General features: G+C 63.3%; 49 protein-coding genes and 1 tRNA gene (2 of these 50 running past the window's edge). 25 read left to right on the top strand and 25 right to left on the bottom strand.

The window, feature by feature from the left end; genetic code table 11:
- The 5 genes from EN851_RS12410 to EN851_RS12390 all read left to right on the top strand — a co-directional run.
- Positions 1–662, top strand: the 3' portion of a protein-coding gene (locus tag EN851_RS12410) for a zinc-binding dehydrogenase (protein ID WP_135929334.1). The gene continues 376 nt to the left of window position 1, outside the view; 662 of the gene's 1038 nt are visible here — the last part of the coding sequence; the start codon falls outside the window, past its left edge; its stop codon occupies positions 660–662.
- A 186-nt stretch (positions 663–848) separates the two neighbouring features.
- Positions 849–2015, top strand: a complete 1167-nt coding sequence (locus EN851_RS12405; protein ID WP_127279543.1) for a glycosyltransferase 87 family protein — start codon at positions 849–851, stop codon at positions 2013–2015.
- Positions 2008–2991, top strand: a complete 984-nt coding sequence (locus tag EN851_RS12400; protein ID WP_127279544.1) for a glycosyltransferase family 2 protein — start codon at positions 2008–2010, stop codon at positions 2989–2991. Before EN851_RS12405 ends, EN851_RS12400 begins: the two co-directional genes overlap by 8 nt.
- The gene (locus tag EN851_RS12395) at positions 2988–3806 is read left to right on the top strand and encodes a ChbG/HpnK family deacetylase (RefSeq protein WP_135929333.1); all 819 of its coding nucleotides are present in this window, start codon (positions 2988–2990) and stop codon (positions 3804–3806) included. The genes EN851_RS12400 and EN851_RS12395 overlap by 4 nt, the downstream gene beginning before the upstream one ends.
- Complete coding sequence (locus EN851_RS12390) at positions 3803–4213, top strand: GtrA family protein (protein ID WP_127869933.1); 411 nt, start codon at positions 3803–3805, stop codon at positions 4211–4213. The genes EN851_RS12395 and EN851_RS12390 overlap by 4 nt, the downstream gene beginning before the upstream one ends.
- 6 nt (positions 4214–4219) lie before the next feature.
- Here the strand turns inward: EN851_RS12390 and EN851_RS12385 are convergent, their stop codons facing one another.
- The 3 genes from EN851_RS12385 to EN851_RS12375 form a co-directional block, all read right to left on the bottom strand.
- Entirely contained in the window at positions 4220–7351 is a 3132-nt protein-coding gene (locus tag EN851_RS12385) for an efflux RND transporter permease subunit (RefSeq protein WP_135929332.1), read from the bottom strand.
- Entirely contained in the window at positions 7348–8508 is a 1161-nt protein-coding gene (locus tag EN851_RS12380) for an efflux RND transporter periplasmic adaptor subunit (protein WP_127869931.1), read from the bottom strand. The genes EN851_RS12385 and EN851_RS12380 overlap by 4 nt, the downstream gene beginning before the upstream one ends.
- A 202-nt stretch (positions 8509–8710) precedes the next feature.
- Positions 8711–9535: a MurR/RpiR family transcriptional regulator gene (locus EN851_RS12375; protein ID WP_135865649.1), complete on the bottom strand. Its 825-nt coding sequence runs from the start codon at positions 9533–9535 to the stop codon at positions 8711–8713.
- 146 nt (positions 9536–9681) lie between these two features.
- On the opposite strand from EN851_RS12375, the gene EN851_RS12370 reads away from it, so the two are divergent.
- The 12 genes from EN851_RS12370 (at position 9682) to EN851_RS12315 (ending at position 22786) form a co-directional block, all read left to right on the top strand.
- A complete protein-coding gene (locus EN851_RS12370; protein WP_135929331.1) occupies positions 9682–10500 on the top strand; it encodes an N-formylglutamate amidohydrolase in 819 nt (272 codons plus the stop codon).
- Between the two features lie 19 nt (positions 10501–10519).
- On the top strand, positions 10520–12133 hold the full coding sequence (locus EN851_RS12365; RefSeq protein ID WP_135929330.1) for an amino acid permease: 1614 nt from the start codon (positions 10520–10522) through the stop codon (positions 12131–12133).
- Positions 12134–12229: 96 nt separating this feature from the next.
- Positions 12230–13600, top strand: a complete 1371-nt coding sequence (locus EN851_RS12360) for a glutamine synthetase family protein (protein WP_135929329.1) — start codon at positions 12230–12232, stop codon at positions 13598–13600.
- Positions 13601–13792: 192 nt separating this feature from the next.
- A complete protein-coding gene (locus EN851_RS12355) occupies positions 13793–15181 on the top strand; it encodes an aldehyde dehydrogenase family protein (protein WP_135929328.1) in 1389 nt (462 codons plus the stop codon).
- 16 nt (positions 15182–15197) lie between these two features.
- Positions 15198–16370 (top strand): iron-containing alcohol dehydrogenase, encoded by a 1173-nt coding sequence (locus EN851_RS12350; RefSeq protein ID WP_127279063.1) that lies wholly within the window; start codon positions 15198–15200, stop codon positions 16368–16370.
- A 243-nt stretch (positions 16371–16613) separates the two neighbouring features.
- Entirely contained in the window at positions 16614–17720 is a 1107-nt protein-coding gene (locus tag EN851_RS12345) for an ABC transporter substrate-binding protein (protein ID WP_127869925.1), read from the top strand.
- Between the two features lie 66 nt (positions 17721–17786).
- Positions 17787–18701, top strand: coding sequence for an ABC transporter permease subunit (locus EN851_RS12340; RefSeq protein WP_127869924.1), 915 nt, complete (start codon positions 17787–17789; stop codon positions 18699–18701).
- Positions 18698–19489: an ABC transporter permease gene (locus EN851_RS12335; protein WP_135929327.1), complete on the top strand. Its 792-nt coding sequence runs from the start codon at positions 18698–18700 to the stop codon at positions 19487–19489. Before EN851_RS12340 ends, EN851_RS12335 begins: the two co-directional genes overlap by 4 nt.
- Positions 19490–19505: 16 nt before the next feature.
- Entirely contained in the window at positions 19506–20570 is a 1065-nt protein-coding gene (locus tag EN851_RS12330) for an ABC transporter ATP-binding protein (RefSeq protein WP_135929326.1), read from the top strand.
- 77 nt (positions 20571–20647) lie between these two features.
- On the top strand, positions 20648–20806 hold the full coding sequence (locus EN851_RS12325; RefSeq protein ID WP_127280627.1) for a transposase: 159 nt from the start codon (positions 20648–20650) through the stop codon (positions 20804–20806).
- Between the two features lie 298 nt (positions 20807–21104).
- Entirely contained in the window at positions 21105–21938 is an 834-nt protein-coding gene (locus EN851_RS12320) for an SGNH/GDSL hydrolase family protein (RefSeq protein WP_135929325.1), read from the top strand.
- Positions 21935–22786 (top strand): SDR family oxidoreductase, encoded by an 852-nt coding sequence (locus tag EN851_RS12315; protein WP_135865635.1) that lies wholly within the window; start codon positions 21935–21937, stop codon positions 22784–22786. The genes EN851_RS12320 and EN851_RS12315 overlap by 4 nt, the downstream gene beginning before the upstream one ends.
- On the opposite strand, the gene EN851_RS12310 is transcribed toward EN851_RS12315, so the two are convergent.
- Positions 22780–23454, bottom strand: coding sequence for a TetR/AcrR family transcriptional regulator (locus EN851_RS12310; protein WP_135929324.1), 675 nt, complete (start codon positions 23452–23454; stop codon positions 22780–22782). The genes EN851_RS12315 and EN851_RS12310 overlap by 7 nt on opposite strands.
- 403 nt (positions 23455–23857) lie before the next feature.
- On the opposite strand from EN851_RS12310, the gene EN851_RS12305 reads away from it, so the two are divergent.
- From EN851_RS12305 to EN851_RS12295, 3 genes are all read left to right on the top strand, one after another.
- Complete coding sequence (locus EN851_RS12305) at positions 23858–25411, top strand: sodium:proton antiporter (protein WP_127280171.1); 1554 nt, start codon at positions 23858–23860, stop codon at positions 25409–25411.
- Between the two features lie 113 nt (positions 25412–25524).
- Positions 25525–26433: an endonuclease/exonuclease/phosphatase family protein gene (locus EN851_RS12300; protein ID WP_135929323.1), complete on the top strand. Its 909-nt coding sequence runs from the start codon at positions 25525–25527 to the stop codon at positions 26431–26433.
- Positions 26434–26440: 7 nt separating this feature from the next.
- Complete coding sequence (locus EN851_RS12295) at positions 26441–27286, top strand: EamA family transporter (protein ID WP_135919001.1); 846 nt, start codon at positions 26441–26443, stop codon at positions 27284–27286.
- Between the two features lie 6 nt (positions 27287–27292).
- Here EN851_RS12295 and EN851_RS12290 read toward each other — a convergent pair whose 3' ends face one another.
- From EN851_RS12290 to EN851_RS12220, 14 genes are all read right to left on the bottom strand, one after another.
- Entirely contained in the window at positions 27293–28510 is a 1218-nt protein-coding gene (locus EN851_RS12290; RefSeq protein ID WP_189521839.1) for an MFS transporter, read from the bottom strand.
- Positions 28511–28600: 90 nt separating this feature from the next.
- Positions 28601–28918, bottom strand: a complete 318-nt coding sequence (locus EN851_RS12285) for a Dabb family protein (RefSeq protein ID WP_127281047.1) — start codon at positions 28916–28918, stop codon at positions 28601–28603.
- Positions 28919–28929: 11 nt separating this feature from the next.
- Positions 28930–30558 carry a choline dehydrogenase gene (locus tag EN851_RS12280; RefSeq protein ID WP_135929321.1) on the bottom strand — a complete coding sequence of 543 codons (1629 nt, stop codon included), beginning with the start codon at positions 30556–30558 and terminating at the stop codon, positions 28930–28932.
- A 12-nt stretch (positions 30559–30570) separates the two neighbouring features.
- On the bottom strand, positions 30571–31332 hold the full coding sequence (locus EN851_RS12275; protein ID WP_135929320.1) for a 3-ketoacyl-ACP reductase: 762 nt from the start codon (positions 31330–31332) through the stop codon (positions 30571–30573).
- 211 nt (positions 31333–31543) lie between these two features.
- Positions 31544–33058 carry a GMC family oxidoreductase gene (locus EN851_RS12265; protein WP_135929319.1) on the bottom strand — a complete coding sequence of 505 codons (1515 nt, stop codon included), beginning with the start codon at positions 33056–33058 and terminating at the stop codon, positions 31544–31546.
- A 107-nt stretch (positions 33059–33165) separates the two neighbouring features.
- On the bottom strand, positions 33166–34281 hold the full coding sequence (locus tag EN851_RS12260; RefSeq protein ID WP_135929318.1) for an ABC transporter ATP-binding protein: 1116 nt from the start codon (positions 34279–34281) through the stop codon (positions 33166–33168).
- A 4-nt stretch (positions 34282–34285) separates the two neighbouring features.
- A complete protein-coding gene (locus EN851_RS12255) occupies positions 34286–35230 on the bottom strand; it encodes a carbohydrate ABC transporter permease (RefSeq protein WP_135929317.1) in 945 nt (314 codons plus the stop codon).
- Positions 35227–36183: a sugar ABC transporter permease gene (locus EN851_RS12250; protein WP_135881339.1), complete on the bottom strand. Its 957-nt coding sequence runs from the start codon at positions 36181–36183 to the stop codon at positions 35227–35229. The genes EN851_RS12255 and EN851_RS12250 overlap by 4 nt, the downstream gene beginning before the upstream one ends.
- Positions 36184–36273: 90 nt before the next feature.
- A complete protein-coding gene (locus tag EN851_RS12245; RefSeq protein WP_127869913.1) occupies positions 36274–37527 on the bottom strand; it encodes an ABC transporter substrate-binding protein in 1254 nt (417 codons plus the stop codon).
- A gap of 58 nt (positions 37528–37585) precedes the next feature.
- Positions 37586–39097, bottom strand: coding sequence for an aldehyde dehydrogenase family protein (locus tag EN851_RS12240; protein ID WP_135929316.1), 1512 nt, complete (start codon positions 39095–39097; stop codon positions 37586–37588).
- A gap of 17 nt (positions 39098–39114) precedes the next feature.
- Positions 39115–39891, bottom strand: a complete 777-nt coding sequence (locus EN851_RS12235; protein ID WP_127279785.1) for an enoyl-CoA hydratase/isomerase family protein — start codon at positions 39889–39891, stop codon at positions 39115–39117.
- The gene (locus EN851_RS12230) at positions 39884–41485 is read right to left on the bottom strand and encodes an acyl CoA:acetate/3-ketoacid CoA transferase (protein WP_135929315.1); all 1602 of its coding nucleotides are present in this window, start codon (positions 41483–41485) and stop codon (positions 39884–39886) included. Before EN851_RS12230 ends, EN851_RS12235 begins: the two co-directional genes overlap by 8 nt.
- Positions 41482–42498, bottom strand: coding sequence for a Gfo/Idh/MocA family oxidoreductase (locus EN851_RS12225; protein ID WP_135929314.1), 1017 nt, complete (start codon positions 42496–42498; stop codon positions 41482–41484). The genes EN851_RS12230 and EN851_RS12225 overlap by 4 nt, the downstream gene beginning before the upstream one ends.
- Positions 42495–43553: a LacI family DNA-binding transcriptional regulator gene (locus EN851_RS12220; RefSeq protein WP_127869911.1), complete on the bottom strand. Its 1059-nt coding sequence runs from the start codon at positions 43551–43553 to the stop codon at positions 42495–42497. The genes EN851_RS12225 and EN851_RS12220 overlap by 4 nt, the downstream gene beginning before the upstream one ends.
- A gap of 241 nt (positions 43554–43794) precedes the next feature.
- Here EN851_RS12220 and EN851_RS12215 point away from each other — a divergent pair, with 241 nt between their 5' ends.
- Complete coding sequence (locus EN851_RS12215; RefSeq protein ID WP_135929313.1) at positions 43795–44949, top strand: dihydrodipicolinate synthase family protein; 1155 nt, start codon at positions 43795–43797, stop codon at positions 44947–44949.
- A 199-nt stretch (positions 44950–45148) separates the two neighbouring features.
- On the opposite strand, the gene EN851_RS12210 is transcribed toward EN851_RS12215, so the two are convergent.
- Positions 45149–45223: transfer RNA gene (locus EN851_RS12210), tRNA-Val, on the bottom strand.
- 115 nt (positions 45224–45338) lie between these two features.
- A complete protein-coding gene (locus EN851_RS12205; RefSeq protein WP_010911372.1) occupies positions 45339–45701 on the bottom strand; it encodes a response regulator in 363 nt (120 codons plus the stop codon).
- A gap of 161 nt (positions 45702–45862) precedes the next feature.
- On the opposite strand from EN851_RS12205, the gene EN851_RS12200 reads away from it, so the two are divergent.
- Together EN851_RS12200 and hisN are read left to right on the top strand one after the other, a co-directional pair.
- Positions 45863–46804, top strand: coding sequence for an N-formylglutamate amidohydrolase (locus tag EN851_RS12200; RefSeq protein WP_127869910.1), 942 nt, complete (start codon positions 45863–45865; stop codon positions 46802–46804).
- Between the two features lie 372 nt (positions 46805–47176).
- Positions 47177–47950, top strand: a complete 774-nt coding sequence (hisN, locus tag EN851_RS12195) for a histidinol-phosphatase (protein WP_135929312.1) — start codon at positions 47177–47179, stop codon at positions 47948–47950.
- 12 nt (positions 47951–47962) lie between these two features.
- Here the strand turns inward: hisN and EN851_RS12190 are convergent, their stop codons facing one another.
- The 4 genes from EN851_RS12190 to EN851_RS12180 form a co-directional block, all read right to left on the bottom strand.
- Positions 47963–48793 carry an AraC family transcriptional regulator gene (locus EN851_RS12190; RefSeq protein ID WP_135881331.1) on the bottom strand — a complete coding sequence of 277 codons (831 nt, stop codon included), beginning with the start codon at positions 48791–48793 and terminating at the stop codon, positions 47963–47965.
- A gap of 103 nt (positions 48794–48896) precedes the next feature.
- Complete coding sequence (locus EN851_RS12185; RefSeq protein ID WP_135929311.1) at positions 48897–49127, bottom strand: DUF1127 domain-containing protein; 231 nt, start codon at positions 49125–49127, stop codon at positions 48897–48899.
- A gap of 3 nt (positions 49128–49130) precedes the next feature.
- Positions 49131–49286: a hypothetical protein gene (locus tag EN851_RS36280; RefSeq protein ID WP_189521838.1), complete on the bottom strand. Its 156-nt coding sequence runs from the start codon at positions 49284–49286 to the stop codon at positions 49131–49133.
- Positions 49287–49451: 165 nt separating this feature from the next.
- Positions 49452–50429 (bottom strand): alpha/beta hydrolase, encoded by a 978-nt coding sequence (locus EN851_RS12180; protein WP_135929310.1) that lies wholly within the window; start codon positions 50427–50429, stop codon positions 49452–49454.
- A gap of 476 nt (positions 50430–50905) precedes the next feature.
- On the opposite strand from EN851_RS12180, the gene EN851_RS12175 reads away from it, so the two are divergent.
- Complete coding sequence (locus EN851_RS12175) at positions 50906–51373, top strand: Hsp20 family protein (RefSeq protein ID WP_027142918.1); 468 nt, start codon at positions 50906–50908, stop codon at positions 51371–51373.
- A 71-nt stretch (positions 51374–51444) separates the two neighbouring features.
- On the opposite strand, the gene EN851_RS12170 is transcribed toward EN851_RS12175, so the two are convergent.
- Positions 51445–52497 (bottom strand): low specificity L-threonine aldolase, encoded by a 1053-nt coding sequence (locus tag EN851_RS12170; protein WP_135929309.1) that lies wholly within the window; start codon positions 52495–52497, stop codon positions 51445–51447.
- 486 nt (positions 52498–52983) lie between these two features.
- On the opposite strand from EN851_RS12170, the gene gltB reads away from it, so the two are divergent.
- Positions 52984–57671: the 5' portion of a glutamate synthase large subunit gene (gene gltB / locus EN851_RS12165; protein WP_135929308.1), read on the top strand. Its footprint extends 46 nt past the window's final position; 4688 of the gene's 4734 nt are visible here — the first part of the coding sequence; it begins with the start codon at positions 52984–52986; its stop codon lies beyond the right edge, outside the window.

Here is a 57671-nt window from a genome sequence, read left to right as displayed (position 1 = left end):
CCTGCATTCCGCTCGTCGATACGGTGCGCGACGAGGATGGCGCTGCGATGATCGTCAATCCGCTGACCGCGATCGCCATGTTCGACATCGTCAAACAGGAAGGCGAGAAGGCCTTCATCATGACCGCAGGCGCCAGCCAGCTCTGCAAGCTGATCATCGGCCTGGCCAGGGAGGAGGGGTTCCGGCCTGTTGTCACCGTGCGCCGCGACGAGCAGATCGCGCTGCTGAAAGAGCTTGGCGCGGCGCGTGTCCTCAACGAAAAGGCGCCGGATTTCGAGACCACCCTGCGCGAGGTGATGAAGGCCGAACAGCCGCGCATCTTCCTCGATGCGGTCACCGGGCCGCTGGCTTCGGCGATCTTCAATGCGATGCCTAAACGGGCGCGCTGGATCATCTACGGCCGGCTCGATCCCGAGGCCACGGTCATCCGCGAGCCCGGCCAGTTGATCTTCCAGCACAAGCACATCGAGGGCTTCTGGCTGAGCGAATGGATGCGTCAGTTCCGCGATCGCCGTGGTCCGGCGATTCTCGAGGCGCAGAAGCGGTTTTCCGATGGACGCTGGTCGACCGACGTGACGGCGGTCATTCCGCTGGCCGAGACAATGGCGCGCTTGCCGGCGGAACTGGCCAAGCCCAACGGCAAGGTTTTCATCCGGCCCTGAAACGGTGACCTTGCTCTCGATGGTCGACACATTCACGTGTCCGGCTGCCATCGGACCGGCCGGATCGCCGCTTGCGCCATCGACCCCCCTATGCCGCGCCGCTTTGTCCGTGATATGCCGCCGCCATCGAATGCCGGGACGACGCCAGGCTAAGGCGTCTCCCCCAATGGCGTGCGGGGTGTATTGATGACGATTTCCAAGCCGGTTTTCGACCGTTTGGGGCTGAGCCTGTGGGTCGGGGCATTCCTGGTCGTCCTCGGGATGGTGCTATGGTCGCCCTACACGCGCACGGTGATGCAGGCCTACGGATTTGGCAGCGAGGCGTTCCTCAGCGGCCAGCCACTTTACAATCTCCAGTCCGAGATGGGCTATCTCTACGCGCCGGCCTTTGCCGCGCTCTATGTTCCGGTGCTGAAGCTCGGTCCGCATCTGGGCGGACTGGTGTGGCACGTACTGGGGTTTGCGGTGCTCACCTTCGCCGCGATGCGCCAGGTGCGCAAGCTCGGTGGCGGGGAATTGACGTGGCTGCTTTCCTTCGGGCTCTTCCTTGCCTTGCCGATGGCGCTGGGTGCGATCCGCAACGGCCAGGCGACGATCCTCCTGACCGGCGCCTGCTGGCTCCTGACCCTGTCGGCGCTCGAAGGGCGGCGCGCCGAGACCTTCTTCTGGGCATCGGTCGCCATCATTGCCAAACCGACCGCGATCATCATGCTTTTGTTGGTGGGAGCCCTGCGCCTGCGGCTGATACCCGTGCTCGTGCTGGCGGTGCTGTTCGTGCTCGCCATTCCATATGCTTTCGCACCTGCCGGCTACCTCAACGAGCAGTACGGTGATTTCGCCAGCATGCTGACCTCCATGGCGGTCGACAAGTCCGGCCATTTTGTGCCCACCGACTTCACGGCGCCTTTCACGTCGGCAGGCCTACCCATGCCTGAATTCGCCGCCACGATCGTGCGTGTCGTCGTGGCATTGCTTACGCTATCGACCGTTCTCTGGTTCGACCGCAAGCTCCAGCCTGGAATGGCGGGACTGGCCATCTTCCTGACGGCCGCCTTCTACATGTGCGTCTTCAATCCGCGCGTCGAGCCAAATACCTACGCCATGATCGCGGTGCCTGCCGGCCTCGCTATCGCCACACTGTGGCGGGACGAGCGTGGCGGCGTCCTGGCTTCGGTGCTGTCGATGGTATTGTTCGTCACAGGTTTGACGGGCGTCGAGCGCCACATGCATGATTTCTTCTTCCCCTGGTTCCGGCCGCTCGCGGTCACCTTCATCGTCTGTCCGCTGATCTGGTGGTTCTGGGCCAAGGCGAGCGAAAAGATGGCGAATGTCGGACCCGTCGCACATGGCTGAGTTGCGTCAGAAACTCGATATCGTGGCGCCCTTCTTCAACGAGGCGCAATCGGCGTCGGCCTTTGCCGCGCTGCTCGACAGGCTCGAGGAAGCGGTATCAAGCCGTTTCGGCATGGCCGTCCACAAGATCCTGGTCGACGACGGCAGTCGCGACGATGGCGCCGAACGGTTTTCGCTGGCGCTGTCGGGCTCCTGGGAGATCGTTCGCCTCAGCCGCAATTTCGGCAAGGAGGTCGCGGTGCTCGCCGGCCTCGACCAGTCGCGCGGCGACATGGTGCTGATCATGGATTCGGACCTGCAGCATTCCATGGACATCAGCCTGCAGATGATTGCCGAGTTGGTGAAGCATCCCGATATCGACGTCGTCTACGCCCAGAACGACCGGCGCGAGGCCAGCTGGCGGCGCAGCCAGCTGGCGAAGCTGTTCTATAGCCTGATCAACAGCAGCCAGCGTTTCGATATCCCCGAGAACGCGGGAGATTTTCGCGTCATGCGCGGTACCGTCGCGCGCGCGCTGACCAGCCTGCGCGACAAGCGGCGCTTCAACAAGGGCCTGTTCGCCTGGGCAGGCTTCCGCCAGAAAGCCATACCCTATTCGCCGGAAAACCGGGCTGTCGGCACGTCGAAATGGAGCCGGCTCAACCTGATCGCCTTTTCGCTGGAAGGCTTTACGTCGTTTTCCGTCATCCCGCTGCGCATCATCAGCCTGAGCGGCATGCTGGCGGCGCTGGCGGGCATCGTTTACGGCGCCAAGGTGTTCTTCGAAGTGATGTTCTACGGCATCGCCGTGCCTGGCTATCCCAGCCTGATGGTCGCCGTCGTCCTGCTGGGTGGCCTCAACCTGACCTTGCTTGGTTTGATCGGCGAATATGTCTGGGTCACGCTGTCGGAGAGCAAGGACCGGCCGGTCTACATCGTGCGCGATGTCGTGCGCAGCGACGTCTCGGACAGGCCGCCAGGCGCGTCCGGCATATGACGCGGCGCATTCGCCTGATCGCCGACGACTACGGCCTGGCGCCAGGGGTTTGCGCCGGAATTCTAGACCTGCTCGACCGGCGACGGCTGACCGGCACCAGCTGCATGACCGGTTTTCCGGAATGGGCCGGGGCGGCGGCGCGTATCAGGCCGTTGTGCGGCCATGCGGCGATCGGGCTGCACCTGACACTTACGGATCAGCCGGCCGTCACAGGCAAGTCGAGCCTGGCGCCCGAGGGCCGGCTGCCGCCGCTTCGTTCGCTCGCCCTGCCGGTCCTGCGCGGCCGGATCGACAAGCGCGATGTCCATGCCGAACTCGACGCGCAGTACAGTCGGTTCGTCGAGGCGCTCGGCCGCAAGCCCGACTTCATCGATGGTCATCAGCACGTGCATTTCCTGCCCGTCGTGCGCGGATGGCTGCGGGCGTATTTTCCCGACGCCGCCGGCAGGCCGGTGCTGCGCGGCGCTCCGGCGCTTGGCGATGCCGCCGTCGCTTCGAAGATCGCGGCAATCGCTGCCGTGGCCGCCGGCTTCAATCAATCGATGCAGCGCGCCGGCTTTGCCGTTTGGAAGCCGCTCGCCGGCATCTACGACTGGCGGCAACCCGAAAAATTTGCGCCATTGCTGAAGGCCGCGGTCGAAGCGTTGCCGGACCATGGGCTGTTCATGTGCCACCCCGGCCATGTCGACGAAACACTGCGCGCGCGCGACCCGATGCAAGGCGTGCGCGAAGTGGAATTCGGGGTGCTGGCCTCGGATGCGTTCGGCGCGAGCCTGGCCCGCGCCGGTGTCGAGATCATGGACGGCAAGGGATGAGCGGAGCCGATCGACCCCAGCGTTCAACCGGCAGCAAGATCGCCCGTTTTGCGCTTGTCGGACTGGTGAACACGGCCATCGACCTTGCCGGCTTTTCCCTGCTGCTCAAGCTGCACGTCCCACCGCTTGCCGCCAACGTCCTCTCGTGGTCGATCGCCGTCATCTTCTCTTTCGTGGCCAATGGCTTCTGGTCGTTCGAGCGCAATCACGCCATCCGGCTGCATGACGCCTTCCTGCGGTTTGTCACGGCCGGGGCGCTGATTTCGCTCGGCGTCTCCAGCCTGTCGATCGCACTCTTCGCCGGCATCACCGGCGTGTGGCCGGCAAAGATCGGCGGGGTCATCGTGGCGGCTGTGCTGAACTTCCTTGCCGCGCGCTGGTCGATCGAAGGTCGGCTGCTGAAATAGCTATCTCTATTCCGCCGGTTCCACATTGGTGTAGGCGGCTTCCTCGAGTTCGCGCTTCAGCCGCGCTTCCTCATGGGTCTTCGGGGTGACGAAGCGGCCAAGCAGGAGATAGGCGACCGGTGTCAGGAACAGCGTCGAGACGGTGGCCAGGCCAAGCCCGCCGACGATCACCCAGCCGAGCGCCACGCGCGCCTCCGCGCCCGCGCCGGCGGCCAGCACAAGCGGCACACCGCCCAGTATGGTGCAGATCATCGTCATCATCACCGGCCGCAGGCGGATGGTGGAGGCCTGCTCGATCGCTTCGCGTACGCCCAGTCCCCGATCACGCAGCTGATTGGCGAATTCGACGATCAGGATGCCGTTCTTGGCCATGACGCCGACCAGAAGCACCAGGCCGATCTGGCTGTAGGCATTGAGGCTGGTGCCCGACAGCAGCAGCGCGAAAATTGCGCAGGCAAGGCCGAGCGGCACTGTCGCCATGATGATGACGGCACTGACGAAACTCTCGAACTGGGCGGCCAGCACCAAAAGGATGATGATCAGGGCGAAGCCGAAGATGGTGACCATGGCGCTGTTGGTTTCGCCCAATGTGGCGGCTTCGGCCAGCGGCAGGATGCGGCTGCCGGGCGGCAGGAGCGGCGTGGCGATCTCCTCGGCACGCGTCAGCGCATCGCCAAGCGCGAAATTGCCTGAGAGGTTGGAGGTGATTGCCACCGAAGGCTGCTGCTGTTCGCGCGACAGCGACGGCGGCACGGCGCGTTCGGTCAGCGTGGCGATGGTCGACATCGGCACGAAGCGGCCATCCGCCGTCTTGAGGAAGACATTTTCCAGATCGGTCGGGTCGTTGATCGGATTGGTGGTCGAGACCAGCTTCACGCCGTAGCTGCGGTCGGCGATGTAGACATCGACGACGTCGTTGCCGTCGAGCATGGCTTGCATGGTGTTGGCGAGCCCGGATATGTCGATGCCGAGGTCGGAAGCGCGCTCACGGTCGATGGCCACGGCCAGCTGCGGCTGCGTCGGGTCGATCGACAGGCGTGGCGTCTGGAAGCGCTGATCCTTCTGCATCTCGGCGATGATTTTGACCGCCGCATCGCCGAGCGCCTTGCGATCGTTGCCGACCAGAGCGAACTGCAGGCCGTTGCCGGCGCCGCGGATGCCGAGACTGTTGGGCTGGACCGGGAAGATGCGCACGCTGGGCACCTGTTTGGTCAGCTGGCTGATCTCGGCCATGATCTCCTGCTGGCTGCGGCTTCGCTCGTCCCACGGCGCCAGCGTCATCACCATGAAGCCCGAGTTGTAGGAACCGTTCTGGCCGGCGTTCTCGAAGGTCGAGCGAATCTCGCCGGAATCGCGCATCGGCTGGATCAGCCGCTCGATCTTCTGCATCTGCTGCGTGGTGTAGTCGAGGCTGACGCCTTGCGGGGCGTTGATGCGCAACAGCACGGCGGCGCGATCCTCGGTGGGCGTCAGTTCCTGGCGGATCGTGCCGAACAGCGTGAAGGCGATGCCGGCAAACAGCACCGCGACCAGAACCACGATCCACGGCGCGTCGAGACATGCATGGAGCGCACGCTTGTAGCCGGCATTGAGGACGCCGCCGATGCGCGCGCCGATGCCGTGGTCACCTTCGTGGTGAAGCGACGCGCTGGTCAGCATGCGCGAGGCAAGCATCGGGCAAAGCGTCAGCGCCACCACGCAGGACAGAAGCACCGACATCGCAAGCACGAAGCCGAATTCGCGGAACAGGCCGCCGGTCTGTCCCGGCAGGAACGAGATCGGTACGAAGACCGCGACCAGCGTCAGCGTGGTGGCAACGACGGCGAAGAACACTTCCTGTGCGCCGAGCACGGCGGCCGCGCGCGGCCCCATGCCCTCATTGCGCCGTCGCACGATGTTTTCCAGCACCACGATGGCGTCATCGACGACAAGGCCGGTGGCCAGCACCAAAGCGAGCAGCGTAAGGATGTTGATCGAGAAGCCGGCCAGATAGATGGCGGCTACGGTGCCGATCATGGCGACCGGCATCGACAGGCCCGGGATGAGCGTGGCGCGCCAGTCGAGCAGGAAGACGTAGATGACGATCAGCACCATGGTGACCGACAGGCCGAGCGCGATCTCGACCTCGTGCACGGCACCCTTGACGAAGACGGCGTCGTCGCTGGTGATCTTGATCGACATGCCGTTGGGCAGGTTCGCCTGCAGCTTGGCGACGGCGGCCTGGACGCCGGTCGAAATGTCCAGCGTGTTCGATTCCGCCTGCCGGATGATGCCGATGCCGATGCCGGTCTTGCCGTCCGAACGCAGCGTGGTCTGGCCGACATCGGGGCCGAGCGTGACGGTCGCGACATCGCGGATGCGCGTGGTGCCGCCGATGATGATGTTTTCGAATTCCGCAGGCGTCGTCACGTCGGCCGTGGTGCGGACGATCAGGTCCTGGTTGGTCGTGGTGATCGACCCCGCCGGGGAATCGAAGGCGACGGAGGCGAGCGCCGCCCTGAGGTCGGCGACCGTGAAGCCAAGGCTGGCGAGCTTGTTCTGGTCGACGTCGATGCGGAAGATCTTGTCGCGGTCGCCATAGACCTGGACGTCGGCGACGCCCGGGACGGCGGCCAATTCGTCCTCGATCTGGTCCTGTACCACCACCGTCATGTCCTGGATCGACAGGGTGTCCGAAGTCACCGCCAGCCGCATCACCGCGTCGGAATTGGCGTCGGCCTTGACGATGCGCGGTGGATCGGCCGTGTCCGGCATCTGGTTTGCAACGCGGCCGACGGCATCGCGCACATCCGAGGCTGCGACGTTGAGGTCGACACCGTCGTTGAACTCGATGGTGACGCGGCTCGATCCGAATGAGGAGGATGATGAAATCGACTTGACGCCGGAGACGCGAGCGACGGCGCCCTCGATCGTGTCGGTCAATTCGCGGTCGACGGTTTCGGCCGCCGCCCCCTCGAAGGTGGTGGAGACCGTGACCACGGCACGATCGACGTCGGGCAATTCGCGGATCTCGACGCCGTAGAAGGCCGCAAGGCCGGCAACCGCAATGAGGACGTTGAGCACGAAGGCCATGACCGGCCTGCGGATGAACAGGGCGGTGAAGCCGGTATCGCTGCCGGCGTTGACGGGTCCGGTCATGAGCCTTCCGCGGCGGTGGCGGCGCGCTGCTCCTGGCCGGCGATGCGAACCTCGCCGCCTTCGCTGACATTTTGGGTGCCCTCGGTGACAACCATGTCGCCGCGGCTGATCTCCGCGTCGATCAGCACGGTTTCGGTGTTGCGCTGGATGATGCGAACCGGCAACCGCCTGGCCTTGCCGTCCTCGACCTGCCAGACATAAGCACCGTCCGATCCCCACAGGATCGCCAGCGGGCTGACGGCGGGATAGGTCTCGCCGGGGAATTTCATGGTGATGGAGAACGACATGCCGGCGCGCAGCGAGTCGGCCGGGTTGGCGATCTTGGCCTTGACCAGGAGGGTGCGGCTCTTTTCGTCGATATGATTGTCGATCGCCGACACCGTGCCGGTATAGGCGTTGCTCTGATTGGCGATCGGCGTCGCCGTCAATTGCGCGCCGACCTTGACGGCGGCGGCGAAGCGTTCGGGCACCTGGAAATCGACCAGGATGGAGGACCGGTCGTCCAGCGTGGCGATCGCCGACTGGTTGGTCACGTAGTTGCCGGCCGAGATCGGCAGGATGCCGACGGTGCCCGATATCGGCGCCAGGATCGAGCGACGCTGCAGCGCAAGCTCGGCATCCTGAAGCGCCAGCTTGGCGCCGGCCAGCACCACTTCGGCATCGGCGACCGCGACCGGCGTGGCGGCGTTGGAGGCGCGCAGCGACTTGACGCGGTCGAGCTTGGCTTGTGCGTCCTGCAAGGCGAGCTTGGCCCGGTTCTGGGCAATGATCTCCGTCTCGGAATCGAGCGTGGCGATGATCTGCCCCTTGTCGACATGGCTGCCGGATTCGACCAGCAGATCGGCAAGGCGGCCCGAACTATAGGGATTGACGGTCACCGAGGCATTGGCGCGGCCGGTGCCGATCGCCTGCAGGCGGTCGTTGATGGTGGCCGTGCCGGCAGGCAAGGCGACGACGTCGACCTGCCGGGGGCTATTGCGATTGCCAGCCTGTCTCGCGCCGGCCGCACTGTTTCCGGCCGGAGGCGTCGCCGCATAGGCCCAGTCTATCCCCCAACGCGCCAGCACTTCGGGAGCTCCGGGATAGAAGCGCGCCCAGGCAGCCGCAGCGACGACCACGATCACAAGCGCAACGACAATTTGCTTTGAGGTGCGCATCGACACTCCGGTTTCCAGGAATCGTCAGCCCCTTCCCGAAGGAGCGGCACAGCGACGGTACGGGCGGGCGGCGAAATCCGGCCACGCCGCACCTCGCATATCAGCGGTTTATGGCAATTATCACGCGATCGTGCACATTAAATCTCGGTAACGTGAAGTCGGGACACCCCGTCGGGACGGATGCGATTTGGCCGGGATCCGCCTAACGCAGGCCTTCCATCTCGCGGATGCGCCGGGCGCCGTCGGCCTCGAGTTGTCTTGTGACGGCGCCGATCAGCGTTTCGGCGACGACGAAAAGCGCCGCCGAAGAATCCCATGCGGAAGGCACGGCGGTTCGTCCGGCGATGACATGACGGGCAAAGCGGGCGATCGGCGACAGCCATTGATCGGTGAACAGTACGATCTGAACGCCGCGCTGGTGCGCCTTCTCGGCGAAGCGGACGAGGCTGTCCTGGTAGCGCCTGATGTCGAAGATCACCAGCACGTCGCGCTTGCCCATGTCGATCAACCTGTCGCGCCACATGCTCTCCTGTCCGGCGAGGTGAAAGACATCGGGCTGGATGACGGCGAGGTGGGCGGCCATGTAGCGCGCCAGGGGATCGGTGAAGCGGCCGCCGATCAGAAATGTCTTGCCGCGCCGCTCGGCAAGCCTGGTGGCAATGTCGGCAAGCTGCTTGTCGGACAGATGCCGGAAGGTCTCGCGCATGTTGTCGAGCGTCGCTTCCAGCATTGGCGATCCGGTGCCGCCGGGCGAGGGCGGATTGAGTGTGCGGGTTGCCGGCGACTGCAATTGCGCCGCCAGTTCATCCTGCAGGCTCGACTGGAATTCCGGATAATTCTGGAAGCCGAGCCGGGCGACGAAACGCAGGATCGTCGGCGAGGACACGCCGGCAGCCGCCGAGAACTCGGCGACCGTCTTCAGCCCGATCATCGGGTAGCTGGCGATCAGCGTCTGGGCCGCTCGTCGTTCGCCGGCGGGCATGGTGCCGATGCGGTCGGCGATCAATTCGGCAATGTTGGAAATCATGGTTTTCCCCACCCTTGGCCCGGCCGATGGTCTTTTCCCCAGATCGCATTTGACAAAGCCGGACAAACTGTATGAAATCATCCGTAGGGACGCAATGAGGCAAAATACGTAACATACGATACAGCGCTCCTCGGGGACGGCAGAGTATGGAGAAAGCACGGCCCGCCAGCCCTGCATCGTCTGATACCGTGGGGGTGACCAACCCCGGCGGATCGAGCCCCTTCGTACTGACCTGCGACCACGCTTCCAATTTCCTGCCCGCCGAATTCGGCACGCTCGGCCTCGCGGCCGAGGACCTGTCGCGCCACATCGCCTGGGATCCCGGCGCGCTGCCGGTTGCGCTGCGCATGGCGCAGGCGCTCGACGCGACGCTGGTCGAAACCCGCATTTCGCGGTTGATCATCGACTGCAACCGGCCGCTCGATGCGCCGGACCTAGTGCCGCCGGTCAGCGAAACCACAGCCATACCGGGGAATGCAGGCCTTTCGGACAAGCAGCGTGCGCAGCGCGTCGCCTTGTCATGGCAGCCATTCCACGACACGATTGCGGGAATTATCGAAGACAGGCTGGCGCGCGGCCAGGAGACCCGGCTAGTCTCCGTGCATTCCTTCACGCCGGTTTACAAGGGCCGCAACCGGCCGTGGCATATCGGCATCATCCATGACGAGGATCGCCGGTTGGCGGCGCCGCTGATCGGCGCACTGCAGCGGCTTGCCGGCGTCACCGTCGGCGTCAACGAACCCTATTCGCCTGCCGATCGCGTCTATTTCACGCTCGAACGGCATGCGCGCTCGCGCGGGTTGTCCTGCGCGATGATCGAAATCCGCAACGATGAAATCTCCGGCGAAACCGGGCAGCGGAAATGGGCGGATCTGCTCACGGGCATTTTTTCGGATCTGGAACCAGAGGAGGCCACGCGGCCCAGATCGCATTCAGTCAGAAAGTCAGTCCAATCGGCCAGCTGAAAATAACAGGGGAATCAAAATGGCAGCACCAGGTCAAATAGACATCGACAAGTCGGAGGACGTAAAAATCCTTCACAGCATGGGCTACGCCCAGGAACTATCCCGGCGGATGGGGGCGTTCCAGAGCTTTGCCATCTCGTTCTCGATTATCTGCATCTTGTCTGGCGGATTCGGATCATTTCCGATCGCGCTTTCGACGGGCGGCCCATTCTCGTTGACCATCGGCTGGATCATCGGCAGCGCGTATGCACTGATCGTCGCCGCCAGTCTCGGCCAGATTGCATCCGCCTATCCGACGGCAGGCAGCCTGTACCACTGGTCGTCAATTCTTGGCGGCCGATTCTGGGGCTGGGCAACGGCCTATGTCAATCTCCTCGGGTTGCTGTTCGTCATCCCGGCTGTGAACGTGTTTCTCTATCTCATCACCCGGGATTTGTTCTTCGGTTCGGTGCTCGGCTGGGACGTTTCCGGCTGGGGGATGGGGACGCAAATTGGTTCAGTCGCTGTCATCACCGCGGCGCAAGCCCTGCTGAATCATTTCGGCATCAGGCTGACGACCATTCTGACGGATTTTTCCGGTTATCTGATCCTCGCCGTCACCGTGATCCTGATCGTCATGTTTTTGATGGCGGCGCCGAGCTTCGATATCAGCAAGGCATTCACTTTTGTGAACAACACCGGAGCTCCCGGTGGCGGCGTTTCGCCGCAAACGGGTCCGTTGATGGCGATCATCATCGGCCTTCTCTATCCGCTGTTCACCATCACCGGCTTTGATGCTTCCGCGCATACGGCGGAAGAAACGGTCAATGCCCGCGACACCGTGCACAAGGGCATGTTGCATTCGGTCTTCTGGTCCGGCGTGTTCGGTTTCGTGCTGATCCTTGTCATGATCATGGCAATCCCGGATCTGAATGCCGCCGCCGCTTCGGGCTGGAGTTCCTTCAACAATCTCTTCATCGCTGCCATCATGACGTCGTTCATCGGCAAGTTGATGCTGATCGGCGTGATCATCTCCAACTTCCTTTGCGCATTGGCCGCCGTGACCTCCACCTCGCGGATGATCTATGCGTTTGCTCGTGACGGCGGTTTGCCATTCTCCGGCGTGCTGAGTTCGGTCAGCCCGAAGTACCGCACTCCGGTGGCGGCGATCTGGTTCTCGGCCGTCATGGCAGTCGTGCTGACCGCGGTGACGACGCCGCTCAACGCCTTTGCCGCTCTCTCCACCGGCTGCGCGATGTATCTCTACATTTCCTACGCCATGCCGATCGTCGCCGGCTTCTTTGCCGAAGGCAAAACCTGGACAAGCTTCGGCAGTTTCCGCCTTGGCGGCCTGTCGAAAGTTTTCGCTGTCATCGTCATGATCGGCACGGTTCTGGTCACGATTGGCGGTCATGCCTTCGTCGTGTCCATTCCCAGCTCGCCGGGCGACGCCGCGGCCAATCCGCCTGTCCCTGCCTCGGACTTTGTGCCGGGTCTTTGGTACTATTCGGTCGGCTTTGCGATCATCCTGGCAATTCTCTGGTTCGCCATTGAAAACCGCCGCTTCCAGGGTCCGCCCATCGGCGAGGCGGCAATCGCCAAGCGCAAGGCAGTCATCGCAGCTGCCGAAAAGGCTGTCGGCGAAACTGCCTAAGCAACAAGCCAAAGCCGTGGCGAGTTCTCTCGCCACGGCTTTTGCACTCGTTCAATGTGACAAGCCCGAAACGACAAGCGCTGGAGTGCCAAAGGAATGGCCGGAAATTTCTCGTTCGATCAGTTGAAGAAAGCGGTCTCCAGCGGCGAGATCGACACGGTGCTCGCCTGCATCGTCGACATGCAGGGGCGGCTGGCGGGAAAACGGTTCCTGGCGCAGTACTTCGTCGATTCCGCGCATGACGAAACGCATGGCTGCAACTATCTCCTGGCCGCCGACATCGATATGGAGCCGGTGCCCGGCTACAAGGCGGCGAGCTGGTCGAAGGGCTATGGCGATTTCGTCATGAAGCCGGACCTTGCCACGCTGCGGCGCATTCCGTGGCTGGAAAAGACCGCGTTGGTGATCTGCGACGTGCTTGACCACCACACCCATGACGACCTGCCGCATTCGCCGCGCGCGATCCTGAAGAAGCAGGTCAAGCGGCTGCAGGAGCGCGGTTATATCGGCTACTTCGCTTCCGAGCTCGAATTCTATCTATTCAACGAGACCTACGATTCCGCCCGCAAGAAGCACTGGCAAGGTCTCGACACCGCGTCGCCCTATATCGGCGACTACCAGATCGGCATCACCACCAAGGAAGAAGGCGTCATGCGCCGGCTTCGCAACGAGATGGAAGCCGCCGGCATTCCGATCGAGAATTCCAAGGGCGAGTGGGGTCCGGGCCAGGAAGAGATCAACGTGCGTTATGCCGAAGCGCTCGACATGGCCGACCGCCACGTCATCCTGAAGAACGGCGCCAAGGAGATCGCCGAGTCCGAAGGCAAGGCGATCTCCTTCATGTCGAAGTACAATTACGGGCTCGCCGGCAATTCCAGCCACATCCACAATTCGCTGTGGAGCGCCGACGGCAAGACGCCGCTGTTCTTCGACAGACAAGCCGACTGGACCCTGTCCACGCTCGGTCAGCAATGGGCGGCGGGACAGTTGAAGTACGCCAAGGAATTCACCTGGTTCCTGGCGCCCTACATCAACTCCTACAAACGCTTCCAGGCCGGCACCTTCGCGCCGACCAAGATCATGTGGAGCGAGGACAACCGCACCGCCGGCTTCCGCCTGTGCGGCGAAGGCACCAAGGGCATCCGCATGGAATGCCGCATCGGCGGCGCCGACCTCAATCCGTATCTTGCCTTTGCAGCCCTGATCGCGGCCGGGCTGGCCGGCATCGACGAGAAGCTTGAACTGCAAAAACCTTTCGTCGGCGATGCCTACCAGGCTTCGCGCCTGCCGGAGATCCCAAAGACGCTGCGCGATGCCACCGAGACGCTGGCCAAGTCGAAGATGCTGAAGCAGGCGCTCGGCGAGGATGTGCTCGAACACTATGTCCACACGGCAAAGTGGGAACAGTTCGAATACGACCGCCGTATCACGGATTGGGAACTGCACAGGGGGTTCGAGCGGTACTAGATTGCCACGACGTTAGCGCCGTCCCTCACCCTTACCCTCTCCCCGTGAAGAACGGTGAGAGAGGGATGCCAGCGCTGGAGCGTTTCCCTTCTCCCCGTCGCTACACGGGGAGAAGGGTGCCGGCAGGCGGATGAGGGGCAGCGCCAAGCCATGTGATTTTTCGATTGTTACAGAAGTGCGAGGACTTAAACGATGACCGAAACGGTCAAACTGAAATCTCCCATCGACGGCTCGATCTATGCCGAGCGTCCGGTCGCGACGGACCAGGCGATCAATGCCGCGGTCGAGCGTGCCAAGGCGGCGCAGGAGAAGTGGGCGCAGACGCCGATCGTCGAGCGCGGCAAGTACATGCTGGCGATGCTCGAAGCGCTGGTTGCGAAATCAGACGAGATCGTGCCGGAGATCGCCTGGCAGATGGGGCGTCCGGTTCGGTATGGCGGCGAGTTCGGCGGCGTCAGGGAGCGCACCACTTACATGGTCGAGATCGCCGAGCAGGCGCTCAAGTCCGTGCCTGCCTCCAATCCCAAGGACGGCTTTCGGCGCTACGTGAAAAAAGATCCGCTTGGCGTAGTCATGGTGATCGCGCCCTGGAATTACCCCTACCTGACCGCCGTCAACACCATCGTGCCGGCCCTGATGGCCGGCAATGCCGTCATCCTGAAACATGCGGCGCAGACATTGCTGGTCGGCGAACGCTTCGCGCAGGCTTTCGAGAAGGCGGGTCTGCCCAAGGGCGTGTTCCAGAACGTCGTTCTCAATCACGCCCAGACCGAAAAGCTGCTCGGCTCGGGCAAGATCGACCATGTCAATTTCACCGGATCGGTCGCAGGCGGCCGTGCCATTGAAAAGGCGGCGGCAGGCACCTTCATGACGCTTGGCCTCGAGCTCGGCGGCAAGGACCCGGCCTATGTGCTGCCCGATGCAAAGATGGACCATGCTGTGGCCAACCTGGTCGACGGCGCCTTCTTCAATTCCGGCCAGTGCTGCTGCGGCATCGAACGCGTCTATGTGCACGAAAAGGTCTATGATGAGTTCGTCGAGGGCTTCATCGCCGAGACGAAGAACTATGTCGTCGGCAATCCTCTGGAACAGGCGACGACGATGGGGCCGATGGCGCAGGCGCGCTTCGCCGACCTGATCCGCGAGCAGAAGGCCGAGGCGCTGCGCAAGGGCGCGGTGGCGCACATCAACATGAAAGTGGCCAACGACCAGGCAGGCTCGCCCTATCTGGCGCCTGAAGTGCTAACCGAAGTCGATCATCAGATGAGCGTCATGCGCGAGGAAAGTTTTGGCCCGATCGTCGGCATCATGAAGGTGCGCAACGACGATGAGGCGATCGCGCTGATGAACGACAGCGCCTATGGGCTGACCGCCTCGATCTGGACACGCGACACCGAGCACGCGGTGGCGATCGGCGACCGGGTCGAGACCGGCACGGTGTTCATGAACCGCTGCGACTATCTCGATCCGGCGCTGGTCTGGACCGGCGTCAAGGACACCGGCAAGGGTGCCGGGCTGTCGGCCATCGGCTACGACAATCTGACGAGGCCGAAATCATTTCATCTGCGTGAAGCCATCTAATTTTCGAAAGACAAAAATGTCCAAGCTCATCTCCAAATGGAACTACCCCACCACAGTCCGCTTCGGCGCTGGCCGCATCAAGGAACTGCCGGAGGTGCTGGCGGCCACCGGCATCAAGCGGCCGCTCTTCGTCACCGATCCGGGGCTGGCCAAGCTGCCGGTCGTCGCCACGACGCTCAGGATTCTCGACGACGCCAAGGTGCCCTATGGCGTGTTCTCCGAGGTGAAGCCGAACCCGGTGGACTCCAACCTCACCGCCGGCATTGCGGTGTTCAAAAAGGGCAAGCATGACGGCGTCATCGCTTTCGGCGGCGGCTCGGCGCTCGACCTCGGCAAGCTGATCGCCTTTCAGGCCGGTCAAGTCAGGCCGGTTTGGGATTTCGAGGATGTCGGCGACTGGTGGACGCGCGCCAATTCCGACGCCATCGCTCCGATCATCGCGGTGCCGACCACAGCTGGCACCGGCTCGGAGGTCGGACGCGCTGGTGTCATCACCAACGAGGAGACGCATACCAAGAAGGTCATCTTCCATCCGAAGTTATTGCCGGCGATCGTGATCGCCGATCCGGAGCTGTCGGTCGGCATGCCTTCTTTCATCACCGCCGGCACCGGCATGGATGCACTCGCCCATTGCCTCGAGGCCTATTGCGCGCCGGGCTATCATCCAATGGCTGACGGCATCGCGGTCGAAGGTGTGCGCCTGGTCTTCGAAAACCTGCCGAAGGCCTATGCCAATGGCAAGGACCTTGTCGCCCGCGCCCATATGATGAGCGCGGCGGCCATGGGCGCCGCGGCCTTCCAGAAGGGGCTGGGCGCCATCCACTCACTGTCTCATCCGATCGGCGCGCTCTACGACACCCACCACGGCATGACCAACGCCGTGTTCATGCCCTATGTGCTGGCCTTCAACCGCGACTCCATCGAGGAGCGTATTGCCCGGCTCGCCGCCTATTGCGGCATCAAGGGCGGTTTCGACGGCTTCGCCAAGGCTGTCATCAAGCTGCGCAAGGAATTGAAGGTGCCGCACGCACTGCCGGGCCTGATCAAGGGGCTCGACATGGACAAGAAGCGCAAGGGACTGATCGCCGACATGGCGGTGGTCGATCCGACGGCCGGCGGCAACCCGGTCAAGCTGACCAAGAAGGCCGCGCTGACACTGCTCGAAAACGCCATCGCCGGGACGGTCTGAGGCCGGTTCCGGGGGGGCGGAAGTTGATCGGGAAACGAGGGGAAAGGAAAGGGGAAGGGCGAAAGACGGGCGGATTAATGATTAGCCGGAAAATTAAGTGATGGCTAATTGCTACAGCCTGTTAAAAAGAGTTAACTTTTCGCGCTGCTGACGGCTGGTTTCACAAAGCTTTCATCTGGCTGTCACACGAAAACGATACCGCATCGCAGGCGTCCAACGGCGCCAGTTCAACGGAGAGAACACATGTTCAAATTCACGGGGAAGGTGCTTTCCCTTTCGGCCGCGACCCTGATGGTGTCGTCGGTGATTTCGTCCGCGGCTTCGCTGGACGATCTCGTCAAGGCCGCGAAGGCTGAAGGCCAGCTCACCACCATCGCTTTGCCGCATGACTGGTGTGGTTATGGCGACGTCATCGCCGGCTTCAAGGCGAAATATCCGGAAATCACCATCAACGAGCTCAACCCGGACGCCGGTTCCGGCGACGAAGTCGAGGCGATCAAGGCCAACAAGGACAACAAGGGCCCGCAGGCTCCCGACGTCATCGACGTCGGCCTCTCCTTCGGCCCGTCGGCCAAGAAGGATGGTCTGATCCAGGCTTACAAGGTGTCGACCTGGGACTCGATCCCCGACAGCGCCAAGGATGCGGAAGGGTTCTGGACCGGCGATTATTACGGCGTGCTGTCCTTCCAGGTGAACAAGGATCTGATCAAGGAATCGCCGAAGGACTGGGCCGACCTCCTGAAGCCGGAATTCGCCAACTCGGTAGCCCTTGCCGGTGACCCGCGCGCCTCGAACCAGGCCATCCAGGCGGTGTATGCCGCTGGTCTGTCGTCTGGTGCGGCCGCTGGTGAAGCTGCCGGGACCGCCGGCCTCGACTTCTTCAAGAAGCTTAACGCCGCCGGCAATTTCGTGCCGGTCATCGGCAAGGCCGCCACGCTCGCCCAGGGTCAGACCCCGATCCTGATCACCTGGGATTACAACGCGCTCGCCGGCCGTGACACACTGAAGGGCAACCCGCCCGTCGACGTCGTCGTGCCGAAGACCGGTGTGGTCGCCGGCGTCTACGTGCAGGCGATCAGCGCCTTCGCGCCGCATCCGAACGCGGCCAAGCTCTGGCTGGAATACCTTTATTCCGACGAAGGCCAGGTCGCCTGGCTGAAGGGCTATTGCCACCCGATCCGCTTCAACGATCTTGCCAAGAACGGCAAGATCCCGGCGGACGTGTTGGCCAAGTTGCCGCCGGCCGAGTCCTATGCGGCCGCGGTGTTCCCGACGCTCGACGAGCAGGGCAAGGCCAAGGAAGCCATCACCAAGAACTGGGACGCCGTTGTCGGCGCCAATGTAAAGTAAGACTTGAAATCCACCGGGCGGCTTCACGGCTGCCCGGTTTTTCCTCTTGAAGACGGTAGCCGGCGCATGACCGATCTCTCATTTTCCGATCACGCTGTTGCCGGAAAGACCGCGCCTCCCGCCGAGGCGCGTAGCCTCAAGCTGCCGACGCAATGGCTCGGCGTCGCGCCGTTCTTCATCTTCGCCATCATGTTCCTGATCCTGCCCACGCTCTACCTGATGCTGGGCGCGTTCCAGAACGATGCAGGTGAGTTCACCTTCGAGAATATTGCGGAACTGGCGCAGCCGTCGATCGTCGCCGCCTACTGGATTTCGATCAAGGTCAGCCTGGCCTCGTCGCTGATCGGCGCTTTTGCTGGGCTGGCGATTGCCATCGCCATCGTGCGCGGCGGCCTGCCAGACTGGATTCGCTCGGCGACACTCACGTTTTCCGGCGTCGCCTCGAATTTTGCCGGCGTGCCGCTGGCCTTCGCCTTCCTCGCCACGCTTGGCCGGCTCGGCCTTGCGACGGTGATCCTGAACACCCTGTTCGGCCTCAACATCTACGCACACGGCTTCAACATCCTGTCGTTCTGGGGCTTGACGTTGACCTATGTCTATTTCCAGATTCCGCTGATGGTGGTCATCATCGTGCCGGCCATAGATGGGTTGAAGAAGGAATGGGGCGAAGCCGCCGCAACGCTGGGCGCGACCATGTCGCAGTACTGGCGCATGGTGGTCATTCCGGTGATCTGGCCGAGTTTCCTCGGCACCGTGATCCTGTTGTTCGCCAACGCCTTCGGTGCCATAGCCACCGCCTATGCGCTGACCGGCTCGTCGCTCAACATCGTGCCGATCCTGCTCTATGCCCAGATCCGTGGCGACGTGCTGCACAATGCCCATCTCGGCTATGCCATAGCCTTCGGCATGATCCTGATTACCGGTCTTGCCAATGTCTTTTACATCTGGTTCCGCACCCGCTCCGAGAGGTGGCTCAAATGAAGGCTGGCAGGTTCTGGGCCTGGCTCGTCTTTGCGCTGGGCGCGGCCTATTTCTTCATTCCGCTGTTCGCGACGGTGGAGTTCTCCATGCGCATGCGGCGCGGCGTTTATTCCTTTGACGCCTACAAGGTTGTACTGGGCGACGCACGCTTCCAGGCGACGTTCGGCTATTCGGTGCTTGCCGCCGTCTTCACCATCGTCCTCGGCGTGCTCATCGTGGTGCCGGCTGCCTACTGGATACGGCTTCGCCTGCCGCAGCTCCGGCCGATCGTCGAATTCATCACGCTGCTGCCGCTGGTGATCCCGGCCATCGTCATCGTCTTCGGCTATATCAGGATGTATGGCTCGAATTCACCGCTGCCGTTCCTGGCTACCGACACGGGCACCAATGCCTTGCTGGTCATCGGCTATGCGACGCTGGCGCTGCCCTATATGTATCGAGCTGTCGATACGGGCCTCCGGACCATCGATGTGCGCACACTAACGGAAGCGGCGCAGATCCTGGGCGCCGGTTGGGGTACGATCATAAGCCGCGTCATTCTGCCCAACGTGCTGATCGCCGTGTTGTCGGGCGCGTTCCTGACGTTCGCGATCGTCATCGGCGAATTCACCATGGCGAGCCTGCTCAACCGGCCGGCCTTCGGCCCGTATCTGCAGAACATCGGCGCCAACCGGGCCTATGAGCCGGCAGCCCTTGCCATCATTGCCTTCGCCATCACCTGGGGTTGCATGTCGCTGATCCAGATCCTGTCCCGCTTCGCGCCGAAATCGGCGAACCGCCCGAATTGACCTGAGAGAAAAAGCCATGGCCGACCCGTTCCTCTCCATCCAGCACGTTCGAAAATCCTTCGGTGCCACCACGGTCGTGGAGGATTTCAATCTCGACGTCGAGCGCGGCGAATTCGTCTCCTTCCTCGGGCCATCCGGCTGCGGCAAGACTACGGTGCTGCGCATGGTGGCCGGCTTCGAGGAGCCGAGCGCCGGCAAGATCGTCGTAGGCGGCAAGGACATCACAAGGCTGAAGCCCAACCAGCGCAATGTCGGCATGGTGTTCCAGGCCTATGCGCTGTTCCCGAACCTGACCGTGGCGCAGAACATCGGCTTCGGGCTGAAGGTCGCGGGCATGCCCAAGGCGGACATCGATGCCCGTGTCGCCGAGATGCTCGGCATCATCAAGCTGCCGCAGATGGCGGACCGCTACCCCTACCAGCTCTCGGGCGGCCAGCAGCAGCGCATCGCGCTGGCGCGCGCGATCGCGCCGAAGCCGAAGCTGCTTCTGCTCGACGAGCCGCTGTCGGCGCTCGACGCCAAGGTGCGCGTGTCGCTGCGCGAGGAAATCCGCTCGATCCAGAAGCGGCTCGGCATCACCACAATCTTCGTCACCCATGACCAGGAAGAGGCGCTGTCGATCTCCGACCGCATCGCGGTCATGTATGGCGGCAAGGCCGAGCAGGTCGGCACGCCGTTCGAGATCTACAACCGGCCGGCGACCAAGTTCGTCGCCAATTTCGTCGGCACGCTCAACGTGCTCGAAGGCAAGGTCACCGACGCCGCGTCCGGCAAGGTGCAGGTCAACACCCAGGAAGTCGAACTGAAGGGCAAGCTCAACGGCTCGAAGTCCGGCGACATGCTGTCGCTGGCGCTGCGGCCCGAGGCAATTTCGCTCGGCCGCCAGCCTGGCCGCGACGCCAGCCTGACCGGGGAGATTTCCGAAGTGCATTTTCTCGGCTCGGTGATCCGGGTCCGCGTCGGCATCGGCGGCAACATGGTGTCGCTCGACACGTTCAACAACTCCGCCACCCCGCCGCCCGCAGTCGGCGAGAAGGCCGAGATTTCGTTCTCGTCGAGCGATATGCTGGTGCTGCATTAAGCTCAGCGGATATTCAGGTGAGCCGGCCTGCAATTGCCGGCCTCCCGCTAGGAGCCCGCCAGCGAAACCAGCCCGAGATGAGCGTCGCCGACGGCTGTCTCGACATCGGTTCGAACACGGTGGATCGCGCCATTCGGCCCCACACAATCAAACGCAAGAATGCGGTCTTCGCCGGGTCTGATGGCGGTGGCAGACAGGGTCGACGATCGCCACGATCCTGCAGGCCGCCAAGATGAGCGGCGTCGATCCGTTCACCTGGCTCGCCAACACTTCCAGGTCTCTACTTCGCGGGCGCGAATGTCGTTTGTGAGTACGCGATGTCGTGCAACGGGTCGATGAAGTCCCCCTGGTTGTCGGCTGTCAGCGGTGAAAGCGAGCGGTGTCCGCAGGAGCTGGAACCTGATGAAGACTTCGGATGTTGCAAAATTTATCAGTATTTTCAAAACCTTATTGACCCGATAACGCGAGTAGCGGCGTTCCTGGGACGCGGCTATCTATCACCTGCGCGGATGAATTCAGGAGCGAGGTGAATCGATGTCGAATGAACAGGTGAACTGGCTTTTGAAGGTCATCCAACCCGAGCGGAGTCTGGCCTCCTTCCCCGGAGGTGCGAATTTCGGCCAGGACGCTCATGCAGCGCTACTTGGCCTTCCGGTCGAGGTTTACGCGGCCGAACTTGGCCGCATGCAAAAGGAGGCCTCGGAAGCGGCTAGCGCCCTGCTTGCGGACCAGGCCGTGGCATCGATGGTCGATCGCCTTCCGCTTCGCAGAGGGGCCAAAGTAGTGGTGTTCGGCGACAGCTTGACATCCGAGCCCCAGTCCTGGGCGGTGATCCTGAGGGAAATGCTGACGATGCGCCGAGGTGCCGAGGAGATTTCGCTGACCATCAGCGCGGTGGCGGGCGAGACGACCACGCACGGTCTTGTGCGTGTCAGAGAGATTACCGATGCCCGGCCCGACTGGATCCTCTTCCTGTTCGGTACCAATGATGCGCGCACGCAGGGCCCGCACCCCACCAAGACACTCGTCCATCACGAGGAGACCGCGCGCAACATCGCGGAGTTGCGCCAGCGCGTTTCCCGAGAGACCAAGGCGAGCTGCGTTTGGATCACCCCGCCAGCGGTCAACGAAGCGCAGGTCGCGACGCATCCGGGCCTTGCCAGGTTCGGGGTTCGGTTCCGCAACCAAGATCTTGAGCGAGTCGCCAAGATTATTCGCGACCGCGACGGGCCCGTCATCGACGCCTTCTCTATTTTGGGGAGCCCGCCTCCTTCGGACTTCCTCATAAGCGACGGTCTGCATTTCACCCTGGCTGGGCAGAAGCAAATGGCGTTCGAGGTGATCCGTGGCTGGAGCAAACTCAAGTGAAATACCTGGTCATCGGCGCTACGGGAAACATCGGCGCCCGGGTAGTTCAGCGCCTCATTAATGCGGGGGCACGCCCGTCCGTTTTTGTCCGCTCCACGAAGAGGGCCAAAGCCCTTTTCTGCGACCAGGTCGACATTCATGTCGGAGACCTCGAGAATCCAGGTCCCTCGTTGGGCAGGGCGCTGGTTGGAGTCGACGGGATATTCCTCGTCACGGATGGATTGGATCTCGAGAAGCGAGATCGCGCGGTCTCCTTCGCTGCCAACCGCGCAGGCGTCCGACATGTGGTCAAGCTCTCCACGCTAGACGTGCGAACCGGAATCGGCACCGGTCCGTGGCATGCACGGGGCGAGAATGCCGTTCGGGAGAGCGGGGTGGCGTTCACATTCATTCAAGCAGCCGGATTCATGTCCAACGCCTTCGGTTGGTCGGAGTCCATCCGCCGAGAGGGCGTGCTGCGCTCATCCACGGGTGGGGGCAAGATCGCATTCATCCATCCAGACGACATCGCTGCCGTCGCCACAGCCTCCCTGACCACACGCGACTACGACGGCCAGGCACTTGTGATCACCGGCCCTGAGGCGCTGTCGTATGGGGAGATGACGGATACGATCGGTAGAGCCATCGGCAAGCCCGTTCGCTTCGAGGAAATAACGGACGGTCAGGCATACGCACGCACGGTCGAATGGGCCGGGAAAGGCGCCTATGCGGATGCGCTCGTGGACATCTGGCGGGCGGTGCGCGAGGGCCGGCTTGATACAGTGACGGATGGCGTAAAGCAGATAACCGGACGGGAACCAATCCCGTTCGATCAGTGGGCCACCGAGAATACCGCGTCGTTTCAGTAGTCTTTCGGAGCGCTGCCCTGAAAGGAATTCACGTAGACCAGTACGGTGCGGATTGCCTCGCTCCTTGCACCATCGCGCGAGAGGGGCGCGTGCTGTCCTCCGTGCACGAGCGCTTCCACCATGCGAGGTAGGACAAAAAGCATCCGCTCCGTCTCGTCGAGGCTGTACCGCTCCGGGTCCTCGGCGCGTGACAGGACTTGTCCGAAGGTCTGATGCAGCGCATTCTTGAAGCCGAGAGCGCTGTGCGGAACAGCGGACGCGACAACGTCGTGCAGTTCGGCAGTTTCCGCGTGCGCGTTCACCAGGCCCAGGACGAGTTCGCGCGCGAATTCCTCCAGCGAAGCCGAGGCGCAGTCGGTCATCGTCTGCTTGATGACCCGCCGCACCTCATCGACGTGCCGGTCGTGAAGAGCTGTGAAGATCGCGCGCTTGTCGGGGAAGTACTGATACAGCGATCCGACACTGACGCCGGCGGCCTCGGCAATGCGATTGGTGGTAATCGCCAGGGTCCCGTGGCGCTTGGCTACAAGCTGTACCGCCTCTAGCACGACGTCGACGGTCTGCCGCGAGCGTTGCTGCTTCGGCGTGCGCCGCGTAAGGGTCCTTCCGGCGGTCTGCATGCTGCCTTGCTGTGTGTGGTCGCTGGGCCGAGCCTCGGTACGGATCATAACAGTTCCAACCCCTCCAAACAACTTGCCAACGAGTGCGCTGCTCGTACCCAGATACAACATCAAGCGCACCGCAAGGGTCCCAACGCCTCTCTTAGGGCGTCATTTCGCCCCAGCGGAACCGATCCACATCAGGGTGCCACGCTTTCTGATGGGCGTGCGGCCTTTCATGGAGGCCCGTCACGCTCACAGAGGGCCACCGTTTACATGCGTGTTACAGCCCGGCGATGTTTTTCGACGATGGCTTTCGCGGCGTCCATGATATCCCGAGCAGCCGACGAGGATCATGCGGGGCAGGAGGCGGTTTGAGACGTGCGGCCAGAGGGCTTGAGTTTGATGGCCAATCCACCGCATCTTGCGGGAATATCCGCGTCGGCAATCCGGTCTCCAGAAGTAACCGCCCATGGCTCTTTTTGAACTGACCCTCGTCCTGCTTTTGACCGCCGTCGCGCTCACGGCGTTGTCGCGACGGCTGGAGATTCCCTATCCGTCCCTGCTGGCCCTGGCCGGCGTCGCGATTGCCTTCGTGCCGGGCGCCCCAGTAATCGAGATCGATCCGGAACTGGCGCTTGCCCTGTTCATCGCGCCGGTGCTGCTCGATGCCGCCTTTGACACGTCGCTGCGCGACCTGAAGCGCTACCGGCTGTCGCTGGTGCTGCTGGCGCTCGGCGCTGTGGTCTTCACCACCGTCGTGGTTGCCTTCGTCGGCTGGAAGATGGCCGGACTGCCGATCGCGGCGGCGGTCGCGCTTGGCGCCATCGTCGCGCCGCCGGATGCGGTGGCGGCATCGGCGGTGCTCGGCCAGTTCAAGGTGCCGCACCGCATCACCGCCATACTGCAGGGCGAGAGCCTGCTCAACGATGCCACGGCGCTGCTGATCTATCGGCTGGCGGTTTCGGCAGCGCTGGGATCGATCATGCTGAGCAACGCCATTCCGGTGATCCTGCTGGCGACGATTGGCAGTCTTGTCGCGGGCTATCTGTTTGGCCGCGTGTCGCTGTTGGCGCTCACCCGCATCGAGGATGCGGCGAGCAGCACCGTGGTCCAGTTTGCCGGAACCTTTGCCGTCTGGATCATCGCCGACAAGCTCGGTCTTTCCGCCATCATCACCATTGTCGTCTATGCCATGACCATTGCACGCAGGGGACCGCGCCACTCGTCGGCGAGACGCCGCGTCAGCACCTATTCGGTCTGGGAGTCGGCGGTGTTCGTGCTCAATGTGCTGGCGTTCGTGCTGATGGGCCTGCAGGCACGCACGATCGTCGGCAGGCTGGCCGGAGACGGGCAAGGCGAAGCATTCCTTTTCGCCGCAACGGTGCTGGTCGTCGTTATCGTCGCACGTCTTGCCTGGGTGGCGAGTTACGTCGCGATCATCCGATGGATTGCCCGCTTCGGCGGCAAAGAGGCAAGGCGGGAGTTGCCGACTTTCGGAGGCGCCGTTCTCGTCGGCTGGTGCGGCATGCGCGGGCTGGTGACGCTGGTCGTGGCCATTGCGCTGCCGGCCAATTTTCCCGGCCGCGATCCGATCGTGCTCGCCGCCTTCGCGGTGGTTCTGGGCACGCTGGTGCTGCAGGGCATGACGCTAAAGCCGCTGCTGCGCTGGATCAACTTCGACAAGGACAGAACCGTCGACAATGAGGTGGCGAAGGCGCGCGTCGCCATCATGCAGGCAGCGCTGGACGTGCTGAACCGCAAGACCTCGGCGGCGGCCGCCGTCGTGCGCGAGCAGTATGAGGCTCAGCGTGTGATCGCTGAAAACCCCGACGACGCGCAGGCCGCGACCGAATACGACCGGCTGCGCCTTTATGCCATCAACCGCCAGCGCGACACGCTGGAGGAACTGCGCAGCAATGGCACGATCGGTGACGAGGCCTATCACCGGCTGGAGGAAGAGATCGACTGGGCGGAATTGGCGGCGTCGCCCGCCGGCCGCTTCCAGCCGCTGACCACCGACTAGCAGATACCGAGTCTCAACCGCCCTGCTGGCCCAAGCCCCGTCCGTCTTCCTGCACATTGCAAGCAATCGACCGAACCGTTACTGCCAACGCCGAGAAGTGAGCCGGATAAGCAATGAAGCTGGTCAGCTACAACATCCAGTACGGGTTCGGCAGCGACACGCGCTACGATCTTTCGCGCGCGGCGCGCCTTGTCGCCGGCGCCGACATCATCGCCTTGCAGGAGATCGAGCGGCACTGGCAGCGCAGCAATTTCGACGACCAGGCGGAAATGCTTTCGCGCCTTTTGCCTGGTTATCACTGGGTGTATGGCCCGGCCTTCGACATGGATGCCAGCGAATGGCGGGACGGCCATTTGGTCAACCGGCGCCGGCAGTTCGGCACCATGGTTCTGTCGAAACTGCCGATTGTCTGGTCGCGGTTGCACGCGCTGCCGATGCGCCGCACGTTGCGTCCGCTCAACACGCGCAATGCCGCGCTCGAATGCATGATCCGCACGCCGGCAGGGCCGGTCAGGGTGCTTTCGCTGCATCTCGCGCACATCGCGGCGGAAGAGCGGCTGGAGCAGATTGATTATCTCTTGGCCGAGCACCGCCGGGCGCCATCGGAAGGCGGACCATGGAGCGGCGCGGACGACGAACCTTCGCGTAACTGGACTCATGGGGAAGTCGAGCCGGAAAATCCGCCGGCGGCGATCTGGCTGGGCGATTTCAACATGGAGCCGGCCAGCGCCGAGTATCGCCGCATCGTCGGCAGCACGCCCTACCATCGGGGTGCTGCCTATCTTGACGGCTTCGTCGATGCCGCGGCCGTGGCGGTTGAACCGGCTGGTGATTTCCACACGCATGAGAAGATCATCGACGGCAGGCTGGCAAAGCGCCGGCTGGACCATTGCTTCGTCGGTGGTATGTTGGCCGGGCGGGTGAAATCGATCGGCGCCGATATCGGCGAGGTGGCGTCCGATCACTTCCCGGTCCGGGTCGACATCGATCTCGAAACGCCATTCGGCCCGGGAGGTCGATGAGCCCCATATGACGCTTTTCGTCTTCTTCGCGGTGCTTGCCGCCGCCGCCATGCATGCGATCTGGAACGCGCTGGTCAAGGTGCATCTCGATCGCTTCCTGTCGATCACGCTGATGACGCTCGGCATGGGGCTCGCGGGCCTCGTGGTGCTGCCTTTTGTCGAGGTGCCGAAGGCGGAAGTCTGGCCCTATATCATCGCCTCGGTGATCTTCCACATGGGCTACCGCACTTTCCTCATCGGTGCCTACCAGGCCGGCGATTTCGCCCAGACCTATCCGCTGGCGCGCGGCACGGCCCCTCTGCTGGCCGCGGTCGGCGGCATGTTCGTCGTCGCCGAGGTGCCGGCGCCGCTCGCCATTGTCGGCATACTGCTGTTGTCGGCCGGCACGCTGGTGATGTCGTTTCGCGGCGGGGCGCATCTGGAGAAGCTGAACCTGCGCGCGGTCGGCTTCGCCTTCGGCACCTCGGTGTTCATTGCCAGCTACACGCTGTCCGACGGCAGCGGCGCGCGGCTGGCGGCGACCGCGCAAAGCTATGCCGCCTGGCTGTTCATCTGCGATGCGCTTGGCGCCCTGGTGCTGTGCCTCGTTTTCCGAGGACCCAAGGCGCTTCCGGTGTTGGCGCGCGACTGGAAGACCGGGCTGTTCACCGGCGTGCTTTCCGGCGCGGCTTACTGGATCGTGATGTGGGCCATGACCAAGGCGCCGATCGCCTCGGTGGCGTCATTGCGCGAGACCTCGATCCTGTTCGCCATGATGATCTCGGTCTACGCGCTCGGCGAGAAGATGACGGGCTGGCGCGGTGCGGCCGCGCTCAGCATTGTCGCCGGAGTGATCGCGCTCCGGCTGGGGTGAGCGTCCTCAACCCAGCACGGTCATCACCTGGCCGCGCCGCTCCGGACTGAAGCGGATGACGACGATGATGCAGACGGCGACCACGCCGGCGAACAGCGCCAGCGCGTAGCCATAGCTGCCACCGGGCGCCTCGGCGATCCCCGCCTGATAGGGACCGCCATAAGAGGCGGCGAGATTGCCGGCCTGGTAGATGAAGCCGGGCAAGGTCGCGCGCACCGCGCCGGGCGAAAGCTCGTTGAGATGCACCGGGATGACGCCCCAGGCGCCCTGGACCGCGACCTGCATGATGAAGGCGCCGATGGCCAGCATGAAGGGCGTTGAGCTGTAGGCCCATAGCGGGATGGCCGGCAGGGCGATGATGCAGGCCAAAGTAATGGCATTGATGCGGCCGATCTTCTCCGACAGCGCGCCGAACGCCAGGCCGCCGACAATGGCGCCGATATTGGCGACGATGGTGATCCAACTCACCGTATGCGGATCAAAGCCATGCTGCTTCTTCAGGAAGGTCGGGTAGAGATCCTGCGTGCCATGGCTGAAGAAATTGAAGAACATCATCAGCACCACGGCATAGAGCGCGACGCCCCAGTGCTTCTGCAGCGTCTCCAGAAGCCCCGGCTTGACGGATTTCTGCGCCTCGACGAAGGCGGGTGATTCCGGGACGTGCGAGCGGATGAAGAGTACGATCAGCGCCGGGATGAAGGAGAGCAGGAACATGAAGCGCCAGCCGATCGTATAGCCACCGATCGTCTGCTGGTAGAGCAAGCCATAGACTACCGCCGCCAGCAGGTAGCCGGCGGGATAGCCGCATTGCAGGATACCCGAGACCATGCCGCGCGCGCTCGGCGGAATGGACTCCATGGCGAGCGAGGAGCCGAGCCCCCATTCGCCGCCCATGGCGATGCCGAACAGAGCACGCAACGCCAGGAAAATGCCGAGATTGGGGGAGAAGGCGGCCAGCGCCCCGATCACCGAGTAGCTGACGATGTTGAGCATCAGGATCGGCTTGCGCCCATACTTGTCGGCGAGCATGCCGAAGAAGAACGCGCCGATGAAGCGCGTCGCCAAGGTCAGGAACAGTGCCTTCGACACCGCGGGGACGTCGGTCTGGAATTCAGCCGCAATGTCGGTGAGCAGGAATGTCAGAAGGAAGAAATCAAAAGCGTCGAGCGTCCAGCCCAGGAACGACGCCAGAACGGTTTTCTTCTGCTCGGCAGTGAGATTCAAGACGTCCTCCTTTGGTGCCCCCAAAGGAACGATATGTCGCCTTGTCGGCAAAAGAGAACAGCGATCAGCCGGCTTTCGAAAGGCCGGCGGTCACTTTTTCGTAAGGTCGAGATCGAAGACCATCAGTCCATCCGTGCCGCCTTCGAGGGCTGCGACCAGCCGGGCGCCGGCACGCTGATGCGCCTCATGCACCAGATAGGCGTCGCGCGCCGCGGCATCGCGAAAGTCGATAGTGAAGCCATGGGTGAAACCCCGTGCGAAAGGCTCCGGACTGGCATTGGCGCTGAAATGAACCGTCTCCATGCCTTCGATCACCTGCCGCAGCGCCTCGAGGTCGGCATGGATGGCCGTGCGCTCGGTCGGGGACACATCGCTACGAAATCTAGCGAAAACACAGTGTCTGATCATTTTACCACTCCCTAAGCAGCGCGATTGCCGGAAAACACCGCCGGCGCCAGCGGCTTGCGGCCAAGGATCAGATCAGCACCCTTTTCGCCAACCATGATGGTCGGCGCATTGGTGTTGGAAGAAGGCACACGCGGCATCACCGAGGCATCGCAGACGCGCAAGCCTTCGATGCCGCGCAGCCTGAGATCCGGCGTCACCACCGCCATCTGGTCATGGCCCATGCGGCAGGTGCCGACCGGATGGTGGTCGGTCTTGGACGTGCGGCAGGCATAGTCGATCAGTTCATCGTCGCCGGCGAGCGACGGGCCGGGCAGCACCTCGCGCAGCACGTATGGCGCCAGCGCCTTCTGCCGCATGATTTCGCGGGCCAGCCGCAGTCCCTTGAGCGACATGGCGCGGTCATAGGGATCGGACCAGTAGTTGGGGTCGATCAGCGGATGGTCGGCGGGGTTGGCGCTTTTCAGCCGCACCGTGCCGCGCGAGCGCGGGCGCAGGAAGGCCGAGTTCAAGGTGACGCCCGGGTTGTTCAATTTCTCGACGCCGGCCTCGATGCCGGATCCCAAACCCAGGTGGAACTGGATGTCGGGCGAGGCGGCGGTCGGGTCGGCGTACCAGAAGCCGCCGGTCTCGAACAGGCTGGAAGCCACCGGGCCCTTCTTCAACAGCAGATATTGCAGGCCGGCCCAGGCCGTGCGGTGCAGCTTGGCGTAATTGTCATAGGTGTGATCGCCGGTGCATTCGGCGATGACGAACAGGTCGAGATGGTCCTGCATGTTGGAGCCGACGCCGGGCAGATCGTGCACCGGCGTCACGCCGACCGATTTCAGATGGTCGGCCGGGCCGATGCCCGACTGCATCAACAGCTTCGGCGAGCCGATGGCGCCGGACGAGACGATCACCTCGCGGTCGGCGCGCAGGATTTTTGTCTCAGCCCCCGGCTTATCTACAACCTCGACGCCAACAGCGCGGGCTTTCTCGACGACGATGCGGGTGACCAACACGTCGGTCCTGACGGTGAGATTCTTGCGGGCGCGAATCGGCTTCAAGTAAGCGACCGAGGCGGAAGAGCGCCGGGCATCCTTCTGGGTCAGCTGGTAATAGCCGACGCCTTCTTGGGCAGCGCCGTTGAAATCCGGGTTGAAAGGGATACCCATCTCCTGGCCGGCGCGGAAATAGGCCTCGCAGATCGGCAGCGGCGAAATCGGGTTCGACACGCCGAGCGGGCCCTGGTCGCCGTGGAAATCGTTGGCGAAACGCTGGTTGTTCTCGGCGCGCTTGAAATAGGGCAGCACGTCGCGGTAGCCCCAACCGGCCAGCCCTTCCTCCTTCTCCCAGGCGTCGTAATCGCGGGCATTGCCGCGCGTGTAGATCTGCGCATTGATGGAGGAGCCGCCGCCGACCACCTTGGCCTGCGTGTACCAGAAGACGCGATCCTTCATGTGCTTCTGCGGCACGGTCGACCAGCCCCAGGAGGCAATGCCCTTGGTCATCTTGGCGAAACCCGCCGGCATATGGATATAGGGGTGCCAGTCCTTGCCGCCGGCTTCGAGCAGCAGCACGGAATTGGAGGGATCCTCGCTCAGCCGGTTGGCCAGAACGCAGCCGGCCGGACCGGCGCCCACGATGATATAGTCGGTCATTGTCTCATCCGTTCACAGCCGCGGCACCGAGAGCGCGCCGTCGACATTGATGATCGAGCCGGTCGAAAAGCCCAGTCTGCCGGCAGCGAGCGCCGCCACCATGGCGCCGATGTCGGAGGCTTCGCCCCAGCGTTTCGCCGGCACCAATCCACCTTCGATCAGCGCGTCATATTTGGCGGTCACGCCCGCCGTCATGTCGGTGCGGATGATGCCCGGCCGCAGCTCGAACACGCCGATGTTTTCCGAGGCGAGCCTGAGCGCGAGGTTCTTCACCCACATGGAAAGCCCTGCCTTCGACATGCAATATTCGGAGCGTTCTGGAGAGGCCATCTCGGCGCTGACCGACGTGATGGTGATGATCGATTTCGCATGATCGCCGGGCTGGCGGAGCATCGCCTTGGCGACGGCTTGGCTGAGGAAGACGGTGCCTCGCAGGTTGATGCCGAGCGCGCGGTCGAAATTGTCGGGTTTGAGATCCAGCAGGTCGCCACGCACGACGGCGCCAATGCCGGCATTGTTGACCAGGCAGTCGATGCGGCCGAAGGCACGCATGGCGGTATCGACGAGGTCGGCGTGGCTTTCGAGATTGGCGATGTCGCATCTGATATAGGCGAATTTTGCAGCCCGCGCGGTGATATTGGCGGCGAGATTGGCCGGCGCTTGGTCGGCTAGGTCTGCGACAAGAATATCGAAGCCTGCGTCGGCGAGCGCCTCGGCACAGGCCAATCCAATGCCGCGTGCACCGCCGGTGACTATGGCGGCAGGGCGCGTCATGGGGCGCTAGCCTTGCGAATGCTAGCGCTGCCCCTCATCGCCCTGCCGGGCACTTCTCCCCGTATAGTGACGGGGAGAAGGACGCTGTCATCGCCGCTTTCGCCAATCGCCAGCGCTGCAAAAAGGTCGCCGGCGTTGCGGCCAGGTCCCTTCTCCCCGTCCTTCACGGGGAGAAGGTGCCGGCAGGCGGATGAGGGGCGGCGCAAACCGGTCATGCTAGTTCGCTCTTGCGGATATGGTCCGCCACCCGTAGCGCCTGGGCGGCGATCGACAGCGCCGGATTGACCGCCGCCGAGTTCGGCAGAAAACTGGCGTCGACGACGAACAGGTTCGGGTGATCGAAGGCGCGGCAAAAGGGGTCGAGCGGCGATGTCGCCGGGTCGTCGCCCATTTTCACCGTGCCGCACTGGTGCGAGGGCGTACGCTTGTCGAAAGGGCGCGACAGCACGATGGGATAACCGCAGGCGTGAAAATTCGCGCGCATCACCTTGGTCAGCCCATCGAGCGACTGCATGTTGGAGCGCCGCCACTGCATGACGATGTCCTTCCCGTCGACCGTGATGCGGCTTTCGGGATCGGGCAGGTCCTCGCACATCAGGTACCAGTCGACGGCATGGCTGGCCATGTAATCGAGCGCGAATTTCGGCACCCGCTTCACATTGGCCCTTAGCATGTTGCCGTCGATCTTGCCGAGAAGCTGGACATTGCCGAGCGGTTTGCCGCCCCTGCCGTCGGACAAATAGTAGTCGTTCAGCATCAGCGTCTTCTGGTAGACGGCATCATTCCTGCGGCGCGGATCGATCGCCAGCATGGCGCTCGAATTGTGGTTCATGAAATTGCGCCCGACCTGGTCGGAGCGGTTGGCCAGGCCCTTGTCGCCCCCCTTGCCATTACCGGGTGAGGGCGAGCGTAGCAGGATGACCGCTGAATTGACCGCGCCGGCCGACAGGATGACCAGTTTCGGCGACAGCTTTTTCAGCTCGCCGTTCTGGCGATAATGTATGGCGGATATGGATTTGCCGTCCGGGGCAGTCTCGAGATATTCGACATAGGCGCCGGTCTCGAGCTTGATGTTCGGATCGGTCAATGCCGCTGCCAGCGGTGCGGTCTGCGCGTCCATCTTTCCCTGGCCCGTGTTTGGGAAGGCGTCCCAGCCGGTCCTGCCCTCCTTCAGCCATGTCTCTATGTCGACGCCGAGTGGCAGGGAGGCCGGATGCAGGCCCAGTCCCTTGAGCTCGGCGCGGGCACGCGCGATCGGCGCCTCGTCGGGCACCGGCTTGAAGGCATAGGGAACCGAATGAAATGGCTCGGTTGGATCCTCGCCCAGCGCGCCGCGAACGCGGAAAAGCTGCTCTGCTTTCGAATACCATGGCTCGAATTCGTCATAGGAAAACGGCCAGGCCGGCGACACGCCGCCAAAGTGCTCCATGTCGGAAAAGTCTTGCTTGCGATAGCGGATCAGCACCGCGCCGAAGAATTTCGAGTTGCCGCCGACATAGTAGTAATTGCCTGGGTTGAAGGCGCCGCCGCCGGCCTCGCGCCACATCTCCTTCGGCCGGTAGTGGCCGTCGACGAAGATCGAGCGCGTGTCGCGCGCATGCGGGGTCGCCGGCAAGGGTTCGCCGCGCTCCAGCATCAGGATGGAGGCGCCGCTGCCGGCCAGACCGGCAGCGATCGTGGCGCCGCCGATGCCGGAACCGATGATGACGATATCGGGGTTTGCCATCACCTAAAGCGCGCCGCGATTGAATTGACACATGCGACGCGCTTCAGGTCCTTTGTTTTGATGCATGTCGTTGCCCCAAAACCGGATCCACTTTTGGGCGAGACGCATCAGCGAATACGGTTCTCGGTCGCCGGGTCGAAGAACACCGCCTTGGTCAGGTTGAAGGCCAGTGGCGTGCTGGTGCCCGGCTGGATGTTGGCATCGGCGCGCAGCCGTGCCACCACGCCCTTGCCGCCGAGATTGGTGACGGCGAAAGTGTCGGAACCGGCCGGTTCCACCACCTCAATATGGCAATCGGCGGTGGCGATTTGCGAGGCGTTGCGTTCCGCGCCTTCGGGATCGGTAAGCGCCTCCGGGCGGACGCCGAAGATGATCGGCTTGCCCTTGAATGCCGACAATCCGGCCGGCGCGTTGGCCATCGGCAAGGTGATCGGCTGGCGTGCCTCGCGATCGAGCACGACGGCCAGATCGCCGCCATTGCCGCCGATGGTGGCCGGGATCAGATTCATTGCCGGCGACCCCATGAAGTCGGCGACGAAGACATTGCTGGGGTTGTTGTAGATTTCGGCCGGCGTGCCGAATTGCTGCACCTCGCCGTCACGCATGACGGCGATCTTGGTCGCCAGCGTCATCGCCTCGATCTGGTCGTGGGTGACATAGACGATCGTTGTACCCGTGGTGGCATGCAGGCGCTTGATCTCAATGCGCATGTCGACGCGCAGCTTGGCGTCGAGGTTGGACAGCGGCTCGTCGAACAGGAACAGCTTGGGGTCCCGCACCAGCGCCCGGCCCATGGCGACGCGCTGGCGCTGGCCGCCGGAGAGCTGGCTCGGCTTGCGCTGCAGCAGATGGCCGATCTGCAGGATCTTGGCCACCTTGTCGATCGCCTTCTGCCGCTCGTCGGCCGGCACGCCGCGCATTTCCATGCCGAAGGAGATGTTCCCGGCGACCGTCATGTTGGGGTAGAGCGCATAGCTCTGGAACACCATGGCGATATCGCGCTTGGACGGATGAAGATCGGTGATGGTGCGGCCGTCGACGCGGATATCGCCAGAGGTGATCGTCTCCAGTCCGGCAATGGTGTTGAGTAAGGTTGACTTGCCACAGCCGGAAGGACCGACCAGCACCAGGAAGCCGCCTTTTTCCAGCTCGAGGTTAATCCCTTTCAGGATCTCGACCTGGCCGAAACGCTTCCTCAGACCATCAATTTCCAGAAAAGCCATTGGGTTATCCTTTGACCGCGCCCGCCATCAGGCCACGCACGAAATAGCGGCCGGCGAGCACATAGACGAGAAGGGTGGGGAGTGCGGCGATCATCGCCGCCGCCATGTTGACGTTGTATTCGACGACGCCGGTCGAGGTGTTGACGACGTTGTTGAGCGCCACCGTCATCGGCATCGCATCGCCGGTGCCGGCATAGGCGGAGGCGAACAGGAAGTCGTTCCAGATGTTGGTGAATTGGTAGATGACGGTGACGACGAAGATCGGCATCGAGTTCGGCAGCATGATGCGCCGGAAGATCTGGAAGAACGAAGCGCCGTCGACCTGGGCGGCCTTGACCAGTTCGGTCGGGAACGCCTCGTAATAGTTCCGGAAGAACAGCGTGGTGAAGCCGATGCCGTAGACGACGTGGACGAAGACCAGATTGACCGTCGAATTGCCGAGGCCGAAGCTGGTGCCGATCGAGTTTTGCAGCGTCACGCCGAAGCGGCCGACGCTGCCCAGGATCGTCGCCATCGGCAACAGAACGGACTGGAACGGAATGAAGCAGGCAAACAGCATCAGCCCGAACACCAGCGTCGCCCCGCGAAAACGCCATTTGGTCAGCACGTAGCCATTGAGCGCACCGAGCATGGTCGAGATCAGCACGGCGGGAACCACCATCTTGATGGAGTTCCAGAAATAGCCCTTGATGCCGGCGCAGGTGAGGCCGACGCAGGTCTCGCCCCAGGCCTTCAGCCAGGGATCGAAGGTCGGCGCCTTGGGCAGCGAAAGCATGTTGCCGTTCTGGATCTCGTCCATGGTCTTGAACGAGGTTACCAGCATGACGAACAGCGGCATCAGGTAGAACAGCGCGAACAGCGCCAGAAGCCCGTAGATGACGATGCGGTTGACGATCCTGACGTTCATGCCGCCGCTGGCCTGGCGGGCGGGAGTGGTCACGGCGCTCATCGCGGCTTCTCCCTCAATTCCGAATAGAGATAGGGCACGATGATGGCGACGATGGTCATCAGCATGATCACGGCGCTTGCCGAACCGACCGCCATTTCGTTGCGCTTGAAGGTGTATTCATACATGAAATTGGATGGCAGCCATGCCGAGCCGCCGGGACCGCCGCTGGTCAGCGCCACGACCAGATCGTAGGATTTGATGGCAAGGTGCGCGAGCACGATGAAGGCCGACAGGAAGATCGGCCGCAGCAGCGGAATGACGATGCGGCGATAGAGCTGGAAGGTGGTGGCGCCGTCGATCTGCGCCGCCTTCATGATCTCGCCGTCAATGCCGCGCAGGCCGGCCAGGAACATCGCCATGATGAAGCCGGAGGCCTGCCAGACGCCGGCGATGACCACGGTGTAGATGACGAAATCCTTGTTCTTGATCCAGTCGAAATGGAAGCTCGTCCAGCCCCATTGGTGCAGCGTCTGCTCGAGGCCGAGGCCAGGGTCGAGGAACCATTTCCAGGCGACGCCGGTGACGATGAATGAGAGCGCCATCGGGTAGAGGTAGATGGGACGCAAGACGCCTTCGCCGCGGATCTTCTGGTCGAGCAGGATGGCCAGGAACAGGCCGAGCGCCAGACAGATCAAGATGTAGAGAAAGCCGAAAATGCCCATATTGGTGATCGATGTGTACCAGCTCGACGGCGGATCGGTGTCGAAGGTCCAGTTCCACAGCCGCTGGTAGGCGCGCGCGCCGGTTATGGCGTAGGACGGAAAGGTCTTGGAGTTGGTGAAGGACAGGTAGATCGTCCACAGGATGAAGCCGTAGACGAAGACGACGGTGATGGCGAAGCTCGGCGCCAGCACGATCTTGGGCAAGGCGTCCTGTAGCCGCGAGCGCACCGAGGCCCGCGGGCGGGCATGCTCCGGCGTCAGCTTGATCTGGGTTGTCGCAACTGTGCTCATGGGGTTCCTCCCGTCGGCGTTCGGCCGACCGGCCTCACGGACCGGGAACCTCCCCCGCCGGAGCGGGGAAGGTGTTTGGGTGCCTAGTGCTTACTTGGCGTCGTCGATTGCCTTGACCAGTTCGGTCACGGCCTCGTCCGAGGTCTTGATCTGACCGTGGACGAATTTGGAGACGACGTCCTTGTAGGCATTGGCGACAGCCGGAGGGGCGCCATAGCCCTGGGCCAGCGAGCCGAACAGCGTGCCGCCTTCATTGGCCTTCTTCAGGTCGGCGATACCCTTCTTGCCGCAAGCGTCGAAGTCGGTGTCAGGCACGTCGGTGCGGGCCGGAACCGAACCCTTGACGACGTTGAAGGCCGACTGGAAGCTCTTCGACAACGTGGCTGTGGCCAGAGCGACCTGGGCCGCCTTGCGGTCGTCGGGGACGTTGAACATGCCGAACATGTCGGAGTTGTAGATCACCGAGCCGTCTGTGCCCGGGAAGCGGTAGCAGAGGAAGTCGGTGCCCGGGGTCTTGTTGGCGGCGTGGAACTCGCCCTTGGCCCAGTCGCCCATGACCTGCACCAGCGCATCGCCCTTGATGACCATGGCGGTGGCGAGGTTCCAGTCGCGGCCCGAGAAGTTCGGGTCGACATAGGTGACGAGCTTGGCGAGATTGTCGAACGACTTCTTCATCGTGTCGGACTTGAGCGAGGCGTCGTCGAGGTCGTTCATCGCCTTCTTGTAGAACTCCGGCCCGCCGGTCGACAGCACGACGGAATCGAACATGGTGGCTTCCTGCCAGTTCTGGCCGCCAAGCGCGAGCGGCGTGACGCCGGCCGCCTTGGCCTTGTCGAGCAGGGCGATGAAATCATCGAAGGTCTTCGGCTCGGCGCCGCCGATCTTGTCCATCACCGCCTTGTTGATCCACAGCCAGTTGACCGAGTGGACGTTGACCGGAGCGGCAACCCACTTGCCGTCATAGACGGAGAATTTCTGCAGGGCGGCCGGAACCGATTTGTCCCAGCCTTCCTTCTTCGCCGTCTCGGTGAGGTCGCCCATCACGCCGGCCGCGGCATAGTCGAGCACGGTATAGCCGAGCATCTGCGAGGCGGTCGGATAGTTGCCGGCCGCGACCATCGCCTTCAGCGCGGTCATGGCGGCATCGCCGCCGCCGCCGGCCACCGGCACGTCCTTCCAGGCATAGCCTTCCTTGGCCAGATCCTGCTTGAGCACGTTGAGGGCAGCCGCTTCGCCGCCCGACGTCCACCAATGCAGCATCTGCACTTCCTTGACGTCCTCGGCATGGGCCGCGAAAGCCAGGCCCGAAGCGAGAGCCGTTCCGATAAGCAGTTTGCGCAACATGTACTTCCTCCCTTGTTGCAACTCACATGACCGGCGGATGCCGCCGGGGTCTCCCAACTCAGCCGACCCACCAACCGGTGCGCTGGCCGCGATGAAACTGGATTGTCTTTTCCTCGGTATAGTCCTCGACGGCGCGCTTGCCGAGTTCGCGACCCAGGCCCGACTGCTTGTGGCCGCCGAACGGCAGTTCTGGATAACCTTCCATGAACGTGTTCACCCAGACCGTCCCCGAACGCACGCCCCGCGCCACCGACATGCAGGTGTCGATGCTGGCGCTCCACACACCCGCCGACAGACCATAGGGCGTGTTGTTGGCGATGTGCAACGCCTTTTCAATCGTTTCAAAAGTCAGTACCGAGAGCACCGGCCCGAACACTTCCTCGCGGGCGACGGCCATGTTTTCGGTGACGTTGCGTAAGATCGTCGGATCGAGATATTGGCCGGCATTGGAAGGGAGTTGCCCGCCGCCGCTGTAGATGCGGACCCCGTCACTCGCGGCGGCCGCGATGTAATCGGTGACCTTGGCCAGATGGTCGGAGGAAATCATCGCACCGATCTTGGTCCTGATATCGAGTGGATCGCCCACGGTTACCTTTGCGGTCAACGCCCTCACGGCGGCCAGGAAATCATCGGCGATCGCCTCGTGCACGATCAACCGGCTGCCGGCATTGCAGCATTCGCCGGCATTGAAGAAGCCGCCGAACACCGCTGCATCGGCGGCCGCCTCGAGATCGGCATCGGGGAAGACGATCTGGCCGTTCTTGCCGCCGAGTTCCATCGAAACCTTCTTCAGGGAATTCGCGGCCGTCGCCATGGTCATCTTGCCGACGCGGGTGGAACCGGTGAACGACACCATCTCGACCAGGGGATGGCTGACCATCGGCGCGCCGACATCGGCGCCAAGACCGGCGAGGATGTTGACGACGCCGGCGGGAACGCCGGCTTCGTGAAGGATGTCGCCGAGAACGAAGGTCGAGGCCGACGTCATCTCGCTCGGCTTGACCACGGCCGTACAGCCGGCGGCCAGCGCGAAAGGCAGTTTCTGGCTGACGATGAGGAACGGGAAATTCCACGGCGTGATGATCGAGACGACACCGATCGGCTCGCGCAGCACGACGCCCAGCATGGCGTCGCCGAGATTGGCGTAGCTCTCGCCATGCAGCGTGCGGGCAAGCGAGGCGGCATAGCGCCAGATGTCGACGGCGCCGCCGATCTCGCCGCGCGCCTGGGTAATCGGCTTGCCGGATTCCAGCGCATCGAGGCGGGCGATGTCTTCCAGCCGGGCCTCGATCAGGTCGGCCGCCTTGAGCAGGATCGCGGCGCGCTCGGCCGCCTTCATGCGCGGCCAAGGACCGGTCTCGAACGCCCTGTGCGCGGCCTGCATCGCGGCTTCCACTTCGGCAGCCCCTGCCTGAGCATAGTGTGAAACGGTGAAGCCGTGGCCGGGGCTCTTGCGTTCCAGCATACGGCCGTCGCGGGCATCGACATGCTTGCCGTCGATCAGCAGCTTGTACGCCTTGGGCGCGGCGGAAGCCTCGGCGGGCATGGAAATCTTCAGAGGTGCATTCATGTGATTTCCACTCTGTCCTAGGAACGCGAAAACACGGGCTTCTGCTTGGTCTTGAAGGAGCCGACGCCGGCCTTGAGATCGCCGGTGAGCGCTATGAAACCGCTGGCCAGGGCTTCGGTCGCGGCAGCGCTTTCCTCGCCTTCGGCAACGGCGATCATCAGCTTGGCGGCTTCGGTCGCCAGCGGCCCGCGTTCGGCGATTTTCCCAGCCCAGGCCTTGGCTTCGTCTAACGCCTTGCCGGTTTCGACGACGCGGTCGACGATGGCAAGCACGAGCGCTTCAGCCGCCAGAAAAATCTCGCCACCGACAGCCATGCGACGCACCGTCTGGGCGCCGAAGCGGCGCACCGCGCGTTGCGTGCCGGACCAGCCGGGGACGACACCGATCGAGGTCTCGGGGAAGCCGAGCTTCACCTGGGTTTCGGCGACGCGAAAATCGCAAGCGACAGCCAGTTCCAGCCCGCCGCCGAGAGCATGGCCGGACAGAACGGCGATGGTCGGCTGCCGCAGCCGTGCCAGCCGGTCGAAGACACGGTGGCCGTAGCGCACCCATTGCACCTGGAAATCTGCGGCACTCATGCCGCCCCAGGCCTCGACATCGCCGCCTGCGCAAAATCCCTTGCCTTCGCCGCATATGAGGACGGCGCGGACATCTTCGGCGCTTTCCGCCTCATCGAGCGCCGCCTCCAGCGCGCGCAGCATCGGGATGTCGAGCGCGTTGAATTTTTCGGGCCGGCGCAAGGTGACGATGCCGATCGCGCCATCCCGCTCGAAGGTGACGAGGCGCTCAGCCATGCGCGCCTCCAAGCGAGGCGCCGCCATTGAGTGACAGGCCGATCGGCCGATCCTGGTAGAGCGCGGCCGGCGTCACCTTGAGGTCATTGGCCACGTTGAGCGGGATCTCGGCCTGTGCCAGCACATCGCGCTCGAGGTCGATACCGGGCGCCAGTTCCGTCACCATCAGCCCATCGGGCGTCAGCTTCATCACGCAGCGCTCGGTGACATAGGTGATGTCCTGCCCTTGAGCGACGGCACGCTTGCCCGAGAAGGAGATATGCTCAACCTCATTGACGACTTTCTTGACCTTGCCTTCCGCATCGATGCGAATGCCGCCATCGGCCAGCGAGAGCTTTGCCCCGGCGTTGAAGAAGCCAGAGAAAACAATCTTCTTCGCCCGTGACGTGATGTCGACGAAGCCGCCGGCGCCGGCGGTGACATGCGGCCGCGCCGAAAGTTTCGAGACGTTGACCGAGCCGTGGCGGTCGATCTGCAGGAAGGAGAGCAGCGAAGCGTCGAAGCCGCCGGCCTGGAAATAGATGAACTGGTGCGGCGAGGGCATGATCGCCTCGGCATTGGAGGCGCAGCCGAACTTGAAGTCGAGCAGCGGCACGCCGCCGACGGCACCCTGTTCGATCACCCAGGTGACCTTGCCGTGCTGGCCTTCTTCCAGAAGGATACGCGGCACATTGGCGGAGATGCCGAAGCCGATGTTGACGGCCATGCCGTCGCGCAATTCCATGGCGACGCGGCGCGCAATCACCTTCTGCACGTTCATCTCAGCGTTGCGGAAGCTCGACAGCGGCCGGAAGATCTCACCCGAAATCGCCGGATCGTAAGGCGTCAGCGTCGTCTGTAACTGGTCGGGCGCGACGACGATATGGTCGACCAGCACGCCCGGCACGCGCACGTCATGCGGCTTCAGCGTGCCGTTCTCGACGACGCGCTTGACCTGCACGATGACGATGCCGCCATTGTTGCGGGCGGCGAGCGCCTGTTCCAGCCCACCGAGATAGGCGCCCTCATGCTCGTAGGTCAGGTTGCCGCGCTCGTCCGCCGTGGTAGCGCGGATGATCGAGACTTGCGGCACGATGGCGCGGAAATAGAGCCATTCCTCGCCGTCGAATTGCTGCACCGAGACGATCGGCTCGCCGGCGGCGGCGTTCATCGCGCAGCCCTGGTGGCGCGGGTCGGCGAAAGTGTCGAGGCCGACCTTGGTTAGCACGCCCGGCCGCTTGGCGGCGGCCTCGCGGTGCATGTCGAACAGGATGCCGGACGGCACGTTATAGGCGGCGACGGAATTGTCGCCAATCATCTTCCAGATCTGCGGCGGTTCGGCGGAGGAGGGGCCGGACGGATAGGAGCCGCACAGCGTGCGCTTCAACAGGCCGGGCTTGGCCAGATGATCGATGCCCTTGATGCCATACATGTCGCCGGCGGCGATGGGATGCAGGGTGGTGATGTCCTTCGGATGGCCCTCGCTGTCGAAGCGTTCGCTGATGGCGGCGAGCACGGCGTCCGGACAGCCAAGACCGCTTGACGAGGACACCGAGACGACCATGCCGTCCTTGATCAGGCTGGCTGCCTGCGCCGATGAAACGACCTTGCTCAATTCATGCTCCCGAGTTTCGGGTCGATCTTGACGGCTCTGCCGGAATTGGCCGACTGCAATGCCGCCTCGGCCGCTGTGAGCGACCAGATGCCGTCCTCGCCAGTGGCGGAGGGCTGATCCTCGCCACGGATCGCGGCATGGAACCGGCCCACCGACCTGACGTAGAGATTCTCGCGGTCGAAGCTCAATTCTTCCTCGCCACCCGCGGTGCGCAGCGTCACCGTGCCGACCGGTTTCTGCGTCATGACATTGCGGGCGATCAGCGAACCCTGCGAGCCGTGCACCTCGAAACCGGTGTTGGCAAATCTGGTGGTGAAGCCTTCATGCGATTGCGCGATGAGGCCCGATTTGAAGCGCCAGATGCACATGGCGCCGTCTTCCAGCCCGCTGCCGGCCATGCCGGCCGATTGCGTGAAAGCGGAAACCTCGACCGGATCGTCGCCGAGCACGAAGCGCAGCGTGTCGGCATCGTGCACGGTGATGTCGAGCACCACGCCGCCGCCGGCCTCGGGCCTGGCGATGCGCCAACCCTGCAGGTTCTCCGGCAGATAGACGGAATGGAAGACCCGCGCGGCAATGGGCTGGCCGATGCGGCCGGCGGCAATCGCCTCGCGCATGACGCGGTGCGCGCCGGCATTGCGCAGATGGTGATTGGTGCCGAGCACGATGCCCGCGGCCTTGGCCGCGGCGACCATTCTACGCGCGTCGGCGCTGGTCAGCGCCAGCGGCTTCTCGCACAGCACATGCTTTCCCGCCTGGATCGCGGCGAGTGCCTGTTCGAGGTGCAGTTCGTTGGTGGTCGAGATGTAGACGGCGTCGATGTCGGATCCGAGCAAGGCATCGAGATTTGATACGGCGGCCGGAATGCCATTTTCCCTTGCATAGGCCGCGGCGCGTTCCGCGCTGGAGCTCATTACAGCCGCGATCTCGCCATCGGCTTGCGCGCGAATGGCGTCGATCATGAATTGCCGGGCGATCGTGCTGGCGCCGATCAGCCCCCATTTGACGCTCATCTCGCGGCTCCCGTTGCCGCGGGCCTGTTTCGCGTGCGGCGATCTGGGCCGCAGCTTTCCCTGACCACGAGATTGACGGCGCCGATATGGTCCTCGGCGCGCGTGGTGCGCGACTGGATCATCTTGATCATGACGTGGGCCGCGCGTTCGCCGAGACCGGCGGAGTCCACCGCTACGCTGGTTAGCGCCGGCATGTAATGTTCGGCCTCGACCACATCGTCGAAGCCGACGACGGCGAAATCCGCGCCCGGCTCAAGTCCGCGCTTGCGCAGCGCCAGCATGACGCCAAAGGCGACGGCATCGTTGAAGCAGAGCGCCGCGGTTGGTGGCTCGGCCATTGCGAGCGACGTCTCCAGGCAGGCCATGCCGCCCTTGCGGTTGGTCTCGCCTTCGATGATGAGCGCGTCGCGGGGGTCGATGCCAAGCGTTTCGCAGGCTTCGCGAAAGCCGCCCAAGCGCTCATGATAGACGATGAGGTCGGACGAGCCGCCGAAGAAGGCCAGGCGGCGATGCCCCTTGCCGACGAGATGAGCGGTGGCGAGATAGGCGCCACGATGATTGTCGGGGGTGATCACCGGGATACGGCTTTCCGGCAAGCGGCGCATGGCGAAGACGACCGGCACGCCCGCCATCTCAAGCCGCCGGAAGGCACCTGGCGTGGTGCCGCGCGCCGGCGAGACGATGAGGCCGGCGACGCCTTGCTCCATCAGCGATTTCAACACCTCTTCCTGGCGCACCGGGTTCTCCGCCGTGTTGGCGATGAACGGCACGATGCCGGCCGACTGGAAGACGCGCTCCATGCCCACTGCCAGTTCAGCGAAGAACGGATTGGTGAGATCGTTGATGACCATGCCGATGACGTTGGAATGGGCCTTGCGCAGATTGGCGGCGCCGCGATTGTAGACATAGCCGACATCCTCGATCGCCTTGCGAACCTTGACCGCGGTCTCGGGGCGGATCAGCCCGCTGCCCTGGAGCACGAGCGACACCGTCGATTTGGACACGCCTGCCTCGCGGGCGATGTCGAAGATCGTCGCCTTGGCGCGGCTGGCCATCCAGATGTCTCCTCCCGGTTTTCTCAATCGAATTTATTGGAACGTTCTAATCCCTGCTCCGTGGATGAGTCAATCGGGATTTTTTCTCAATCAAACGAGGCGATCATACGTGGTCCAACGATATGCCATTCAAGGCTTCCTGTGTTGCAACGCAGCATTGGTCGGCGGCCGCTTTCGAATCTTAAAGGTTCTTGATTTATTGGAACGTTCCATTTAGTAAATGCCGAAAACGGAGAGATCGATGGACATTGCCTTGCCCGGCGCGGGCGGCCGCAGCACCGGTTACGTGCTTGTCGGACAGCCGGTCCAGCCGGTGATCGGCGCGCGGTTCCCGCGCATCGCCTATGCCGCCGCGCATGTCGTCGCCGATCCCCTGGAAATGACCGATCCATGGTCGCGGCCGGTTGTCGACTGGGACAGGACGATGGCGTTTCGCCATCATCTTTGGCGGCTCGGCTTCCGCATCGCCGAGGCGATGGACACGTCGCAGCGCGGCATGGGTTTCGATTGGCGGAGCGCGAGGGAATTGATCCGCCGATCAATCGCGGAGGCGAGGACCGTCGCTGACGCCGACCTCGCCTCGGGCGCCGGAACCGACCATCTGGCGCCGGCGTCGGCCAGGACACTGGATGATGTGATCGCCGCCTATGAGGAGCAGTTCGCTTTCATCGAAGGGCAAGGCGGCAAGGCGATCATGATGGCCAGCCGCGCGCTGGCCGCCGTCGCCAAGGGCCCGGACGACTATGCCTTGGTCTACGACCGCATACTGGGCCAGGCCTCCGGCAAAGTGATCCTGCACTGGCTGGGCGACATGTTCGACCCGGCCCTGAAAGGCTATTGGGGCAGCGATGATTTCGAGACCGCACTCGATACGGTGGTCGCCATCATCGAGCGCCATGCCGGCAAGGTCGAGGGCATCAAGATATCGCTGCTCGACGCCGGCAAGGAGGTGGCGCTTAGGAACCGGCTGCCGGACGGCGTGGTGATGTTCACCGGCGACGACTTCAACTATCCCGAACTGATCGCCGGAGACGGCAAGCGCCACTCGCACGCGCTGCTCGGCATTTTCGACGCGATCGCGCCGGTTGCCAATGCGGCGCTGGCGAAGCTGGCCGCCGGCGACCGTACAGGCTACGACGCGCTGATGGCGCCGACCGTGCCGTTGTCGCGAAAAATCTTCGAGGCGCCGACCGAATATTACAAGGCCGGCATTGTCTTCATGGCTTGGCTGAACGGCCACCAGGACCATTTCGCGATGGTCGGTGGCATGCAGTCGGCGCGCGGCATCCGCCATTATGCCGAAGTCTTCCGCCTTGCCGATCAGGCTGGATTGCTGGCCGACCCGGAGATGGCGGTTGCCAGGATGAAGAGCCTCTGCGCCGTCGCGGGCGTCTGAGTGGCACACAGGTTGGCCGCGGCCGCCAACTCGAGTGTTGTGGCTTGCCCCTTCGCAAAACTCGCTGACAGGCCTGGGAATAGCCTGACCCGACACCGCAATGATTCGATGAGGGAATAGGGCAGTGGGGGAATCAGGGCACGCAGCGGCGGCCAGGCCTTACGCCCTATCTCTTCGACTCAGCTGGTTTGGATCTGGATGGTGGGCGTGACAGGGATTGAACCTGTGACCCCTGCAATGTCAATGCAGTGCTCTCCCGCTGAGCTACACGCCCATCCGAAGCCGCGCATACACCATTTTTGGTCAGGCGCGTCAATAGCAGGAAAAGAGGAAAAACACGTCGTCTCGCCGCGGCTGTGGACTGACCCCGGCGGCTTGCGGAAGGCGGCTCAGGCCGCGTGCAGCATCTTCTCGACCTCGTTGACGAGGTCGCGCAGGTGGAAGGGCTTGGACAGCACCTTGGCGTCTTTCGGCGCCTTGGAATCCGGGTTCAGCGCGACAGCGGCGAAACCGGTGATGAACATGACCTTGAGGTCGGGGTCGATCTCGGTGGCGCGGCGCGCCAATTCGATGCCGTCCATCTCCGGCATGACGATGTCGGTCAGAAGCAGCGAGAACGGTTCTTCGCGCAGCCGCTCATAGGCGCTGGCGCCGTTGTCGAAATCGCTGACCTGATAACCGGCGCGCTCCAGCGCCTTGACGAGGAACCGACGCATATCGTCGTCGTCTTCCGCCAGAAGAATGCGTGCCATGTTGTCCCGTCCGAATCACCCGCCGAGACTGCCGAGGGGCAGGCCCGTTAACCATCCTGTATATGAGGAGGTGAGAGTAAACATCAAGTGAACACGGACGCGCTTGCCCCACATTTGCCAAGCGGCACGACGGCTGAAATGCTGGACATGCGGCCAGCAAGGTGGCAGTTTCATGCCATGATGCACTGGTGTTTTCGGGTTCGTTCAAATTGAAGACGGCAGCCGAGGATTTTTCGGTCTTTCCACCCTTCGAAATCCGGTCGGGCGCCGAGCAGCGCGTCCCCTTCCTCTTCAATTCACCGCATAGCGGCCGCTACTATCCTGAACGCTTCCTTGCCATGGCAAGGCTCGATCGCAACGCCATCCGCCGCTCGGAGGATTGCTATGTCGACGAGCTGTTCGGCGGCGCCGTGGCGCTGGGCGCGCCGATGTTGGCGGCAAATTTTCCGCGTGCCTATCTCGATGTCAACCGCGAGCCATGGGAACTCGACCCGCGCATGTTCGCCGAGCCGGTGCCGTCCTTCTGCAACATCCGCTCCGCGCGCGTGGCCGGCGGGCTCGGCACCGTGCCGAAGCTGGTGGGCGAGGGGCTCGACATCTATGCGGGCCGCTTGCCGCTCGCCGAGGCGGTTGCCCGCATCGAAGCCGTCTACAAGCCTTATCACGAAACGCTGAAGCGGCTTTTGACCCGGACCCACGCCCGTTTCGGCTTTGCCGTGCTGATCGACTGCCATTCGATGCCGGCGAGCATCCGTGTCGGCGACAACGGGCTGCGGCCGGATTTCATCATCGGCGACCGTTTCGGCATCTCGGCCACCGCGGCCCTGACCGAAACCGCGATCGGCCTATTGACCGCGATGGGCTATACCGTTGCTCACAACAAGCCTTATGCCGGCGGTTTCATCACGGAACATTACGGCCGCCCGGCGCGTCATCTGCATGCGCTGCAGATCGAGGTCAATCGCGGGCTCTACATGAATGAGCGGACATTCGAGAAAGCCGCCGGCTTCGACGCGCTGGCCGACGATCTGACGCGATTTTCGGCCGACCTGATGGCGATGCCGGATCACCATTTCATCGACCTGCCGCTGGCCGCGGAGTGAAGATCACGCCTTGTTCCATGCGTGCGACTGCCCGAAGACCCCTCGTGTGGTTTTGGGCGGTACGCTTCGGGAGCGGCGGCTGAAAAAAAGACCGCATCGTTTGCACGATACGGTCGAAGTCTAGGGAGGAAACGCCCAAGGAGGGCATGGACAGGAAACCCTATCCGATAATGAGGGTATTGTGCAGCGCACAAATGTCAAGCGACGTTCAGGCTTTTTTAATTCAGAGTGATGTGGAAATTGCGTTTCGTTGACAGAAACGTGACATTTCAGCAACAGGTGTCGCTGCCGGAAAATTCTCGAACACCCTTGTTTTGGCACGAAAGTGACGGCAAACGACTGTCTGGGCATGCTGCAACGCGGGAGAATCAGTTGGACATCAGCGTCGATTTCATGCGCCGTATCGCGCAAGCGGCAGCGGCTGAGACCTTGCCGCGCTTTCGCGCCCAAGGCGCGGTCGCCAACAAGGAAAAGGGCAGTTTCGATCCGGTCACCGAGGCCGACCGCGAGGCCGAGCGCGCCATCCGGGCGCTGATATCGGCCGAGTACCCCGACCACGGTATCCTGGGCGAAGAGCACGGCAGCGAGAACATCTCCAGCCGGCATGTCTGGGTTATCGATCCGATCGACGGCACGCGCGCCTTCATCTCCGGCCTGCCGGTGTGGGGGACGCTGGTCGGGTTGACGGTCGACGGCGATGCGGTTGCCGGCATGATGGCGCAACCCTTCACCGGCGAACTGTTCTACGCCAATGGATCCGGCTCGCATTACGAGGGACCGGGCGGTCCGCGAAAACTGTCGACCCGCAAGACGACAAAACTCGATGAGGCGACGCTGTTCACCACCACGCCGGCATTGTTCAAGGACGAAGCGCGCACGCGCTATGACGCGTTCGAGGAACAGGTCCAACTCGCCCGCTACGGCGCCGACTGCTATGCCTTCGCCATGATCGCCTCGGGCAGCGTCGACATCGTCACGGATCCCGGCCTGAAGCCTTACGACATCGTCGCGCTCATCCCGATCATCGAGAAGGCGGGCGGTGTCGTCACCACTTTCGACGGCGGGCCGGCGGAGAATGGCGGCGATGTGCTGGCGGCGGCGACACCGGAGCTTCATGCCGCCGCCATGGCTGCCCTGCGCGGCTGACATCACCTGCGGTCAGCGCGACCGTATCGAACGCTGGAATTCCGCTGGCGTACGCCCGTAGACCTGCTTGAACGCGGCACTGAAATGGCTGTGGCTGGAGAAGCCGAGATCCAAGCCCAGCGTGGTCAGATTGTCGTAACGGCCAAGCAGGTCAAGCGCGCGCGCCAGCCGCAGGCGCAGATGATAGCGGTAGAGCGGCATGGCTTCGACCTGCTGGAACACCTGCGTCAGGTAGACCGGCGAAACGCCGACCTCGACGGCGATCCCGGCCAGCGTCCAGCGCCGTGACAGGTCCGACGACAGCACGAGCTTGGCGCGGTCGACCAGCTTCTGCCGGCCCGGGCTGGCGCCCGCGACATGCGAAGTGCGCTCGCCAAGCGAGCGCCGCACCAGTGTCAAGGCGAGCGTCTCGGCCTCCAGCGTTTCGGCGACCTTGCGGCTCAGGCTGTGGCGCAGCAGCGCCACCAGCGCCTGCGCGCGCGGGTCGATGCGCCGGCGCTGACGACGAAACGCCAGCGTGCCGCCGGAGCGAAGCTGATCCTTCGGCGCCAGCTCGCGCAATTGACCGTCCTCGATGACGAGGTCGAGGCAGGCGTCGCCGCCCTCGATGGGATGGCTGACCTGATAAGGCTCGGCTTCATTGAAGAACAGCAGTTGATTGGCTTCCGCCACCGCGTCGTTGCGGCCGACATGGCGCACGAAGACACCGCGATAGGGAAACACCAGATGCGTGGCCGCGGTGCATTCCTCATCGCTCCTGTGCCGGCACTCGCCGCCGCAGACGACGTCCCTGACCCTGACGGTGCCGGTGTCGAGAAGCGGCTGCACCGTGAATTGCGACATGTCCGTTGCGCTCTTTCCTCGCGCCGGAAACGAGTCCGGAATTGCGGAGACCACTTTACGCAGACGGACTGCCCAGTCCTGTCAGGAGACTTTCGACAGGCGCTTAGCGGCGCCTGAATTCCGCATAGGCCTGGCCACGCGAAAGACCGATGTCCTTGAGCTGTTCGTCGCTCATTTCGAGCAAGGCAAGGCGGCTCCTTCGTTTCTCCATCTGGCGGCCGAACCATCTTGCCGCCGCAATGCAGTGGGCACGCAAAGACTGCATGGTGGTCGCGGCGCGGACTGCCGGCGCCCGGCCGGCAAGGCGGTGCATGATTGTGTGATCGGGGCGCATCGCTCAGTCCTCGTCCGTGCCGGCCGCCGAGGCGCCGGCTTCGTTCAGCGCCTGCGCGCATTCCTCGCAGCAGACCTCGACGGTCTTGCCGCCGACCTTCACGCGGATCGGGTTGGCGTCCAGTTGGCAATCGCAGGCGGCGCAGGTTTTCTCGGTCATGATCTCATCTCCATAGCGTTCAATTCCACGCATGCAGATGAGCATTCCGGAGCGGCCGCGGACTGTCAGAATCTTTAGCAGTTTGCCTACTGGGGACCTGGCCTGTGCGCTCCTCCTGACAACGGGGTGTCAGCTAGGCTATCTCGAAGAGACCTAAGGCACTGGTCAGGCCGTCGGATCGTCCGAGCCGGGGACGAAGGCGTCGAAGGCGGCGAGGAATTGTTCGCGGTAGAGGTCGACTTCCTGCAGGATCTCGTGCTTGGCGCCGTCGATCATCAACAGCGAACCGAGCCTCAGGCTTCTGGCGTATTTTTCCACCGCCTTGGTCGAGACGACCTGGTCGGCGCCGGCGGCGATGATCAGCAGAGGCACTTGGATGCGGGCCATGAAGTCGGGGTCGCTGATGGCTTCAGAGGCCTTCGCCGCCGCCTGCAGCCAGCGGATCGTCGGCCCGCCAAGCGCCAGTTGCGGATATTCTTCATAGATGCGCGTGTTGCGGCGATAGCGCTGTGGATCCGACGTCACCTTGTTGGCTTCGAAGGGCAGGGTGTGTCTCGGCCGTGGACCCCAGGCGGCATAGAGCCTGCCGAGCCCCAGGGCGCAGAAAAGCGAACAGACCCGGCGCACCGTCCCTATCGAGACGGGCAGATCGGGCAATGTCAGGAATGGCGCGATCAGCACCATGCGCCGCACGCGGTTCACCATCGACGGCGCGGCAAGCAGCGTGATCACAGCTCCGGCGGAATGGGCAAGGATGTAGTAGGGGCCACGGCAGTCCGGCAGCACGATCTCCTCGAAGAACTGCTCAAGGTCAGCCGTATAGTCGCGGAACGACCTGACATAGCCGCGCTGACGATCGCGGATCAACCGGTCGGAATCGCCCTGGCCGCGCCAGTCGAGGGTGGCGACACCGAAGCCGCGCGCGGCAAGGTCGCGGATCGTCTCGAAATATTTCTCGATGCACTCGTTGCGGCCGCCAAGCAGCACCACGGTGCCGCGCATTGGACGCGCCACCGCTGCGAACAGGCCGTAACGTATCTTCTTGCCGTCGCGCGTGGTGAAAAAGCCGCCTGTGGCGTTTTCCGGTCGCGGATTGCCTTCAACTTCGTGAAAAAGCGGGGTGTCGTGGAAAAGATCCGTCATTCGGCGCTTTGTGCTCGGCGTCTTTGCGCGCCAGCCTGTCGCGGCTGGCCTCAAGGTGATAGACGCCAATACATCAAAAGCAAAGCAAATCCGGCTTGTGGAGGACCGCAACGGGGAAGGCCGGAAGCGGCTTTGAGCGCGCTTCCGGCCCCTGTCGATCCGGGAGGAAGGGACGTTAACACCCGGTTCGGCCTCGTTGCGGCGCCTCTGGAAAACCGGCGCCGCCAATCCTTGATCTTGAGAGCCACTTTAGCGGCGGCTGTCTGAACGGGCGCCGAAGCGCCGGTTCATCTGCCGTTCATCAAAGGCTGGCCGCCTCATTCTTTTCCGGTCAAACGAAACTTGAAATGCTTTCAAGCGCTCCCCAGATGTGGATTGCGGCCGCCAATGTCGGGGCCGCTGGTCCTCCCGAAACGCCGCTCACGGGTTTCGCACCGGCCATACGCAAACCATGTTGCTCAACAGGAGAACACCTCATGCGTCACGTTGATTTTTCCCCGCTTTATCGTTCGACCGTCGGCTTCGACCGTCTCTTCACGATGCTTGATTCTCTCGCCCAGCCCGATGGCGCGCAGACCTATCCGCCCTACAACATCGAGCGCACCGGTGAGGATTCCTACCGCATCTCGATGGCGGTTGCCGGCTTCTCGGATGACGAGATCTCGATCGAAGCCCACCGCAACGTGCTGACCGTAAAGGGTGAGCGCAAGGACGAGGGCACCGGCGAAGGCTCCGAGCTGCTCTATCGCGGCATTGCCTCCAGGGCCTTCGAGCGCCGCTTCCAGCTTGCCGATCACGTTGAAGTCGTCGGCGCCGCGCTGAAGAACGGCCTGCTCTTCGTCGACCTCAAGCGCAACATTCCCGAAGAGCTGAAGCCGCGCAAGATCGCGATCACCTCGGCTCCGGCCAAGGCCAAGCAGATCGAGGCCAAGACCGCTGCCTAAAGTCTAAAGTCTCCTCCCGAGACGGAAAGCGGCGCCGAAAGGCGCCGCTTTTTTGTTGCCCGGGACACCGGTTAGCCGGCGATCAACTGGCCGAAGCGGTCGACTTCCTCCGAGGTCGTCGCAAAACTGGTGACGAAGCGATAGAGCAGCTCGTCCTCGCCGATATGACCGTCGAAGCCGTGCGGCCTGTGCCAGTCGTAGAAGGCCGCGCCGGCCGCTTGCAGTTTCTCGGCTTGCGTTTTCTTGATCACAGCGAAGACTTCGTTGGCCTGCGGCAGCCACGCCAGCTTGGCCGAGGCCGAATCCTCGATCGCCGCCGCGAGGCGCGCTGCCATGGCGTTGGCATGCCTTGCGGTGTCGAGCCACAGCCCGTCTTTGAAATAGGCTTCGAACTGCGCCGCGACGAAACGCGACTTCGAAAACAGCTGTGCCGCTCGCTTGCGCAGAAAGGCCAGTTCCTTGGCGCGGTCGAGATCGAACAGCACGATCGCCTCGGCGCACCAGCAGCCGTTCTTGGTGCCGCCGAAGGACAGGATGTCGACGCCGCGTTTCCACGTCATTTCGGCTGGCGTGGTGTCGAGCGCGGCCAGCGCATTGGCAAAGCGGGCGCCGTCCATGTGCAGCGGCACAGAATGGCGCTTGGCGATCGCCGAGATCGCTTCGATCTCGGCCAGGCCATAGATTGTGCCGACCTCGGTCGACTGGGTGATCGAAACGGCCATCGGCCGGCCCCAATGGACCACCTCGCCGGCGAAACGGCCGATAGCCCTGTCCAGATTGTGCGGTTCGATCTTGCCCAGGGCGCCGTCGACCGCGTGTAGCCGCGCACCGCCGGAAAAATATTCCGGCGCGCCGCACTCGTCCTCGATGACATGCGATTCGCGGTGCGCGAAGGAAATGCCGCCTGGCTTGTTATAGGTCGTCAGCGACAGCGAATTGGCGGCGGTGCCGGTCGCCACGAAGAACACGGCCACCTCGCGTTCGAAAATCTCGCTGAAGCGCCGGTAGACGGCCTGGTCGAGCGCACCGTCGCCATAGGCGGTCGAAAAGCCGGCGGTATGGGCCGAGAGGCCGGCTGCAATGCTTGGGTGGGCGCCTGCCCAATTGTCGGAAGCGAAGAACATGCGTCTGCCTGTGTTGGGAAAATCGCCGGGACCTTGACCGGTTTCATGGTCCGCCCGCAAGAGCCAGCCACCAGAAAACGGGTAAAGCCAGTGTCGGGCCGGCGGCGCCCTTACAGACCGAAGCTTACGTTTTGCAGCCGCCTCACGAAATTTTGTGTCGCGACGCGGCCAAGTTTTTTGTGAATCGGTCTTGTATGGGTTCTGGATTTCTGTCATAAAAATTTAGGACAGTAGTGCTGTCTTATTTTGTCGCACAAAACTGGCTGGATTGGCGTATCGTTTAGGCCACTCCGGCTTTTGCCGCGAGCGACAGGTGGACGGACCAGCTCTGGCCTGTACGATACCGGATATGAACCAGCGGCGCGCCGCCTGGTTCGGCGATTTCGCAAGACGTGCCGCAAGAATGAAGGGCGAGCCCAAGTGCTCGCCAAGGCAAACCAGCGCCCGCAGGCCAATGCCACGTGGCGCGGAACGGAGGATAGAACGATGACGGAATTGACGCTCTCTGCGACGAACGGCCAGGCCGCGCAGACGAAAGCGGCCGCCGTCAAAAATACCTCCATCAAAAATCGCGCGACTACCGGCGGCCTCACCGCTCAGGGGCTCTACGATCCGCGCAACGAGCATGACGCCTGCGGCGTGGGCTTCATCGTCAACATGAAGGGGGTGAAGTCGCATCAGATCGTCAAGGACGGGCTTGCCGTGCTCGAGAACCTGACGCATCGCGGCGCCGTCGGCGCCGATCCGCTGGTCGGCGATGGCGCCGGCGTGCTGGTACAGCTTCCGGATCTTTTTTTCCGTGAGGAGATGGCGGCCCAAGGTATCGAACTGCCACCGGTCGGTCAGTATGGCGTCGGACACTGGTTCATGCCGCAGGATGCCATCCTTCGTGCCCATATCGAAGAGATCATCGCCGAATCGGCGCAGTCCGAGGGGCTGCCGGTGCTCGGATTCCGTGACGTGCCGGTCGACAATTCGTCGCTGTCGAAGGCGTCTGACATCGTCGCGTCCGAGCCGTTCCACCGCCAGGTCTTCGTCGGCCGCACGGCCGATATCACCGATGACGAGGAATACGAGGCCAGGCTCTATCTGCTGCGCAAGGTCATCTCGGGCCGCATCTACGCCGAGAACGACAACAAGGACATCGGCGCCTATTGCGTGTCGCTGTCGGCGCGCACCATCGTCTACAAGGGCATGTTCCTGGCCTATCAGGTCGGCGCCTACTACAAGGACCTCAAGGACCCGCGTTTCGAAACGGCGCTGATCCTCGTCCACCAGCGCTTCTCGACCAACACCTTCCCGTCGTGGAAGCTGGCGCATCCCTATCGCATGGTCGCCCACAATGGCGAGATCAACACGGTGCGCGGCAACAACAACTGGATGGCGGCGCGCCAGGCGTCGGTCGATTCCGAACTGTTCGGCAACAACATCTCGAAGCTTTGGCCGATCTCCTACGATGGCCAGTCGGATACGGCGTGCTTCGACAATGCGCTCGAGTTCCTGTTCCAAGGCGGCTACAGCCTGAGCCATGCCATGATGATGCTGATCCCGGAAGCCTGGGCCGGCAACAAGCTCATGGATGCCGACCGCAAAGCTTTCTACGAGTATCATGCGGCGTTGATGGAGCCGTGGGATGGGCCAGCGGCGGTCGCCTTCACCGATGGCCGCCAGATTGGCGCTACACTCGACCGCAACGGATTGCGTCCGGCACGCTACATCGTCACCGATGACGACCGCGTCATCATGGCTTCGGAAGCCGGCGTGCTGCCAGTGCCGGAGGAGAAGATCGTGCAGAAGTGGCGGCTGCAGCCCGGCCGCATGCTTCTGATCGACCTGGCCAAGGGCCGCATCGTCCCCGACGAGGAGATCAAGTCGGAGATCGCGACCAGGCACCCCTACAAGACCTGGCTCTCCAACACGCAGCTCATCCTGGAAGATTTGAAGCCGGTGGAGCCGCGCGCGCTGCGCAAGGACGTCAGCCTGCTCGATCGCCAGCAGGCATTCGGCTACACCCAGGAAGACACCAAGCTGTTGATGTCGCCGATGGCGACCACGGGCCAGGAAGCAGTGGGCTCGATGGGCACCGACACGCCGATCTCGGCGATGTCGGACAAGTCGAAGCTGCTCTACACCTATTTCAAGCAGAATTTCGCCCAGGTCACCAACCCGCCGATCGACCCGATCCGCGAGGAGCTGGTGATGAGCCTGGTGTCCTTCATCGGACCGCGGCCGAACATCTTCGACCTGGTCGGCAATTCGCGCCGCAAGCGGCTCGAGGTGCGCCAGCCGATCCTGACCAACGGCGATCTCGAAAAGATCCGCTCCATCGGCCATACCGAGGACCGTTTCGACACCAAGACGATCGACATCACCTATGGGTCGAGCGAGGGTGCTGCCGGCATGCAGGGCGCCGTCGAACGTCTGTGCGAGCGGGCCGAAGCAGCGGTCGCCGGCGGCTACAACATCATCATCCTGTCCGACCGCCAGCTTGGGCCGGACCGCATCGCCATTCCGGCACTGCTGGCGACGGCCGCCGTGCACCACCATCTGATCCGCAAGGGCCTGCGCACCGCGGTCGGCCTGGTCGTGGAATCCGGCGAGCCGCGCGAGGTGCATCATTTCTGCTGCCTTGCCGGCTATGGCGCGGAAGCGATCAATCCCTATCTGGCCTTCGACACGCTGCTCGACATGCACAAGCGCGGCGAGCTGCCGGAAGAGGTCGACGCCTATGAAGTGGTGTCGCGCTACATCAAGTCGATCGGCAAGGGCATCCTCAAGGTGATGTCCAAGATGGGCATCTCGACCTATCAGTCCTATTGCGGCGCGCAGATCTTCGATGCCATCGGGCTGAAGACCGATTTCGTGCAGCAGTACTTCACCGGCACCGCGACGCTGATCGAAGGCGTCGGACTTGATGAGGTCGCAGGCGAAACCGTCAGCCGCCACACGGACGGTTTCGGCAGCGATCCGGTGCTGCGCAACAGCCTGGAGGTCGGCGGCGAGTATCTGTTCCGCATGCGCGGCGAGGCGCATATGTGGTCGCCCGACGCGGTCGCCACCTTGCAGCACGCCGTGCGCCAGGGTTCGTGGGACACGTTCAAGGAGTATTCGGCGCAGATCGACAGCCAGACGGCCCGCGCCCAGACCATCCGCGGCCTGTTCAAGATCAAGCTGGCGGATGAGAGCGGGCGCAAGAAGGTCGCGCTCGACGACGTCATGCCGGCAGCCGAGATCGTCAAGCGCTTCTCGACCGGGGCGATGTCGTTCGGTTCGATCTCCAGGGAAGCGCACACCACGCTGGCGCGCGCCATGAACCAGATCGGCGGCAAGTCGAATACCGGCGAGGGCGGCGAAGAGGCCGACCGCTATCTGCCGCTGCCTGGCGGCGGCAAGAACCCGGAACGCTCGGCGATCAAGCAGGTCGCCTCGGGACGGTTCGGCGTGACGGCCGAGTATCTCGTCAATTCCGATGTCATGCAGATCAAGGTGGCGCAGGGCGCCAAGCCCGGCGAGGGCGGCCAATTGCCCGGCCACAAGGTCGACGCGACCATTGCCAAGGTGAGGCACTCGACGCCGGGCGTCGGCCTGATCTCGCCGCCGCCGCACCACGACATCTATTCGATCGAGGATCTGGCGCAGCTGATCTACGACCTGAAGAACGTCAATCCGGCGGCCGACGTGTCGGTCAAGCTGGTGTCGGAAGTCGGTGTCGGCACGGTTGCGGCGGGCGTCGCCAAGGCGCGCGCCGACCACATCACCATCTCGGGCTATGACGGCGGCACCGGCGCCTCGCCGCTGACCTCGCTCAAGCATGCCGGCAGCCCGTGGGAGATGGGTCTTGCCGAGACGCATCAGACGCTGGTGTTGAACGGCTTGCGCAGCAGAGTGGCGCTGCAGGTCGATGGCGGCCTGCGCACCGGGCGCGACGTCATCATCGGCGCGCTGCTCGGCGCCGACGAGTTCGGCTTCTCGACCGCGCCGCTGATCGCGGCCGGCTGCATCATGATGCGCAAGTGCCATCTCAACACCTGTCCGGTCGGTGTGGCGACGCAGGACCCGGTCCTGCGCAAGCGCTTCAAGGGCACGCCCGAGCACGTCATCAACTTCTTCTTCTACGTGGCGGAAGAGGTGCGGGCGCTGCTCGCCGAAATGGGCTTTACCCATATCGACCAGATCATCGGCGACGCCGACCTTCTGGAAAAGCGCGACGTGATCCAGCACTGGAAGGCGCGCGGGCTCGACTTCTCGAAGATGTTCTACAAGCCGGATGCGCCGCATGAAGCAGTGCATTGGACGGAACGGCAGAAGCACCCGATCGACGATGTGCTCGACCGCAAGCTGATCGAACTGGCGAAGCCCGCATTGGAGGCCAAGCAACCGGTCAAGATCGAGGTGGACATCCGCAATGTCGACCGTTCCACGGGCGCCATGCTGTCGGGTGAGGTGGCCAAGCGCTTCAAGCACAAGGGGCTGCGCGAGGACACGATCCAGGTCGAGCTCACCGGAACCGCCGGCCAGTCCTTCGGCGCCTTCCTGGCACGCGGCGTTTCCTTCGAGTTGGTCGGTGCCGGCAACGACTATGTCGGCAAGGGCCTGTCGGGCGGCCGCATCGTCATCCGGCCGCCGCAAGAAGCCAGGATCGTCGCGGCCGACTCCATCATCGTCGGCAATACGGTGCTCTATGGCGCGACCGAGGGCGAGGCCTATTTCGCCGGGGTCGCCGGCGAGCGCTTCGCGGTGCGCAATTCGGGCGTGGCGGCCGTCGTCGAAGGCGTCGGCGATCATGGCTGCGAATACATGACGGGCGGCGTCGTCGTCGTCATCGGCAAGACCGGCCGCAACTTCGCCGCCGGCATGTCGGGCGGCGTCGCCTACGTGCTGGACGAGGCGGGCGATTTCGCCGAGCGCTGCAACATGGCCATGGTCGAGCTGGAGCCGGTTCCGGAAGAAGACGACCTGATGGAAAAGCTGCTGCACCATGGCGGCGACCTCGACCACAAGGGCCGCGTCGACGTCTCCGGCGACATGACCAGCCATGACGAGGAACGGCTCTACCAGCTGATCTCGAACCACGTGCATTATACGGGTTCGGTGCGCGGCCGCGAGATCCTCGACGACTGGGCGACGTTCCGGCCGAAATTCCGCAAGATCATGCCGGTCGAATACCGCCGCGC

It is taken from the genome of Mesorhizobium sp. M8A.F.Ca.ET.208.01.1.1 (assembly GCF_004791315.1).
GTDB lineage: Bacteria > Pseudomonadota > Alphaproteobacteria > Rhizobiales > Rhizobiaceae > Mesorhizobium.
Note: the sequence above shows the minus strand (reverse complement) of the source record. Positions and strands in the feature narration are given on the sequence as shown.

Coding starts and splice junctions, on each gene's coding strand:
- EN851_RS12320 (WP_135929325.1), top strand. CDS start 21,105: ATGTCGAATGAACAGGTGAACTGGCTTTTGAAGGTCATCCAACCCGAG.
- EN851_RS12240 (WP_135929316.1), bottom strand. CDS start 39,097: ATGAATGCACCTCTGAAGATTTCCATGCCCGCCGAGGCTTCCGCCGCG.
- EN851_RS12370 (WP_135929331.1), top strand. CDS start 9,682: ATGGAGAAAGCACGGCCCGCCAGCCCTGCATCGTCTGATACCGTGGGG.
- EN851_RS36280 (WP_189521838.1), bottom strand. CDS start 49,286: ATGACCGAGAAAACCTGCGCCGCCTGCGATTGCCAACTGGACGCCAAC.
- EN851_RS12395 (WP_135929333.1), top strand. CDS start 2,988: ATGACGCGGCGCATTCGCCTGATCGCCGACGACTACGGCCTGGCGCCA.
- EN851_RS12275 (WP_135929320.1), bottom strand. CDS start 31,332: ATGACGCGCCCTGCCGCCATAGTCACCGGCGGTGCACGCGGCATTGGA.
- EN851_RS12390 (WP_127869933.1), top strand. CDS start 3,803: ATGAGCGGAGCCGATCGACCCCAGCGTTCAACCGGCAGCAAGATCGCC.
- EN851_RS12360 (WP_135929329.1), top strand. CDS start 12,230: ATGGCCGGAAATTTCTCGTTCGATCAGTTGAAGAAAGCGGTCTCCAGC.
- EN851_RS12280 (WP_135929321.1), bottom strand. CDS start 30,558: ATGACCGACTATATCATCGTGGGCGCCGGTCCGGCCGGCTGCGTTCTG.
- EN851_RS12305 (WP_127280171.1), top strand. CDS start 23,858: ATGGCTCTTTTTGAACTGACCCTCGTCCTGCTTTTGACCGCCGTCGCG.
- EN851_RS12245 (WP_127869913.1), bottom strand. CDS start 37,527: ATGTTGCGCAAACTGCTTATCGGAACGGCTCTCGCTTCGGGCCTGGCT.
- EN851_RS12185 (WP_135929311.1), bottom strand. CDS start 49,127: ATGCGCCCCGATCACACAATCATGCACCGCCTTGCCGGCCGGGCGCCG.
- EN851_RS12365 (WP_135929330.1), top strand. CDS start 10,520: ATGGCAGCACCAGGTCAAATAGACATCGACAAGTCGGAGGACGTAAAA.
- EN851_RS12170 (WP_135929309.1), bottom strand. CDS start 52,497: ATGTTCTTCGCTTCCGACAATTGGGCAGGCGCCCACCCAAGCATTGCA.
- EN851_RS12285 (WP_127281047.1), bottom strand. CDS start 28,918: ATGATCAGACACTGTGTTTTCGCTAGATTTCGTAGCGATGTGTCCCCG.
- EN851_RS12335 (WP_135929327.1), top strand. CDS start 18,698: ATGAAGGCTGGCAGGTTCTGGGCCTGGCTCGTCTTTGCGCTGGGCGCG.
- EN851_RS12325 (WP_127280627.1), top strand. CDS start 20,648: ATGAGCGTCGCCGACGGCTGTCTCGACATCGGTTCGAACACGGTGGAT.
- EN851_RS12260 (WP_135929318.1), bottom strand. CDS start 34,281: ATGGCTTTTCTGGAAATTGATGGTCTGAGGAAGCGTTTCGGCCAGGTC.
- EN851_RS12330 (WP_135929326.1), top strand. CDS start 19,506: ATGGCCGACCCGTTCCTCTCCATCCAGCACGTTCGAAAATCCTTCGGT.
- EN851_RS12350 (WP_127279063.1), top strand. CDS start 15,198: ATGTCCAAGCTCATCTCCAAATGGAACTACCCCACCACAGTCCGCTTC.
- EN851_RS12220 (WP_127869911.1), bottom strand. CDS start 43,553: ATGGCCAGCCGCGCCAAGGCGACGATCTTCGACATCGCCCGCGAGGCA.
- EN851_RS12190 (WP_135881331.1), bottom strand. CDS start 48,793: ATGTCGCAATTCACGGTGCAGCCGCTTCTCGACACCGGCACCGTCAGG.
- EN851_RS12235 (WP_127279785.1), bottom strand. CDS start 39,891: ATGGCTGAGCGCCTCGTCACCTTCGAGCGGGATGGCGCGATCGGCATC.
- EN851_RS12345 (WP_127869925.1), top strand. CDS start 16,614: ATGTTCAAATTCACGGGGAAGGTGCTTTCCCTTTCGGCCGCGACCCTG.
- EN851_RS12295 (WP_135919001.1), top strand. CDS start 26,441: ATGACGCTTTTCGTCTTCTTCGCGGTGCTTGCCGCCGCCGCCATGCAT.
- EN851_RS12215 (WP_135929313.1), top strand. CDS start 43,795: ATGGACATTGCCTTGCCCGGCGCGGGCGGCCGCAGCACCGGTTACGTG.
- EN851_RS12380 (WP_127869931.1), bottom strand. CDS start 8,508: ATGCGCACCTCAAAGCAAATTGTCGTTGCGCTTGTGATCGTGGTCGTC.
- EN851_RS12405 (WP_127279543.1), top strand. CDS start 849: ATGACGATTTCCAAGCCGGTTTTCGACCGTTTGGGGCTGAGCCTGTGG.
- EN851_RS12225 (WP_135929314.1), bottom strand. CDS start 42,498: ATGAGCGTCAAATGGGGGCTGATCGGCGCCAGCACGATCGCCCGGCAA.
- EN851_RS12255 (WP_135929317.1), bottom strand. CDS start 35,230: ATGAGCGCCGTGACCACTCCCGCCCGCCAGGCCAGCGGCGGCATGAAC.
- EN851_RS12375 (WP_135865649.1), bottom strand. CDS start 9,535: ATGATTTCCAACATTGCCGAATTGATCGCCGACCGCATCGGCACCATG.
- EN851_RS12265 (WP_135929319.1), bottom strand. CDS start 33,058: ATGGCAAACCCCGATATCGTCATCATCGGTTCCGGCATCGGCGGCGCC.
- EN851_RS12180 (WP_135929310.1), bottom strand. CDS start 50,429: ATGACGGATCTTTTCCACGACACCCCGCTTTTTCACGAAGTTGAAGGC.
- EN851_RS12355 (WP_135929328.1), top strand. CDS start 13,793: ATGACCGAAACGGTCAAACTGAAATCTCCCATCGACGGCTCGATCTAT.
- EN851_RS12175 (WP_027142918.1), top strand. CDS start 50,906: ATGCGTCACGTTGATTTTTCCCCGCTTTATCGTTCGACCGTCGGCTTC.
- EN851_RS12310 (WP_135929324.1), bottom strand. CDS start 23,454: ATGATCCGTACCGAGGCTCGGCCCAGCGACCACACACAGCAAGGCAGC.
- EN851_RS12300 (WP_135929323.1), top strand. CDS start 25,525: ATGAAGCTGGTCAGCTACAACATCCAGTACGGGTTCGGCAGCGACACG.
- EN851_RS12250 (WP_135881339.1), bottom strand. CDS start 36,183: ATGAGCACAGTTGCGACAACCCAGATCAAGCTGACGCCGGAGCATGCC.
- EN851_RS12205 (WP_010911372.1), bottom strand. CDS start 45,701: ATGGCACGCATTCTTCTGGCGGAAGACGACGACGATATGCGTCGGTTC.
- EN851_RS12400 (WP_127279544.1), top strand. CDS start 2,008: ATGGCTGAGTTGCGTCAGAAACTCGATATCGTGGCGCCCTTCTTCAAC.
- EN851_RS12340 (WP_127869924.1), top strand. CDS start 17,787: ATGACCGATCTCTCATTTTCCGATCACGCTGTTGCCGGAAAGACCGCG.
- EN851_RS12385 (WP_135929332.1), bottom strand. CDS start 7,351: ATGACCGGACCCGTCAACGCCGGCAGCGATACCGGCTTCACCGCCCTG.